Source organism: Pedobacter aquatilis (assembly GCF_032678425.1).
Lineage (GTDB): Bacteria > Bacteroidota > Bacteroidia > Sphingobacteriales > Sphingobacteriaceae > Pedobacter > Pedobacter aquatilis_B.
In genome coordinates, this window is sequence record NZ_JAVTSG010000008.1 from 114062 (window position 1) to 171732 (window position 57671).

Here is a 57671-nt window from a genome sequence, read left to right on the forward strand (position 1 = left end):
ACTGATGCCTACAAAACACAGTTAAAGGGCATGATTTTGCATAGAACTGCAGAAGAAAACTTTAATCACGCTGCCCGCCAAGCTTACATTGGTTTTGGTATTGCGATTGCTGAAGCGGCTTTATTAAAGGTTGATGCTACACCAATGGAAGGTTTTAACGGACCAGCGTTGGATGAACTTTTAGGTTTAGATAAACAAGGCCTGCGTAGTGTAACTTTATTGCCGTTAGGCTACAGAGATGTTGCCGGCGATTGGTTAGTAAACTTAAAGAAAGTACGTACACCAATGAACGAATTTGTAATTGAGTACAAATAAAACTTACTAAAACTAAATGGGCCGGTTTTGCGAAAGTGAAACCGGCTTTTTTATTGTAAAAAAATGTTAAAGGCAAATGCAAGTTATGCGCTCTATTTTTAATTGGATATATTTACATCCTTAGTATAATATATCCTGTTCATGAAGATTTTTAGAATTCTAGTTTTATTGCTTTCCTTTATTAGTGTGCTTAACCTTTCTTCTTTTGCACAAACCGATACGGTTAGCATAAATACCATTATATCGAAAACCAACAAAGTTTTAAATGATTTCCCTACCGAGAAAGTATACCTACATTTTGATAAACCTTATTACGCTGTTGCCGATACGGTTTGGTTTAAGGCTTATGTAACGGAAAATCAGAATTTCTTAACCGGAATAAGTAAAATTGTTTATGTTGATATTATCAACCAAAAAGATTCTTTAATCCAGACGGTGAAACTACCATTAGTTGGCGGTGTGGCGGCTGGTAATTTTCCATTATCTATGGAGAATTACAAACAAGGCAATTACCACGTTAGGGCTTATACTTTATGGATGCTTAACTCTGCCGACCCGGCCTACTTTAACAAAACTTTCTTTGTGGGTGAAGCGATTGATAAGGAAGTTAAAACACACATTTCCTATAAAAATTTATCGACTGACAAACAGGAAAAAATTGATGCAAGGGTACAGTTCAAAGATTTGAATAATAAACCTTATGCCAATAAAAATGTAAACTGGCAAGTGGTTACCAGCTACACCACTATTGCCCGCGGTAGGGGTACTACAGATGCAAATGGCTTTTTAACCATCAGCATGACCGCAGCGCAAAAGGCAGAATATCAATTGCAAAAGGGCGAACTTATAACAACCTTAAATACCACGGATAAAGATCTAGTTACAAATACTTTTCAGTTGAAAAATGCTGTAGTAAATAAAGACATCCAGTTTTTTGCCGCAGGCGGAAATTTAATTGCAGGCATCGAAAATAAAGTTGCATTCAAAGCGATTAAAAGCGATGGTTTAGGGATAAATGCTAAAGGAACGGTAAGCGATGCCGAAGGTAAACAAGTAGCTGCATTTACGGCTCAACATTTAGGTATGGGCAGTTTTAACTTTACGCCCGAAACAGGAAAAACCTATAAAACCTCTGTAGCTTATGCTGACGGGACAAGCCAGACTGTAAATTTACCAGCTGTTTCTGCAAGTGGTATCACAATTAAGGCTGGTAGTGCCGATGCCGATAATATCTCTATCAAAATTGCTTCCAATGATGCATTTTTTGAAGCTAATCAAGGCAAATTATTTTACGTAATTGCACAGAGTAAAGGCGTAATTTGCTACGGAGCGCAAACGGCATTATCGAATAAAGAATACACAACCACCATTCCAAAAAGTAAATTCCCGATGGGAATTGCACAGTTTACACTTTTTACGGAACAGGGTAAACCTTTAAGTGAGCGATTAATTTTCGTTCAAAATAAAAATACCCTGTCTTTAGCGGTAACAAGTCCGGCGGTAACATACGGCCCAAAAAAGAAAGTTAAAATAAACGTAACTACTAAAAAGGATGGTGCACCAGTTGAAGGAAATTTATCAGTTTCTGTTGTTGATGAAACTAAGGTTCCATTAAATGAAGATGGTGCGACTACAATTTTAACTACGTTATTATTAAGCAGCGATTTAAAAGGTTATATTGAAAAACCTAATTATTATTTTAATGGTACGGATGTTAAGAAAGCAACAGATTTAGATGCCTTACTACTTACTCAAGGTTATAGAAGTTATTCTTATACAGATATCATTGCCAACAAGTTGCCAAAAATCACCATCTTACCCGAGCAAGGAATCGAAATTTCGGGGATTTTAAGAATGAGTAATGGCATCCCGGTAAGAAAAGGTCAACTTCTGTTAACCATTCCTGATAAACGTTTTAACTTAGAAGGCGTTACCGATCCGGTTGGAAATTTCAAATTCAACAACCTGGTTTTTAATGATTCATCTAAAGTAAACATAACCGCAAAATATAATGTGAATTACAAGAATATGGCGATTTCATTAAATGGTACACCAGCACCTTCAATGAGTGGAAATTTTAGTGCGCCTGATGAAGTTGTAAACATAGACAGTACATTAACTAGCTATTTAGATAACAGTAAAAAACAATATTCGTATTTACATACTCTTAAAGATGTAACCATTAAAGGTACTGCTGTGCCCAAGGTTAGTCATAGAGATTACCCTGCACTTTCAGGTTTAGGGCAACTCGCCGATCATGAAATATCGGGAGAAAGATTAGCAGGTTGTACCTTACTGATAAACTGCCTACAAACGATAGCTACTGGTGTTACTTTTATTGATAATCAATTCTTTGTAACCAGGGATTATAATCAAGGTAAGAAAATTCCAATGGGTATTTTTATAAACGGAATGATGGTTGATGTTAACCAACTAAATACTGTTGAAGTGGCAAATGTTGAGTCGATAGAGATATTTTTACGTGATGAACTTGGTTTGGTAAATCGGAACAACAACATTAATGGGGTGCTGGTTATTAATCAGAAAAAAGCACCAAAGGGTACGAAAATTTCTAAAAGCCAGTTGTTGGATATGTTGCCTAAGAATTACGAGGTAAGCTTTGCTCCGCAAGGATATGATAAGGAACGTCAATTTTATATGCCTAAATATGATGTTCCGGCTAATTTAAACCGTAATGATTTACGCACAACCATTTACTGGAACCCGAAAGTAATAACTGATAAAGCGACCGGAACATCATCATTTGATTTCTTTAACGCTGATGGAAAAGGACAATATAAAGTGATTGTTGAAGGTATTGATGAGAATGGAAATGTTGGCAGATCTATTTTTAGATATACGGTTAAATAGTTAGTTTTTATATTAAGAATAATCGCCTTTTGCTAAAGTATAAAAGGCAAAAATATTTTGTTCTTGCCAGACGGGCTTTTTTCTTTTGGCAGCAAAAGAAACAAAACTGTCGGCTTAAAATTTTTCTATGAAAGGAAATAGTTAGGCTCAGTTAAGCTATCCCGAAAAATTTGTTAGGCCGAATTAAGCGTAACGAAGATTTACTGCTTAGGCTTAGCTGATACCAAAAAATAAAAAAATTTAAGTTTCTTGTATTGAGATATCTAAAGGCTTAATTTTTAAGTAATAAGTTAAAAGCCGTCATTCCCGAGAAAACGGGAATCTTAATAAGTTAGCAGGGTGCAAACATCCTCTAAAGCATTAGGATGCCCAGTCAAGCTGAGCATGACGTGAAGGCTTATCTAAAATGTTTCGACAAGCTCAACATGACAAGGTTCACGAATTTTTTATTTTTACTTAACCTGATAAGGTAAAGCTTCACCCTTTAAACCAGCAATAATATTTTTAGCGACAAGATTAGCCATAGCGCTTCTGGTTTCTTCGGTTGCAGAACCAATGTGAGGTAAAACTGCTACGCTCTCCATATTTAGTAAGGGATTATCTTTTACCATTGGTTCGGGGTTTGTAACATCCAAACCAGCTCCCCAAATTACCTTTTCATTTAAAGCGGTAATCAAATCTTGCTCGTTATGAATCCCTCCTCTTGCCGTATTTATAAAGATGGAATTGGGTTTCATTTTCTTAAAAACCTCCAGGTTAAATTTCCCTTTGGTTTCATCCGTTAAAGCCGTGTGAACAGATATTACATCACTCCTTTCAAGTAGCTCATCAAAAGAAACATATTCTGCACCAACGGCGGCTTCATCCTCGGGTCTTCTATTCCTATTGTGGTATATTACACTCATCCCATAAGCGCCAACGCACTTTTTTGCCATTTCCAAACCGATTTTTCCCATTCCGAAAATGCCCAATGTTTTACCATTAAGTTCAATACCTAATTCTGGTGTTGGCTCGTAATTTTTCCATTCGCCATTGGTGATTTTTTTATGCAAATATATTGCCTTTCTGGAAACCATCAGCATTAAAAGGAAAGCGGTATCGGCAGTTGCGCTACTTAGTACACCGGGTGTATTTCCTATCGGGATGTTTAGTTTCTTGGCGGCTTCAACATCAACATTATCAAAACCAACAGAATGTAAGGCAACAACCTTTAAATGCTTGCAGGCTGTTAAAAATTCTTCGTTTATTTTGTTTGGGCCAACACTTACCAAGGCATCAACATCTTTACATTTAGCGATTAATTCATCAGCTGTGATTTGCCTGTCTTCTTCCCAATTGGTTATGCTTATGCCTTCGGCTTTTAGTAATTTGATTCCACTTTGTGCAATGTTGCCACTGATAAAAACTTTCATTTCTTGTAAACAGGTAAAATTTAAGAATGTTTCTATTTGATTATCTAAGGCACTGTAATGTTTAGCCTCTGATAGGTGTGTGCGCTAAAATAACCCAATGCACCATTTGAAATATTTGAGGTTGGATTAGCAGGCGTTGTACCCTGATTGGGGCCCCGTCCGCTTTGTTGACTTAAAGCGTACCAATAATCAAAAATATTTGAATCGATGCACTGCATTTCTACAGATACTTTATCTCCCTTTTTTAAATCTTCATCGTTTGCGCCCTCATAATATAGTTGCAAGCGAAGTTTATTGCCATTGGTTAATCTATCGTTGTTTACATAAATTCTATCCGATAAGTTATCATTTACATAAAGATTAAAGCGATAAAAATTTTCGGTGTTTACCGGGTCGCTAACAAAGGCTGCGATATTTAAATTCTCATTGCCGAAGAAGGTATTTTTTACCACACCAATAGAATCCATTGGCACATAACCTGGCATTTTAGATACAGCCGTATACGTTTTACCTTCGGCTTCCACTTGCATGGTATAGGTTACGCCAGAAGTTCCACGCATACCGAAAACGTATAAACCGGGTTGGCTTTCTGTAAAGTTATAGGTATTTCCACGGTTATCCGTTACCACAACCTTAGCGCCGCTAACTTTTGGAAAATTGTTTAATCCATCATAACCAACAGATTTAGATATCTTAATTTGCTGAGATGCTAAACGATTAGAAATATTGCCTTCTATCACGATTTGCGGTTCGGCATTATTGGTATCGACTTCAATAATTTTCTTGCATGAGGTAAATATCAAACCAAGAAAAATGTAGAGTATAATATTTTTCATGTTTTTAAAATTTAAAATTCCAGGTTACCGATGGGATTAAACCGAATAATGAAGTTTGTTCGGCAACCGTTTTGCCGGGATTATTAGGATCGTTAATAAACTCAATAGAGTATGGATTTTTACGTGCAAGTACATTATAAATTCCGAAATTCCAGCTCGACTGAAAACGCCCTGTGTTTTTACCTTCCAGTGTGGCACTCACATCTAAACGCATATTATATGGCATTCTGCCTGCATTTCTTTCAGTGTAATAATAAACAGTTTGGTTATTCAGCTGGTATTTCCCTGCCGGAAAAGTAACCGCATTACCTGTGCTATAAATAAAACTTGAGGAGAATGTCCATCGATTATTCATGTTGTAAATACCAACTAAAGAAATATCGTGGGTCCTATCTTGCCTTGCAGGGAAATAATTTCCATTGTTGAGTTCCGCGAATTTGCGTTCTGTTCGAGATAAGGTATAACCCACCCAACCATTTAATTTGCCAAACTTCTTTTTGAAAAACAACTCCATACCATAAGCTCGCCCAGTACCGTATAAGAGCTCTGATTCTATATTTGAATTGGCTAAAAGTTGCGCTGCATTTTTATAATCAATCTGGTTTTGCATCCATTTGTAATACACTTCGCCTGAAAGTTCATAGTTATTTTCATCAAGATTTTTGAAATAACCAATCGATACCTGATCAGCAATTTCTGGCTTGATATTGTTGCTACTCAGAACATATTGGTCTGTTGGCGAACTAGAAGTAGCATTGGTTAAAATGTGAATATTTTGCGTATTTCTGTTGTACGATGCCTTTACAGAATTCTCCTCATTAAAAAGATAACTCAACGAAAATCTTGGCTCCAGATTTAAATAGTTTTTATAAAATTTACCTTTGGCTACATTTTCTGTAGCAATTACATTTCCGTTTGCATCATAACTACCAAAATTACCCGGACCTAAAAGTGAGAAAGCCGCAAGGCGAAGACCATAAAGAAAGTTGAGTTTATCGGTAACGGCCCATTCATCTGACAAGTAAATTGCGCTTTCTAAACCATAACGTTTTTCTTGAGTTAAAGAATTTACCTGAGATTGTGTAGTGGTACTTTCTATATCAATTGGAGAAATGCGGTGGTGTGTTGCGTTTAAGCCAAACCTTAAAGTGTGCTTATTGCTAAAGTATTGGAAATCCTGCTTCAGGTTAAAATCTCGAACTAGGGAAGTTGCCTTGAAATTAGTAACATCATTTAATAAACGAACCGTGTAATTGTAATTGTTGTAAATTAACGATGTATTTGAGAAGAGCCTGTCGCTAAAAATATGATTTAGCCTAAGTGTGGTGGTTACATTACCCCAGTTATTTTCGAATAAATCCTTAACGCCAATGTTATCCTTTCCAAAATATCCCGATAGGTAAATTGTATTTTTATCATCTATTTTATAATTGGCTTTTGCGTTGATGTCGTAAAAATTTAAGGTACTACCATTTATTGCCGAATCAGGCGAAGCCCTTAAAAACAAATCGATATACGTTCTACGAAAACTCACCATAAATGAACCTTTATCTTTTACAATTGGTCCTTCGGCTTTTAATCTTGAAGCGATTAAACCGATACCGCCCTGAAATTTGAATGCTTTGTTATTTCCATCGTCCATTTTTACATCTAAAACCGATGATAAACGACCGCCATATTGCGCCGGCATACCGCCTTTGTATAAGCTCACATCCTTAATTGCATCAGCATTAAAAGTGGAAAAGAAACCTAGCAAATGCGAAGAATTATAAACTACAGCTTCATCAAGAATGATAAGATTTTGGTCTGCCGCACCACCACGTACATAAAAACCAGTATTGCCTTCACCCCCAGATTTTACACCTGGCAAAAGTTGAATCGTTTTTAAAACATCTTTTTCGCCCAACAAAACCGGGATGGAGTTTAAGGATTTCATATCCACCCTTTCCAGCCCCATTTGTGCGCTTTTCACATTTTCATTCTTGCGATTGTTTGCGCTCACAGTTACCTCGGCTAAATCGTTTGCCGATTTAAGTTCTTGGTTAAGCTTGGTATCTTTATTTAGGTTGATGGTTTTTGAAATCGATTGATACCCAGCGTAGCTGATAACAACCGTGTACTCGCCTTCTGGCTGGGTTAATGCAAAATAACCATAGTCGTTTGTTAAAGTGCCAACGGTAGTTTTACCTGTAAGTTTTACAGTTGCACCGATGAGTGTTTCGCCGCTTGCCGCATCGCGGATGGTGCCACTAAGGTTAAATTTACTTTGTGCAAATACGGACGGAACAATTAGAACGAAAAGGAAAAACAGCAAATAAAATTTTATACGCATACAGGATAATCAATTGAACAAAGAAACCAAATGTACGAATAACCAGCATGTTTAGGTGATGATTTTTATTAGGCCAGAGCAATTAAGCTCACCTTACTTTTTCAGAAATGGTTTCACGGCTTTTTGCCAAATGGCGTAACCATCAGCATTCATGTGGAGCATATCACTTACGTAAAGTTCGGTTCTGCCTTTTCCATCTTTAAGCATTGATGGAAAAATATCAATGTAAGCTGTGTTTTTTTCTCCTGACAAGAATTTTTTAATTAATGCATTTGCACCAATGGCTTTATCACGAAATTTATCTCTACTCGGACTCGGTTTTATAGAAATATAGGCAATTGGCACATTTGGTAATTTTGCCCTGATGGATTTATATAAATTTATGGTCCTGTTTAGTACCGTATCAGCCGTTACATTATCATTTACAATATCGTTTTCGCCAACGTAAATAATGATTTGACGTGGATTGTATGGAAAAACAATATCGTTTAAATAACGGGTAATATCGTTTACCACTGCACCGCCAATGCCTCTGTTTAGCGCATTGTATTTTGCAAAAACCTGTGTTAAATCATCCCACTTTCTGATGGATGAACTACCGATAAACAGGACAGGATTTACCGGCGGTTTGAACATTTGGTCGTACTTTTTTATGGTTTGAACATCATCCCAGAATGGTGGTTTAGTTTGCGCAAAAGAATTTAGGATAATGAATTGAGCGAAGAATATTAGGATGATGTATTTTTTCATATTAATGGATTTTAATTTGAGCTTGCAAGTTTGAAAATCCAATTGTATTTATCAAGTTTTGAGTTGTAATTTTAAGCGTTGCTTAAGCACTCATTATGATTTAGAGCTTAATCCGTCATTGCGAGCACGAAGCAAAATCATTTGGAAAGATTTACTAAAAGATTGCTTCGTGCCTCGCAATGACGAGCAGATTGAATGCTAATCTCTAAGTATTTTACTAATATTTTCAGTTAACTTTTTAACCTTCCTGTAGCTTTGCAGAGAATTATTCATTTTATTGAAATCTATTTTCAAATTCCCTTCAGTTGCTTTTAAATGGAATCTTTCTCCACTGGCTAAACTCACTGTTGCATCCACAAATTGATTCAAGGGTAACTCGTTATTAATTTCCTTTTGAAAGTAAGCTTCGAGCATACCCGTTTTACTTTCGGGATAAATTGCTTCGTAAGTAAAAGTTGATTTCGTATCGCTCGTTTTTAAACTCAAGTGCGAGTTGTGATTTCTACAGCCAAAGGTTAATGCCAATAACAGGCAACTCAGGCAATAAGTTAAAGTTTTCATATCTGTATTGTTTATAAATTAATTACCTCCGGCTCTGCCCTTCATATCATCGGTAGCCGTATTTCTTGTTCTTGCCGATTTTACATTCTGATTTCCAAAATTATAACTGATGCTAAAATTTGCCCTTCTGCTGGTGTATCTATTCGAAACCCGAAGATTAACATTTTGATAATCCAACTTACCTTCCCAACGGTTGGTTAGAAAAATATCATCCATATTTAACCTAAGCTTTAGCTTTTTATTCATCAAACTTTTCTGAATACCTGCATTTAAAGCATACTGCGATATTGTAGTTTGCTCAACACCCGAAACCCTTGGAGAACTGTACCAAAAACTAATCTCTGCACTAAAATTATTGGCCAAGGTAAATTGCTGTGTAGAGTTGAAGTTATATGCCACTTTTGATGAACGAAATGGTGCTCCTTCTAAATTTCCATCTTCAAACTTGTTGTAGTATACACTGGCATTATTTTGCATATTCCACCATTTTACAACCTTAATCGGGAAATATACGCCGGCAGAGTAGTTTTGAGCACGACCTAAGTTCTGACGAATAACATTAACAATTCTGGTTACTTCATCTTGCTGGCTTATTTGCGTTATCATATCTCTGGTATCAGAATAATTTAAAGAAAAAGATAACTGTTTATAGCCGTAAGAAATTTCGAAATTATCGGTAAACTGTGGCTTTAAGTATGGATTTCCCTGATCAACAGCATACGGGTCCATGTAAAATGCAAATGGATTTAACTGTTGATAATTTGGTCTGTCTACCCTGCGACTGTAAGAGTACCGAATGTTATTGTTTTCGTTGAACTTTTGATTAACAAAAACCGTTGGAAAAAGCGATAAGTAATTCCTATCAACTTCCCTATTACTGGTCACCGAATTTCCGTTTGAGTGCGTGTGCTCTGCCCTCAATCCTAATTGAATTTGCCAAACTTTCCATTCTTTTGCAAAGTTTACATAAGCTGCATTGATGTTCTCTTTGTAAATAAAGTTGTTCGATTTACCCAAATCGTTTTGCCAGTTTCCGGCTAAAAATTGTTCAGATAAAAAGTCGTTATTGGTTACCACATAGCTACTTTTTAAACCGGTTTCAACTTTCATGGTTTTATTAATTGGCAGCGTTAAATCGGTTCTTGCAGCGAAAATATCAATGTTGGCATCAGTATTATTTCTGAGTAAGGTAGCGTTAGTTTGTTGTCCGGCTTGATTTAAATAACGAGCATCAAATTGTTCATCTCTTTTATTATTGAAATTCGAATAATCTGCATCGAATGTGATGTTTTTGCCTGTTTTATTAAAATCATGCTTAATGTTAAAGTTGGCCGTAAAGTTATTGGCGGGCGATTTAGAATAAGCATTTTGCAACACAGAATTTGAGCTGGCAATATTTGATTGTACTTCTCTGATGAAGGTATTGCTAAAATTATCGAGTTTCGTATTAACCGTATTTGCATCAACCATTACCCCGAAAACGGTTTTTTCTGAGGCATAATAATCTGCGCCAAGTTTACCCTGAAAACCTACGCCCTTGTTCTTTCTTTCAAAATCCTGATTAAAGGCGCTCGATAAACCATTAGCGAAAGTTGTTCTATCAACAACAGTATTATTGTAATTCGATTTTCTGGCAACAGCACCATTTCCAAAAATATTCCATTTTCCCTCGCGGTGATTTAAATTCAAATTAACGCCTGCACGCACCAAATCCGTTGGCGAATCGGGCATTATTCCTTGTCCGCCGTTGAAGGAAACTGTTCCATTTGTACCGAAAGCTTTGTTTCTTTTCAGTTTAATATTGATGATTCCGGCATTTCCCGAAGCATCATATTTAGAAGAAGGATTGGTAATCAATTCAATGGTAGCGATTTGGTCGCTTGTCATATTTCCGAGCAAAGTTGTAATGTCTGCCCCCGACAAAAAATTGGTTTTGCCATCAATCATAATGGTTACGCCCGTTTTATTGTTCAGTTTAATTTGCTCATTTTGCCTATCAACCTGTACGCCGGGTGCTTTTTCCAAAACTTCTAAAGCAGTACTTCCAGTCGAAACAATACTATTTTCAACATTCAAAACTGTTTTATCGATTTGGTGCTCAACAAATGGTTTTTTAGCGGTAATGCTTACTTCCTTTAATTGTTTAACCGAAGTTTCGAGGGTAATAGTGGATAATTTTAAATCGGCAAGCAATGGAAAACTAGCTGTTTTTGTCGTTTTATAACCAACCATAGAAACCGATAAAATATAATTGCCGGATTTCAATTCGTCGATTAAAAATTCTCCATCAACATTGGTAGAACCGCTCTTAACTATCGCTGTATCTGGAGAATTTAAAACTTTTACAACTGCAAAAGGCAAAGCCTGACCTTTTTCATCAATAACTTTACCTGAAAGTTTATTAATTTTTTGGGCAAAGGAAGCCCCACATGCCAAAAAGCATGCAATTAGCGTAAATAATATTTTCATGTTTTCTAAAGGTTAGATGTTTTACGAAGTGCTTTCAAATTCGCCAGAACTTCGTAAAACCATTATGCATTTAATTTCCGGTATTTTCTTCAACACTAATACCCAATTCTTCTTTAACCGCTCTAATCCTATTTGATACAGAATCCTGATAGAAACTATCTGTTTGTCTGTTTTTTTGCATCGATTTCAAATCAAGCAGCTCATCATTTAATTTCTGCTTGTTCAAAGCCTCTTCTCTTAGCTGCGCCATACATCGCAAACCATCTTCGGTCATTATCCAGGTGCTATAATCGTTGTTATCGTTTTCTTTTTCCTCGCACTCCCAAGCGCCATAGCTATTTATGTAACGGTTTGCATCATGCATCAAAATTATTTTTGTTCCTACCGGGATTTTCAACTTTAACCAAACCTCTTGATTTCTCCAGGTAGTACCTTTATTTAACTGAAATCTCGGATTGAAAATTAGTTTATCATCGCTTTGCGAGAAACTGTAATTAATACTTTGAGCGTTTTGCAAGGCCAGTTGGAAAGTTTTGCCCTGCGATTCGTAAGTTTGGGTTAAGCTTGGCTTTCCTTCAGTTTTTTCAATTGTTATTCTAACAAAATTTGGCATTCTGAAAGGATGGTCCTCAAAATCATCAACCACAATCTGGTTTTTGTAATTGCCTTCAATGTGGTAAGCAATGCTATCTTCCTTACTAAAAAACTTGCTTTTATCGATGTCTATCGTGTAAGTTGCAAAGCTTTTTAACTCTGTAGATTGTGTTAATTCTGCATGCTCCTTAAACTCTGATGATATTTTTGCCACATAATAACCTGTACCGGCAACACCAGCCAACCAAATAATTAGCAATGCAAAAGATAAAGTTTTATTTATGGCCTGTTTATTGAAAGCTACCCGAATAGAAAACAGAACTAAAGCCAGTAGCGGAATAAACAAAGTGATAAATGCCCAAAAAATTATTACGCCTCTGTAGCTTTCGCTAACAATTGAAAAAGGGAATAAATCGTAAACGCTCGAGTCTAAGAAACCCATAAAGGCAGCTGTAGATACAATTAACGCTAATAATAAACCTACCCCAAATACGATAATACAAGCTGCGATAACTTTAAAAATTACCTTTCCAGTTCCAGAAATGAAACTGCCTAACCAATCAAAAAATTCGCCGATAAACATTCCAAATCTAGAGAATAAAGGTTGTGCATGTTTATTGGCTTCTGCTAAACGCTCTTTAACCGATTGTAATTCTTCATCAAGATTTCTTTGAAAGCCCTGCAAATTTGCCGTTTCACCTTTCATCTCCATTTTTTCAATTCTAGATTGCGCTTTCGGCATTATTATCCATAAAATAACGTAAACCAAAATACCCGAACCACCCAAAAAGGCAATTAAAAACATGGCAATTCTAATCCATTTTACATCAAAGTTTAAATAATGTGCTATACCTGCACAAACACCTGCAATAACCCGGTTATCCATGTCGCGGTATAATTTTTTATCTGTTGCCTGTTGATGAAAGCTAGTATTAATTACCGGCTCTTCTTCACCTTCTTCAACAGCGTCGAAATCTTGCACCCTACCCATCTGGCCGATTACGAAATTTACATTCGAAGCATCAACAACTTGCTTTTTTTGCTCTTCCATTTGCTCGGTTAACAATTCTGCAATCCGGTTTTCTATGTCTGTAACAATTTCCAAATCATCAGCATGATTAGAAAAATGTTGCTTCACTTCGTTTAAGTAAGCTTTTAAAAGCTCGTAGGCACTTTCTTCAATGTGTATGATGGTATTGCCTATATTTATGATGATGGTCTTTTCCATTTTTTTGCGGTTTTAATTTTTTACGATTTGGTGCCTTGTTGCGAAACGCCAACAGCGTAAGCCAGTTCTTGCCAGGTTTGGTCCAGTTGAGCTAAAATTCCCCTACCGTCGTCAGTTAAAGTATAATATTTGCGTGGAGGCCCTGAGGTAGATTCTACCCAGTTGTAGCTTAACAAACCATTGTTTTTAAGCCTGGTTAATAATGGATATAAAGTGCCCTCAACCACCAAAAGCTTTGCCGACCTTAATTCAGCAATAATATCTGAGGCGTAAATTTCTCCTCTTGAGATGATTGATAAAACACAGTATTCCAGAATTCCCTTCCGCATTTGTGTTTGCGTATTTTCTGCTATCATAATACAAAGATATATGTTTTAAATTGTACTATGCAATACATAGTACTAAAATAAATTAAAAATATTTTATAAAAAACTGATAATCAGATATATAATTTTAATAATCAAAATTGTAAATTTTTATTTTTTGATTAAAAAGAGGTTTTTCCTAAGTTTTTGAAAAGGAAATTCAGTAATTCTTGGGTTAAATCAGTCCCGCTTTTCGTTGCAATCTTTTTTAAACTTCTGCCATGCTGAGGTACGAAGTATCTGTTTCATCGGTTGCAGATGCTTCGTACCTCAGCATGACAATTTATTCAGGGTCGCTGCTATAAAAAGTATTTCCACTTCAATCGGGTTTATTTTACTTAGGCAAACTTTGCTATCTAAATCATGTAATCCTTTTGTTGCGCTATTATCCGTCATTTCGAGCGAAGCCGAGAAATCTTTAAAATTTATATGTTAGAAATGTCGATTGAGAAACTTTATTCCCTAACTTTTTCACTATTCCAGTCGCGTTTAAAAAGTTAAGAGCAATTATTTGTAAATCTGAGATTTCATTTGCTTAAAGATTACCCTCTAAAACAAAAGACTACCAATACCGTAGATTTAATATAATTTAGTAATTTTGCGCCTCATAACTTTATTTCATGAAAAAATCTATTGCCAGCATAGTTGCTGAAGCAAACCAACAAGGCGAAGGTTCATTAAAAAGAACACTAGGGCCAATAAATTTAATTTTAATTGGTGTAGGTTTAACTTTGGGTGCTGGCTTATTTTCGATAACAGGTTTGGCCGCAGCAAATCATTCTGGTCCGGCGGTAACGCTTTCTTTTGTTATAGCAGCTTTAGGTTGCGGATTTGCAGCGCTTTGTTATGCAGAATTTGCATCAATGATTCCAGTTGCGGGTAGCGCCTACACCTATTCATACGCAACCATGGGCGAACTTTTTGCCTGGATAATCGGTTGGGATTTAGTGTTGGAATACTCCGTTGGCTGTGCTACGGTAGCCATTAGTTGGTCGCAATATTTAACCAGATTTTTAGGCAGTTTAGGTATTTACTTACCTCCGCAATTAACATTATCTCCTTTTGAAACCGCAAAACTTGCAGATGGAACTATTGTTAATGGGATTGTAAATATTCCTGCCGCACTGGTTGTAGTGTTAATGACTGCAATATTAATTAGAGGCACAAAAGGTTCGGCTATTGTAAATGGCATTATAGTATTTCTAAAAGTTGGAGTTGTATTGGTATTCATTGCATTAGGTTGGCAATACATCGACCCGGCAAATTATCATCCTTATATACCTGAAAATACTGGCACTTTTGGCCAGTTTGGCTGGAGTGGTGTTTTACGTGGTGCAGGATTGGTATTCTTTGTATTCATTGGTTTCGATGCTGTTGCAGCATCAGCGCAAGAAACTAAAAACCCGGCAAGAGATTTACCAATCGGTATTATTGGCTCTTTATTGGTTTGTACTGTTTTGTTTGGTTTATTCGGTCATGTTATGACGGGTTTGGCGAATTACAAAGATTTTGCAAACAGCGGCGCACCAGTTGCCATTGCGATTGAAAAAACACCTTATGGCTGGTTAAGTCAGGCGATTATTTTAGCGATTTTAATTGGTTACACCTCTGTAATATTAATTGATTTAATGGCACAATCTCGAATGTTTTATTCGATTAGTAAAGACGGATTATTACCAAAGATTTTTTCAGAGGTTCATCCTAAATTTAAAACGCCTTGGAAATCGAACATTATGCTTTGTGCTTTTATTGGCTTATTTGCCGCATTTGCGCCCATTAATGTTGTTGGCGAAATGACAAGTATTGGAACATTACTGGCATTTTTAATGGTATGTGTGGGCATTTTAATTCTCCGCAAAACCGACCCGGAAGCCAAACGACCATTCAAAGTTCCACTGGTTCCATTAATTCCAATATTGGGTATTTTGACCTGTATAGCGATGATGGTTTTCTTACCTTGGGAAACCTGGTTGAGACTTGCAGTATGGCTTGTTATTGGCTTAGCGATCTATTTTTGGTATGGTAAGAAAAATAGCAAATTAAACACTGATTCAAACGACTAAACTCTTCTAAAAGAAACAATTATCGTTTAATTTCCTGAGATTGAATTGGAGCATTTTGTATACATCAAATTACAGCCGATTTGTATTTTTTACACGCTTAAGCGAATAAATATCAATTACTTAACAAAAAAATGCTACTTATCCACATCTCAACATTTTATTCATCTTTTGGCTTAAGATTTGTTTTATAGAAAGTAACCTATAAAAACATACCCTATGATTATTAAATTAGACACATCCGCATTGCGGTTCGTTAGACCAAAAGTAGAAAGAGCCGAAAAAATTGTAGCACCATTAACAAAAGCGCAATGGATTAACGCAGATAGAATTGTTATGGCAATTATGTTGATTGCAACTGTAACCGGAGCCATTGTTCTTCAATAATCTGGAGGGCTAAAAGTCCTCCCAGATTAAGCCCTTATTTATCATTGCTCCAGCCATCGAACCTGCCGCAGTTGCTGCAGATAATCCTCTGAACATAGTGGTACAATCTCCAGCAGCATAAACTCCGTTGGTGGTTGTTTTTTGTAAAGCATCAACGACCAGCAAACCGTTTTCGTTAACCTCACAATTTAAATTGGCATATAAATCAGAAGGCTGCACGATTTTTGGCTTGGCATAAAGTGCCTTTAGTGAGAGCTTTTCCCCATTTTCGAAGACAATATTATTTAAATAACCATCGGTATGTTCAATGGCTGATAATTTTGCTTCAATTATATCTATTGATTTAGATTTTAGTAGCGAAGATTGCTCATTAGTTAATAGTGACGGACCATTTGTTAAAAGGGTTACTTCATTATTCCAATGACGAATCATTTTGGACATATCAAAAGCCATATCACCATTCAATAGCAAACCTACCTTTTCGTCTTTAACTTCGTAGCCATGGCAATAAGGGCAATGTATAACTGAAATTGCCCAACATTGTTTAAAGCCAATAATATCTGGCATAATATCTTTTAAACCAGTAGCCAGCAAAATTTTTCTTGAAGTAAAAACACTTTTATCTGTTAAAAAAATCTCGAATTTATTATTATACTGTTGCGCAGAAATAGCTTCTCCATCAATGAATTTAACTGTTGGATATCGTAATACTTCAGCTTTTGCTTTTGTAGAAATTTCTGAAGGTTTATCCCCATCATGCGTTAAAAAATTATGCGAATGTGGGGTTTGCTTGTTGCAAGGTTTATTCGAATCAATAATTAAAACATTTCGCTTTGCCCTGCCTAGAGCTAAAGCAGCAGATAAACCTGCATAACTGCCTCCAATAATAATTACATCGTATTCCATATCTTTTCTTTATTCAAAAGTAAGAAATTAAGAATAAAAGCAACAATATTGCATTTAATATTTTGTCATTATTGCTTCAAGAAAATAGTTGCGCAGATAAAATTCCCATAGTAAAGTTGTTCTTCAAGGATTTGATATTTATGCTTCAAGAAGTAAGGTTTCATTTCAACTAATTTTGAGGCTTTAATCATGTTGAATAATCTAAAGAAGAAATACATTGATTTTAGCAGAACTGATTTCCACCATTTTCCTGTTTTATATTCTAATGTGAAATCAACCAAGAACCATTTGCCACTACTTTTTAGATGATTATGTAGTTTACCAAAAACAAGTTCAGCTTGCTTTAAAGTAAAGTTATCGAACAGGAAAGGTGTTAAGATAATGTCAAAAAAATCAGAAGAGTCAAAGTCCTCTATTGGAAGGTTAGTAAATTCTACAGTATTGTTTTTGTAATCCCTAGCTCGAGAAAGTGCAATCATTTTTGCTGAAAGCTCTATATAAACTATTTTTAATCCTGAAGGATGAACTTTTGCTATTTCTTCTAAAATCCATCCTGTACCACCGCCCGCAATCAAAATAGAACTATTTCTAGGAATATGCTTTAGCTGATTTATTTGTGCGTTAACCTGTGCTTTAGCAAATATCAATCCACTTAATATATCATATTGATTAGCGATTTTATCGTAGTTATTGGCCAAAGCTGAAAGTTTGAAAGTTAAAATTAGCTATTTCACAAACTGCATACCTATTATTCCACATATAGCTTTGAATAATATCAAACCATCTATTACCATTAAATAATACAAAATATTTTTACGGCGATGCATGGAATAAGCGACATAAATGGTTAGCACAAAGGGCAAAATGTTAAAGAAAACCTGTGGAATACCGAAACCTTTATAGTAAGCGAAAACAGCCAAAGAAACCAATCCGACAATTAATAGTGGAATTAGAATGTTAAAAATTGTCCGGCGTAAACCATATCGAACCACAAATGTTCTTAAGTGCTTATTTGAATCCGTTGGATAATCTTTAATGTCGAAAATAATTGCATTTACGGTACAGAACATCCAGTTTTTGACAAAAAGCCATGTCCACAAAACAGAATCGTGATAACCAATTCCTGTCTCAATTTTTAGCATAATTAATGGTAAAACATTGGCACAACATGCCCATACAAAACCAATGACAAAAGCCTTTAACCAGCCAGTATTTCTAAGGTTAAATTTGATAAAAGATTTTGGCAGTAAACCGTAATATAAAACTCCGGCGGTTATAATGATTAGTATTGCAAACCAGTAGCTAAACGGGAGTTCTAAAATATTACGAAAATTTTGATACAACAAATTAACAGCCAAAGCCATGCAAAGTACAGATAGAATAACTTGGCTACTATTTATAAAAGTTTTGTGTTTATAATACCATTGATTTCGAGGGTTAGTACTTGACGGAGAAGTAGATACTTTACTATAAGCATATGTATAATAAATTGTAGGCGCCAGAAATAATAAAAGGAAATAGTTTATTGAATTGTAGGGTAAGCGCAACTGTTGCGTAGCTTCTAAAGTTAACGCAACAGCCAAAATGCCTACAAAATAGTTTCCAAAGAAGATAAACCGAATAATTTTGTTTAGCATTTAAGTTATGGCATTTTATGAATGCCAATTTCGGAATATATAAATGAAAAAGCACCAGCAAAAAATTATTATTGAAAGTGCTTCGAAAAGCTCAGCTTGACACCTGTATTAGGTTGAGCAAAGAATCAAGGCATAAAAAAAAGCCTCTCAGTTTCCTGAAAGGCTTCGTGTGGGAAATGAGGGGTTCGAACCCCCGACCCCCTCGGTGTAAACGAGGTGCTCTGAACCAGCTGAGCTAATTTCCCTTTTTATTTAAAGGATTGCATTATGTGATAAAAAAACCTTTCAACTCCTTGAAAGGTTAGTGTGGGAAATGAGGGGTTCGAACCCCCGACCCCCTCGGTGTAAACGAGGTGCTCTGAACCAGCTGAGCTAATTTCCCTTTCCTTTTGGGAATGCAAATATAGCGCTATAATCTTGTTTCGCAAATCTTTTTTATTTTTTTTCAGCTAAGCAAAGTTTCGAGAATTTTATGCGATTGTACTTCGCCAAAAGACGCAGTATGTAAGGTATAGAAAACCAATATCTTATCTAATAAAAAGCGTCGCTGAATATTACTCATTTTTATTTCAGAAATTTTTTCGAGAGGCGTATTGAATAGTGTTATAAACCCTAAAGCATCGCCCAATTGCAGGTAATTGGTATGAATCGGTGTCCTGGAAAGGAACTCGCCTTCCTGCAAATCGAAATAAACCTGATCTGTTCTTCTGCTTTCATTTGGAGAAAAACCCAAAAACCTCGTTAATTTAAGCAAAAATGATAAGTGAAAATTTGGGTTTATCTCCTCACTTTCATCAAACCACGCAATAGAATTGAAAATGTAATCGAATATTCCTTCATCAGCAGATTGTTGACGAATACTTTTATACAACACTTCATTTAAAAAAATAACAATGCTCGTTTTTACGATATCGTAAGGAATGGTTTTAAAAACCGGCACTTGTCGCACTTCAGAAATTCGCTGAATATTGGTGTTGGCCTTATGGTAAACAACCATATCTAGCAAGTGCAAAGCTTGCAGCATGTTCATCTTAACCTTCGCCTTTGGCTTTTTAACCCCATTTATCAGGTAAGATTGCATCCCGAATTTATCGGTAAAAACCTGAACAATTACACTGCTTTCGCTGTAATTTGTGGTTTTTAAAACAATGCCTCTTACTTTATGCAACATGCGCTTCAAACAATTTTCTCAAAAGTATGTTATTTGTGCAAATTTAATTGCGCAAAAAGTCATTCTGATTTATAAATAAGATTAGTTTTGCCGTTATCATTATAATTTAAAACTAGATTACACATGTGGGTTAAGCTATCCAGGTTTATTCTTCAGAACCGTATTGCAATTATTCTATTTTTTGTACTGGGAACGGTTTTTATGGCTTACCAGGCCAAAAATGTAAAACTCTCTTACACAGGAAGTAAAATCCTTCCGGTTACCGACAGCGCTTTTGTAAAGTACAATAATTTCAAAAAAACCTTTGGCGAAGATGGCAGTGTGATGGTTGTTGGTATTCAATCGCCAAACATTTTCAAAAAAGAAACCTACAATAAATGGGTTCAGTTATCGAATGATATTCAAAAATTAAAAGGCATTAAGCAAGTTTTATCATCAGGTAGAATTTTTCAACTGGAGAAAGATACTGTTGAGCAAAAGTTTACTTTGAAGGCCATCCCGAATGGCCTCGTAAAAACGGATGCTGAGATGGACTCCATCAAAAGCACGCTATACAACACTCCATTTTTTGAAGGCTTAGTTTACAACAAGCAAAACGCCACTTTAATGGCTATTACCTTCGACACCAAAATTTTAAATACGGCCGAACGTAATCCGATATTAAAAGAAATAGAAGCTAAAGCTAAGGCATTTCAAGAAGACACCAAAATTCAGGTTCACATTTCAGGATTACCATACATCCGTACAGCGGTAAGCAAGTTGGTTAGCAATGAATTTGTACTTTTCCTTGGCTTATCAATTTTAGTTTCAGCATTAATTTTATTGATTTTCTTTAGAAAATTTTATGCCGTTTTCTTCCCCATTTTGGTGGTAATAATGGGTGTAATCTGGAGTATCGGAACTTTGGTATTGTTCGGATTTGAACTAACCATTTTAACCGGATTAATCCCACCACTAATTGTAATTATCGGCATCCCGAATAGTATTTTGTTGCTAAATAAATATCAGAACGAACTGAGAAAAGGTCTTTCTAAAGAGCTTGCATTAAGTTTAACCATCGAAAGAATTGCAGTTACAACACTAATTGCAAACATTACAGCAGCCATTGGTTTCGGCGTTTTATACTTTACAGGAAGTGAATTATTGATGCAGTTTGGTAGTGTTGCATCTATAAATGTAATGATTACCTGGTTAATGTGCTTGTGCTTAATCCCGATAATTTTTAGCTATCTGCCTGCTCCAAAACTTAAAGCGCAAACGCATGTTGAGGAAGGATTTTTACATAAAATTCTGGTTAAAACCGACAACCTTGTTCAGCAAAAAAGCAGTTTAATTTATATTGCTACGATTGTAATTTCGATTATCGCTTTTATTGGCGTTATGAAAATTAATGTGAATGGTTATGTTGTTGACGATTTACCGAAAAGCTCTACCATTTTAGCGGATTTAAAATTCTTTGAGAAAAACTTCGAAGGCATTTTACCTTTAGAAGTTAGCGTAGACACCAAGAAAAAGAACGGCGTTTTCAATTTGACCAACCTTAAAAGAATGGAGAAAATGGAGAAAATGATTTCAGCTTATCCAGAGTTTTCACGTTCGATTTCGGTAAACATGGGCTTGAAATATGCAACACAAGCTTTCTACAATAACGATTCAACTTTTTTCCGCCTGCCGGATAATATGGAGAAAAATTTTATTCTGGCTTATATTGCAAGTGGCGGAAAGGGCAATGCAAGTTTATTGACCAATTTTGTAAGCAAGGACAACCAAAGTACCAGAATTAGTTTCCAAATGGCTGATGTTGGCTCGAAGCGTTTGGATGCGATTATGGCTGAACTAAAACCGCGTATTGATAGCATTTTGCCTCCTGAGAAATTTGATGTTGAATTAACGGGTTCTAGCGTTATTTTCTCAAAAGGAACAGATTATATGCTAAAACATTTATTTGAAAGTATCGGGTTGGCAATAGTACTGATTTCGCTGTTGCGATTGGCTCAATTTAAAAGCCTGGGCATTATGTTTATTTCCTTACTACCTAATATTGTTCCGCTAATTATTACAGCCGGAATTATGGGTTATTTCGGAATTTCGCTAAAACCATCAACCATTTTAATTTTTACCATTGCTTTTGGCTTAGCGTCAGACCAAACCATATATTTCTTAACCCGTTACCAGCAAGAATTGAATTTAACCAATTTCTCTGTACCAGAAGTGATTACAGATACGATTACAGAAACTGGCGTGAGCATGACACATATAGCTTTAATTTTATTCTTTGGTTTCGGAATATTTACGGCGTCTACATTTGGCGGAACCGTTGTTTTAGGTTTGCTCCTATCGATAACTTTATTTGTGGCCTTAATTTTTAACCTGACTTTATTACCTGCTTTGGTTTTGTGGTTAGATAAAAAGAAAGTTAGAAAAGTAGTTTCTGATGAAGAATCGGCAAGGAATGCAGGCGAATTTGACCATTAGATATTCAAACCTATAAGGTTTTAAAAACCTTATAGGTTTATTGTTATCTTTAAGAAAAAAATTGCCATGAAATATTTAGATAAATTTCATCCCGACAATTTTTATCACGTCTTTAATCACGCAGTTGGAAAGGAAAATCTTTTCATAAAACATGAAAATTACATTTTCTTTCTCAATAAATTTGACAACTACATATCCCCAATTGCCAAAACGTTTTGTTACTGCTTAATGCCAAATCATTTTCATATTTTAATACAAATTAAAGATGAAAGTATAATAAGAGAATTGGCAGAAAATAATTGTGAAGATTTTGATTTTCACAAGTTTGTAATGCAAAAGTTAAGTAACTTTTTAAATAGTTATGCTAAAGCATTTAATAAGCAAAACAATAGAAAGGGAGCACTTTTTTTGGACTTTACAAAAAGATCCCTAATAAATGATGAATCATATTTTACTAAAATAATTAATTACATTCATCAAAACCCTGTGCATCACCAATTTTGCAAATCACCAAGTGATTGGAGTTATTCATCTTACAACTCAATTATTTCAACAAATAAAAATACAAAATTAGAAAGAAACGCTGTGTTTGATTGGTTCGGCGGCATTGAAGAATTTGTAACATTTCATAAGAAATACAAATTTTCAAACATTGATTTACCAAACCTATAAGGTTTTAAAAACCTTATAGGTTTAAATTGTCTCCTATTATGAAAGATTTATCTAAATCTGATGGTAGCGGGCAAGAACGAAATTTTTCATGGAGTGAGTAAAGCGAACAGCAGGAATAACATTCAATTGAAATGCAGGTTTTGTTTTTCAAATATTTAACTCAGTATTCTTCCGCAAATTTCGGAGATTTTCGCAGATTAATTACATTGCTTTATCTGCTGGTTAAACCCTACTCTGCTGCTGGCTTTTGTTCTTCCTCATCAACAGGAACTTCTACGGTTGGGTCGGTAAGAATTTCTGCTTTTCCATCGCCGTCATCTTTAGCAAATAGTATTGGATACAACATCCATAATGCGCCTACCATAACCAAAATACCAGCCAAAATCTGCAGATATCGTGCGCCATCTACGTGGTAAGCATCTAAAACTCGGTACAAAACATAAGAAAGCACGCCAGCTAACAGCACAAAAACGGCTTTCTGCAACTTTAATAACTTTATCATGGTAGGTTTCTTTTTAGTTTGATGATATGAACTAAAACAAAGATGAGTCCAATTAGTTCTAGCAGGCCGCAGAAATAAAATGAGTACAGCACAAAATCACGATTGGCTGGATTAATAACGGCTACAACTGGCAATGCAATTACAGCAATAATCATGAGTAACAGACCGATATTAAATAATTTCACGTTAAAAGTATTTACATCAAAACTACCAAATTTGAGCGAAAAACTTTAACTTTGCAACCTTAATTTTTTGAGGTACTTGATTGATGTATAGCGAATTTAAACAACTGGAACTAGCCAAGATAGGGCAAGAAATATTAGATTTTTGGAAAAAGGAAAACATCTTTGAAAAGAGTATTTCATCTCGTCCGAAATCTAATCCGTTTACTTTTTACGAAGGACCACCCTCTGCCAATGGTATGCCGGGGATTCACCACGTAATGGCTCGTGCTATTAAAGATATTTTTTGTCGTTATAAAACCTTGAAAGGCTTTCAGGTTAAACGTAAAGGCGGTTGGGATACGCATGGTTTGCCAATTGAACTTGCTGTTGAAAAAAAATTAGGCATCACCAAAGAAGACATCGGCAAAAAAATCAGTGTAGATGACTACAACGCCGCTTGTAAGGAAGAGGTGATGCGTTACACTGATGTTTGGAACGACCTGACCGAGAAAATGGGTTATTGGGTTGATTTGGAAAACCCTTACATCACTTACGAGAATGATTACATAGAAACCCTTTGGTGGATTTTAAAACAACTTTACGATAAAGGATTTTTATACAAAGGTTATACTGTTCAACCTTATTCGCCTGCTGCAGGTACAGGTCTAAGCTCGCACGAATTAAACCAACCAGGAACTTATAAAGATGTAAGCGATACCACAATTGTTGCACAGTTTAAGGCAATTGATGAAACTTTGCCTGAAGCTTTAAAAGCCTTCGGAACCGTTCATTTCTTAGCTTGGACCACAACTCCTTGGACTTTACCAAGTAACACGGCTTTAACAGTTGGACCTAAAATTGAGTATGTGTTGGTTAAATCCTTTAATCAGTACACTTTCGAACCCATTCAGGTTGTTTTAGCTAAAGCACTTGTAGGCAAGCAGTTTGGTGGCAAATATTTTGTTTCGGAAAGCGCTGATGATTTTAGCAACTTCAAAGCTGACGATAAAAAAATACCTTACACAATTTTAGGCGAATTTGTAGGCGCTGATTTGGTTGGAATTAAATATGAACAACTATTGCCTTATGCTACGCCTTACCAAAATGCTGAAAATGCATTTAGAGTAATTTCTGGTGATTTTGTAACCACAGAAGATGGTACAGGTATTGTGCATACTGCGCCAACTTTTGGTGCTGATGATGCTCGTGTAGCTAAATTGGCAACACCTGAAATTCCGCCAATGTTAATACTGGATGAAAAAGGCAATGCCGTTCCTTTAGTGGATTTACAGGGAAAATTCGTAGCATCATTAGGCGGCAATTACGGTGGCAAATACGTTAAAAACGAATATTACAAAGACGGCGAAGCACCAGAAAAATCAGTTGATGTAGAGTTGGCTATCCAATTAAAAGAAGAGAATAAAGCTTTCAAGGTAGAAAAATATGTCCACACTTATCCGCATTGCTGGAGAACGGACAAACCTGTTTTATACTATCCTTTAGATAGCTGGTTTATCAAAACTACTGCGGTTAAGGATAAAATGGTGGAATTGAATAAAACCATCAATTGGAAACCAGAATCTACAGGAACCGGACGTTTTGGTAATTGGCTGGAGAATCTTGTTGACTGGAATTTATCTCGTTCCCGTTATTGGGGTACACCGCTTCCTATCTGGCGCACAGCTGATGGTTTGGAAGAAAAATGCATTGGCTCTATTGCTGATTTAAATGCAGAAATTGCAAAATCTATAGAAGCTGGTTTTATGCCGGCAGGTTTTGAATTAAAAGATATGCACCGCCCATATGTTGATGATGTGATTTTAACTTCATCTAAAGGCGAGAAAATGATGCGTGAAACCGACCTTATTGATGTTTGGTTTGATAGTGGTGCAATGCCTTACGCTCAATGGCACTTCCCTTTCGAAAATAAAGAGGAATTTGCAAATGCTTACGCAGCTGATTTTATTGCTGAAGGTGTAGACCAAACGCGTGGCTGGTTTTTCACTTTACATGCATTAGCGGTAATGTTAAGCGAAACAAGCGATGAAATTAAAGCTGTAAATGCAAAAACCGGAAATCCTGGCGTAGCTTTTAAAAATGTCGTGTCTAACGGTTTGGTATTGGATAAAAACGGCAACAAAATGTCTAAACGTTTAGGCAATGCGGTTGATCCATTTAGCACCATAGAAACCTACAGCGCCGACGCTACGCGTTGGTATATGATTAGCAATGCATCCCCTTGGGATAATTTAAAATTTAGCTTAGAAGGATTAGATGAAGTGCGCCGTAAGTTTTTCGGAACACTTTACAATACTTACGCCTTTTTTGCTTTGTATGCTAACATAGATAAGTTTGAAATTGACAAAAACAATTTAAGTAAGGTAGCCGATAGGACTGAATTAGACCGTTGGATTTTATCTTTACTACAAAACTTAATTAGCGAAGTTGATGAAGCTTACAATACTTACGAGCCTACAAAAGCCTCGAGAGCAATCCAAACATTTGTTGATGAGCATTTGAGTAACTGGTATATCAGATTAAGTCGCCGCCGTTTTTGGAAAGGTGAAATGACTGATGATAAACGTTCCGCTTACGAAACGCTTTACACATGTTTAGAAACTTTAGCACAGCTGATGAGCCCTGTTGCGCCTTTCTTTGCCGATTGGTTATACAGAAACTTAACGGTTACCGACAAAAGTGCCGAACAATCGGTTCATTTAACTTTATGGAATGAGGCTGACCAAAGTTTAATCGATACAGATTTAAACGAACGCATGGTTTACGCTCAAGATATTTCATCAATGGTTTTATCGCTGCGTAAAAAATCGAGCATCAATGTTCGTCAACCTTTAGAAAAAATCTTAATCCCATCTTTAAATGGCGATTTCGAACGTAAAATTTCTAAAGTAGCCGACTATATCCTTTCGGAAACTAATGTTAAGCATATCGAATTTATAACCGATACGCATGGCATCGTTAAGAAAAAATTAAAGCCAAACTTTAAATCGTTAGGTAAAAAAGTTGGTAAGGATATGAGCATTGTGAAAGAAGCCTTAGAAAACATGACCCAAGATGATATCCAACGTTTGGAAATTGATGGCTACATCAACGTTTTCGGTACGGATAACATCCAACATGCTATCGATTTAAATGATGATGTAGAAATTTTCGCAGAAGATATTCCTGGATGGCAGGTTACCAATCTTGGCAGCTTAACTGTTGCTTTAGATGTAACCATTTCTGAGGAATTGAAACAAGAAGGAATTTCCCGTGAGTTGGTTAACAGAATCCAGAATTTGCGTAAAGAATTAAACTTCGAAGTGACCGATAGAATTAAGGTTTCTTTACAAAATGATAATCTTGTAGCCGATGCAGTTGCTAAAAACAAGGCATACATTTGCGCAGAAATTTTAGCCGACGAGTTAGAATTGACAGATACTGTAACTAATGCAAACAAAATCGTTATCGATGATGTTGAGTTAAGCATTTCAGTAACTAAAATATAAATCCATATATTAGAAAACTAAATTAAAAGCATGGAAAATAATAACAAAACTCGCTACTCAGACAGTGAACTTCAAGAATTTAAAGAATTAATTCAAGATAAATTACGCATGGCGAAAGAGGAACTTAATGCATTAACCTCATCATTAAGTAATCCAAACGCAAATGGTACAGAAGATACATCAGGCGCTTACAAAACACTTGAAGATGGTTCAGCTACAATGGAAAAAGAGCAAATCAATCAACTTGCTGCCCGCCAGAAAAAGTTTATCGATAACTTAGAAAATGCTTTGGTTCGCATCGAAAACAAAACTTACGGTATTTGTCGCGAAACAGGTAAATTAATTCAAAAAGAACGTTTACGTGCTGTTCCTCATGCAACTTTAAGCATGGAAGCTAAATTAAAGCAGAATTAATGAAAGGCTATACAAAACCTTTAATTGTTATCTTTTTAGTATTACTTGCCGACCAGGTTTTAAAAACGTGGATTAAAACCCACATGTACCTTGGCCAGGAGTTTAACATAATCGGTAAATGGTTTATTATCCATTTTACCGAAAACAATGGTATGGCTTTCGGGATGGAGTTTGGCGGAGAATTTGGAAAACTGGCTTTATCACTATTTCGCATTGTTGCAGTTGGTGGTATTGGCTATGGCTTACACTATTTAATCAAACACAAATACCACCGTGGATTAATTGTTAACGTTGCCCTGATTTTTGCAGGTGCATTAGGAAACATCATCGATTCGGTTTTTTATGGCAAAATTTACGGCTACGAAAGTTTATTTCACGGCCGCGTTGTAGATATGCTTTACTTTCCAATCGCACAAGGTAACTTCCCAAGTTGGATTCCAATCTGGGGTGGCGATGAATTTGTATTCTTCCGCCCGGTTTTTAACCTTGCAGATGCTGCGATTTCAATTGGCGTGATACTTATTCTAATCTTCCAGAAAAATTACTTTAAAGAAGATGTAAAAGACGAAGTAAGTATTAACAGCGAAATTGTAGAAGACTAAAATATTACGACTTTAGATTTACGAATTATGATTACATATCATAGCCCATTTCTTAATTGAGATGGGCTTTTTGTTTACAAGCCACCTTATTGAAGTTTGTATTAGAACGCAATTGCTATTCTCTAGAGGGTTTTAATAAACAGAAGAAATAAATCCCATCGTTGATAGGGTGAAATATTTGAAAAGCAAAACCTCTTCCAAAATCAAAGCTCCTCCCCGCTATCCTTTCTGCCAATGTAACCTGTGCATCAAACAAATTCAATGCAAAAGACAAAGAAAGAAGTATTTGCATTGGCATTCATACTATCGGGTTTATTAACTTTGGAAACTACACAAAACTAAAGTTGTAAATCGCAATGATAAATTTTCTAGATATAACCTACTTAAAAACAGGAAATCAAAAGCAAAGAAAAGCTTATCAGGTTTTAACAGCAAACTCAATTTTAAATAAGCTGGCAAATTATACCCCTATCTTAACCGGCACCATTCCTATAAATATAGATATTGAAACTAGTGATTTAGACATTATCTGTTACGTAAAGTATAAAACCGAATTCATCGAAACTTTAACTCATAATTTCCAGAATGAGAAAGGCTTTTACATTTCTCAAAACCTTAAATTAAATTCTGTTAAAGCTAATTTCTTTATTGGTGATTTTGAATTCGAAATTTTCGGACAAGACATTCCAACACAAGAACAGAACGCTTTCCGCCACATGCTCATCGAACATAAATTGCTTGAAGAAAAGGGCGAAGGTTTCAGGCAACAAGTAATTGAACTGAAAAAGCAAGGTTATAAAACAGAACCCGCTTTTGCAAAATTATTAGGTTTACAAGGAAATGCTTACGAAGAACTTTTGAAGTTAAAATTCTAAATTATTCGAAGGCGGTCGTCATTGCGAGGCACGAAGCAATCCCAATGTGGACGCTGGCTCAAAAATATCACATAAGATTGCTTCGTGCCTCGCAATGACGTGGTGTTTAGGTTTAACGCTTGTATTTTTCATTCCTTAAACATCAAACAAATTAAATAACCTACAAAATAAGCGAGTAAATCGTAAACAGAAAAGTAAGTTCCTAGCGCAATAGTCCAAACTTATTATCCTGTATACATAGCAAAGCATGACGTCTAATGTCTGGTCGTCATTTCGACTGGAGCGCAGCAGAATGGAGAAATCTTTGTAATTAGCTTGAATTTACAAAGATTTCTCCACTGCGGTCGAAATGACGACAATCTATACAGTTATTCCTTAAACATCAAACAAATTAAATAACCTACAAAATAAGCGAGTAAATCGTAAACAGAAAAGTAAGTTCCTAGTACAATCGTCCAAAACTTATTATCCTGTAAACCCAACCAATTCACATAATGCACAGCCTGTAAAAATTCAATAACAAAAGAGAAAATCAACACGCCAAAAGCAAGTTTTCGATTATTCGTTCTTAAGAAAATCCTAAAAAAAGAATACATCAAAACAACAACCAAAACATCCCCACCAAAGGGACGTATAAAAGCATCATCTACATACTTCGCAATCAAAACCTCAATTACAAAAATAGCCAGGAAGATGAAAAGGAATCTTAGATTGAACGTTAATTTCATAATCAAATATATAATAGAAATTCCGTCATTTCGGCCGTAGCGTAGAGAAATACTAAAGCATTCGTCATTGCGAGGCACAAAGCAATCTCTCTGCTAATTAGATTGCTTTGTGCCCTCGCAATGACGGATACAAAAAAAGTCCCGATTTAAATCGGGACTTTTAAATATGTTCAAGTTTAATATTCATAGACTTAAACGCCTAATAACAATCTAGCTGGGTCTTCTAATAATTGTTTAACACGAACTAAGAAACCAACAGACTCACGTCCATCAATAATTCTGTGGTCGTAAGATAAAGCAACATACATCATCGGACGAATCACTACTTCACCTTTTTCAGCTATCGGACGCTCAACGATGTTATGCATACCTAAAATAGCAGATTGTGGCGCATTAATAATCGGTGTCGACATCATCGAACCAAACACACCACCGTTAGTAATCGTGAATGTTCCACCAGTCATTTCTTCGATAGTTAATTTACCATCACGAGCTTTTAAAGCCACAGCCAAAACAGATTTTTCAATTTCAGCTAAACTCATGCTTTCTGCATTGCGGATAACCGGAACAACTAAACCTTTTGGAGCTGAAACCGCGATAGAAACATCTGCAAAGTTATTATAAACAATTTCTTCACCTTCAATGCGAGCATTTACAGCAGGGAAATCTTTTAAAGCTTCCGTTACTGCCTTAGTAAAGAAACTCATAAAACCTAAACCTACACCATGTTTCTCTTTGAAAGAATCTTTGTATTTACCACGTAAATCCATAATTGGTTTCATGTTAACTTCGTTAAAAGTAGTTAACATAGCCGTTTCATTTTTAACTGAAACCAAACGCTTTGCAACGGTTTTACGTAATGGCGACATTTTCTCACGACGCTCAGAACGTGCACCCACTGGAGCTGCAGCAACAGGAGCAGCACTTGCTTTAGGTGCTTCTGCTTTTGCCTTTCCGCTTTCTGCTTTTACAGCATCATCTTTAGTAATACGTCCATCAACACCTGTACCTTTTACAGCGTTAGCATCAATGCCTTTTTCAGCAAGAATTTTACCAGCAGCAGGAGATGGCGTTCCTGTAGCATAGCTTTCGCCAGATTTTTCTGCAACAGGAGCAGAAGTTTTGTCTTCAGCAACTACTGCTTTTTCTTCCGCTTTTGGAGCTTCAGCTTTTGCAGGTGCTGCGCCACCATCTTCAATTTTACAAACTACTGCACCAATGGCTAAAGTATCGCCTTCGGCAGCTATGGTTCTTAAAGTTCCAGCCTGCTCTGCAGTTAACTCAAATGTAGCCTTGTCTGATTCTAACTCAGCAATAACTTCATCCATTTCAACAACATCGCCGTCTTGTTTTAACCACTGCGATAAAACAACTTCGGTAATCGACTCACCAACTGGTGGAACTTTTATCTCTAAACTCATAATGTTTAATATATATCTCTAATTTTTTATAATTATCAATTTTCAATAATCAATTATCAAACATTGCAATTTGAAAATTGATAATCAGAAATTGGTTATTCACTAATCTGCTTCCGCCATTTTTTTGCTCGCTTTTTTAGTTGCTTCTTTAACTTCCTCTTTTTTAACAGGAAGTTCTAAAGCTTTAGCTAAAATATAAGCTTGTTGGTTGGCGTGTTGTTTAGCAAAACCTGTTGCTGTACTGCTACTTTCTTTTCTAGAAATTACATCAATACCTTTTAAACCAGTTTTGTACAATTTGCGGAATAAATATGGCCAAGCCCCCATATTTTCTGGTTCCTCTTGTACCCAGAAAATTTCGTCAGCATTTTTATATTTCGTTTTAATCGCTTCCATTTGATCAACAGGTGTTGGATATAACTGCTCAACACGTACAATTGCCACATGTTTAACTTTATCGGCCTGTTGTTTTTCAAGTAATTCGTAATAAATTTTACCGCTACAGAAAACAATACGTGTTACATCTGCAACTTTCACATTTACATCATCAATTACTTCTTTAAAACCACCTTCAGTAAATTCATCTAATTTAGATACACATGCCGGGTGGCGTAATAAACTTTTTGGAGAAAACACAACCAAAGGTTTACGGAAATCGCGTTTAAACTGACGACGTAAAACGTGGAAGAAGTTTGCAGGCGTAGTACAGTTTACTACTTGCATGTTATAATCTGCACAAAGTTCCATAAAACGCTCGATACGTGCTGATGAATGTTCTGGTCCCTGACCTTCATAACCATGTGGCAATAACATTACCAAACCGTTTTCACGTTGCCATTTTGTTTCCGCACTTGCTATATATTGGTCAATTACAATTTGTGCACCGTTAAAGAAATCGCCAAATTGTGCTTCCCAAATGGTTAAAGCGTTTGGATTGGCCATTGCATAACCATATTCGAAACCTAAAACACCATATTCAGATAAATGCGAATTGTAAATATCAAATGGTGCTTGTTGGTCTGAAATGTTTGCTAAAGGCACATATTCTTCTTCGCTGTCTTCTAAAGTTAATACCGCATGGCGATGAGAGAACGTACCACGCTCTACATCCTGACCGCTTAAACGAACACGTTTACCTTCTGATAATAATGTACCATACGCCAATTGTTCGCCCATTGCCCAATCGAAAACATTAGTTTCGTTGACCATTTTCGTACGTTCAGCAAATAATTTTTCAATTTTTTTGAAGAATTTTTTATTCGAAGGTAATGTAGTAATGCGTTTACCAATCTCTAATAATGTAGCTTTTTTAACTGCTGTAACAGGAGATTTTTCGAAATCTTTCGGTGTTGCCATACGTAAATCTGCCCATGCTCCACCAAATTTAACTTCGGTATTTCCGGCAACAAACTCTTTAGCTTCGTTTAAGCGCTCTTGCAAAATTCCACGGAAATCTTTTTCCATTTCTTTTGCCAGGCCTGCCTCTAACTTACCTTCTTTAGTTAATTGCTCAATATAAATTTCCCTTGGATTAGGGTGTTTTTCAATTGTTTTGTACAATAATGGCTGCGTGAATTTAGGTTCATCAGACTCATTGTGCCCGAAACGACGGTAGCATAAAATATCAATAAAAACATCGTTTTTATATTTCTGACGATATTCCATCGCCAAATTAATTGCATAAACTAAAGCTTCCGGGTCATCACCATTTACATGAAAAACCGGCGATAAAGTTACTTTAGCAATATCTGTACAGTATGTACTTGTACGGGCGTCTTTATAATTTGTAGTGAAACCGATTTGGTTATTAATCACCAGGTGGATTGTACCACCAGTTTTGTAACCATCTAAACCAGCCATTTGGATTACTTCGTACACAATACCCTGACCCGCAACTGAAGCATCACCATGAATCAAAATTGGCGCTAAACGACTATTATCGCCACCATATTTGAAATCAATTTTCGAACGGCTCATACCCTCAACTACACCATCAACAGTTTCTAAGTGCGAAGGATTTGGGCAAAGACTTAAGTGAACACTTTTGCCAGCAACAGTTGTAACATCGGTAGAATAACCTAAGTGATATTTAACATCACCTCCGAAAGGTGTTTCCGGATTATAGCTTTTACCTTCAAATTCTGTAAAAATATCTTTATAAGTTTTTTGCATGATATTGGCCAACACGTTCAAACGACCGCGGTGCGCCATACCAATTACAAATTCTTCGATTCCTAAATCTGCACCTTTTTCAATTACCGAATCCAATGCCGGAATTAAAGCCTCAGCACCTTCTAAAGAGAACCGCTTTTGGCCTAAGAATTTTGTACCTAAAAAGTTTTCGAAACTTACAGCTTCATTTAATTTTCTCAGGATACGTTTTTTCTCCTCGATAGAGAAGTTTGGCGTATTACGTGCACTTTCCATTTTGCCTTGAATCCAATTCAAAACTTCTGGTGTACGTAAAAATTTAAACTCAGCGCCGATAGAGCTGGCATAGGTTTGCTTTAAGAAAGCAACAATATCTTTTAATTTGGCTGCGCCGATACCAATTTCAACTCCAGAGTTAAAAACGGTTTCTAAATCTGCATCAGATAAACCAAAATTTGATAATTCTAAAGAAGGTAAATGCTTGCGTCTTTCGCGAACAGGATTGGTGTGGGTAAACAAGTGACCGCGGCTTCTGTAACCATCAATCAAGTTTAGCACACTAACCTCTTTTAAAAATTGTTCCGGAGTTTCTGCAGTTACTGCTGTGGCTTCTGATCCTCTTCCAAAATCGAAACCTTCAAAAAACTTTTGCCAACCAAACTCAACTGATTCTGGATCTTGCTGATACGACTGATATAAAGAATCTATATATTCGGCGTTTTCGCCACTAAGATAAGATAAACTACTCATTATTTACTGTTTACTATAAGCATTACAAAATTAGAATTTTACCTTAAAAAAATGACAAAAAACTAGATTAAAATAAGATATATCAAATATAGAATCATTCTTAATAAGAAGCCGGGTTTTGAGTTTAAGAATTAGTGAATGTGCATTCAATCATTCAAAAATTAATCAACCTATCATTAACTATGATGCCCAGGTTAGCGCATAATTGCCTTTCGGATCTAGGTTTTTAAGGTTTTTATCGAAATCAAAAACGCTTTTTGATTTTTGGTCATTACCAACGCCAGCCATATTTGCCCAGTTACCCCAATTACTTGCCGGATTATAGTCAATCAGCTTTTCTTCGAAATAAGCAGCACCTAAAACCCAGCTTACTTCTAAATTATTAATCAGGTAAAGCGCAGCGGTTTGGCGTGCAACATTTGAGATGTAACCGGTTTGATTTAACTCTGTCATTACGGCATCAACAATTGCAAAACCAGTTTGTCCGTTTTTCCAATTTTGTAGATTTTCTGCTGTATTGGCTTCATCTACAATACCCTGACTACCAAATCCGTTAGGCTTAAAGAAGTTATTGCCATATTTTTTGAACATGAAACGGAAATAATCCCTCCAAAGTAAACCCAATAAAACATGGTTAAACATGGCCTTGGTATTCGGGAAACTTTCCATTTTCTTAATTTCCCAATAAACTTTTCTGGGTGATAAACAACCCATTGCCAACCAGGCAGAAAGTTTAGACGCCAGAATTAAATTTTTGGTAGTTGCCGCTTGCTGCATGGCAATAGTAACCTTTTGTAGGTTTGCTAAACCCTCAGCTTCACCGCCAATATATTCAAAATCAGAACGGGTATCTTTTTCGTGAATACTTAAACCCAAATCCGTTAAGGTTGGAATATTTCCCCAATCGATAACTTCAGCAACATTAACTCTATCGGGTGCTGCGAAACAAGGTTTAATAATTGCATCTCGCTCAATTTTCTTTTTAAATTGATTAAATGCATCAGGAATATCTTTTATTGGAAAAGGTAAATCTTCTTTATTGTAAAGCGTATGGCCAATAAAGTGCTTTAAATTGATGCGAAGTTTCCAAAGTCCGTTTTCTAACTGCCCTGAAATTTGAGTTTCCTCTTCTGCCACCTCGCGGTGATGATAAACCTCATTAATCTCATACTCCTGTACTAGCGCCGGAATAATATCCTCAGGTTTTCCTTCAGCAACCAGTAAATTGCCACCAATTTGATTTAAAGAGTTTCTTAATGCCGCAACACTTTCCAGTATAAATTGCGCCCTTATGCTTCCGGTTTTTTGTGTACCATATTTGGTATCACCGAAAGAACGAGAATCGAAAATATAAACGGGTAAAATTGAATCTGATTTAGTGATTGCTTCAACCAACATCTCGTTATCGTGAAGTCGAAGATCATTTCTAAACCAGACTAAAATTTTTTTAGACATCCTTATTGTAGAAATAGTATGATGAGCGTAATTACAAATTTATTGTATTTTTTCTCCGCATCAAAACCCTGTCGAATTCTTTACAAAAGCCCAACAAAATAAAATTTACTTATGGAAAAACATTAAGTAGCTCATCATTTCAATAAAATTAAACACATTGAAATATGAAACGAATTTTAATTACACTATTATTTCCACTTAGTGCTTTTGCACAACAGCAAATAAAGAGCAAAGCAGCTTTAGAAAGTGTTACCGTTTACAATAATGGCGCACAGCTTTCTCACTTTGGAAAAGTGAATCTTCCAGCCGGAACATCAGAAATCGTTATCAACAATATTTCCGGTAGGATAAATGAAAGCTCCATACAAGTTGGCGTTTCTGCCGGAGTAACCATTTTGGCAGTACAGTTTAATCGCGACTTTCTGAATTCGGATGTTGCTAATCCTGAAATAAAGTTATTAAACGACAGCATCAAAATTGTAAACACGGAGCTTACCAAAATAAAGAATGCAAAAACTGTTGAAGAACAAACTTTGGTTTTGTTGGATGAAAACAGAAAATCGGGCGGAACAAATACAGGTACAAATGTTGCAGAGCTGGTTAAACTTGCAGAATATTACCGCACAAAAAGTACCGAAGTTCGAAATGCTATTCTTGCCATTACCACTACTGAAGAGAAACAAACAAAAAAGCTAAATGCATGGCAACAACAATTGGCAGAACTACGGAATAATCCAAATCAGCAGTTAGGGCAATTGGTTTTGCAACTTATGGCCAAGGAAAATGTTAATGCAAATTACAATGTTTCTTATGTTACACCGAGTGCTACATGGTCTGCCAGTTACGACATTAAAGCGGCTAATACTTCTAATCCGTTAAGCATTGTTTACAAAGGTGCGATTATCCAAAACACAGGTTTAGATTGGAAAAAGGTTAAGCTTTCTTTATCAACCGGAAACCCGAATTATAACATCACCGCACCAACTTTAAATCCGTGGTTTGTTTCAACAAATCAACCTCAAATCAGAATCAGAGGCATGGCATCGCCTGTGGCTGATGAAAATATGCTATACGAAACGGTAGTTGTAGGATACGGTAAAGAAAAAAAACAAAATCTGGCAGCATCAGTTTCGACAGTTAACAATTTCACATCTGTAAATGAAACACAGCTAGGTGTAACCTTTGATATTGACATTCCATATGATATTAATAGTGATAACAAGCCTCATACGGTTTCGTTCAAAGAATATGATGTACCAGCAAAATATAAATATTATGCTGCTCCTCGTGTAAGTAACGATGCTTATTTATTGGCAGATATTTTGGATTGGGAAAAACTGAATCTTCAAGCCGGTAACGCAAATATTATCTTTGAAGGCACTTACACAGGCAAGTCTTTCATTAATCCGGCAAATATTTTAGATACTTTGAGCTTAAGCATGGGAAAAGATAAAAAAATTATCATCACCAAAGAAAAGCAAGAAGATTTTAGCAGTACAAAATTTATCGGCAGCAACAAAAAACAAGCTTTTACCTATTTAATTAAAATTAGAAATACTAAGAAAGAATCTGTGGAGCTGTCTTTAAAAGACCAATATCCTATTTCATCACAAAGCGATATTGAAGTTGAATTATTAGAAAGCAGCAAAGCTGAAGTAAATAAAGACACAGGCATTTTAACCTGGAATTTGACGCTTGCACCAAATGAAACCAAAACCATTAAATTAAGTTATGCTGTAAAATCGCCAAGAAATAAGGTTATTGCAGGGTTGTAAGTTAATAAGCAACTGTTCTCAACAACACGTCATCCCAACTTAATTGGGAATCTTAAAGCGGTGGGTGCATCTTTCTTTCGCATCATTCCCGCATACGCGGGAATGATGCGAAACCTCATTTAATGCAAAAACCCTTTTGTATCTTTAGTGTTGTTAAAACATGGCAAAAAAGATATTAATAACCGGAGCGACTGGCTTAGTGGGTACTGCATTAAAGAAAACGCTTTTAAGCAAAGGATATGAAGTAAAGACATTATCCAGAAAGCCTGAAAATGACGCTAATGCATACAAATGGAATGTTTACAAAGGTGAAATTGATAGCCGTAGCTTAGATAATGTTGATGCTGTAATTCATTTAGCTGGCGAGGCTGTTGCCGATAAAAAGTGGACCGATGAAAGAAAGCAGCAAATCATTGATAGTCGGGTAAAATCAACGGAACTATTATATAAAACCATTGCCACGCACAAAAATCACCAAATCAAATCTTTCATTTCTTCATCAGCTGTGGGTTATTATGGCGATTGTGGTGATGAAATTTTAACCGAAGAAAGTCCGAATGGTTTTGGCTTTTTAGCAAAATGCTGTTATCTGTGGGAAAAGTCGGTTGACGAAGGTAAAAAGCATAGCTTAAGAGTTGTAAAAATTAGGACCGGCATTGTATTAAGCAAACATGGCGGCGCATTACCTCAACTTGCATTACCTGTAAAACTATTTGCCGGGGCAGCAATTGGAACCGGGAAACAGTGGGTACCGTGGTTGCATATTGATGATATGGTTTCGATTTATATTACGGCTATCGAAAACATTAAAATGGAAGGCGACTATAATGCCTGCGCTCCTTTCCCGGTAACGAATAAAGGCTTAACCAAGGCAATTGCAAAAGAACTCATCCGACCAGTCTGGCCATTTAATGTTCCGAAAAAAGCATTGGAAATTTTGATGGGTGAAAGAACTGAAGCCATCTTAATGAGCAACAACACATCTGCACAGAAACTTTTAGATGCAGGCTATATCTTTAAATTCACCCAACTTCAGGATGCTTTAAAAGACATTTATAAAGCCTAATTTTGACCTGAAAAAATCCCAATTAAATTATAATGAAGAAACCTGTTAACATTTGTTGGTTACGCCGTGATTTAAGATTAGAAGATAATGCCGCTTTATATCATGCCTTAAAGAGCGATAATCCGGTTCTTCTGCTTTTTATTTTTGACGATAATATCTTAGCTGAGCTGCCTAAAAATGATGCAAGGGTATCTTTTATTTTTCAAACTCTTGAAGAAATTAAGAGCAAGCTTCAGTCTAAAAAGTCTGATATTTTAATTGAGTATGGAAATCCTGAAAAAATATGGCCAAAGGTTTTAAAGGAATACGATGTTGAGGAAGTTTACACTAATCATGATTACGAACCCTATGCAAAAGAACGTGATGATGCTGTTGCTGAATTTCTAACGAGTGAAAAGATTGCTTTTAAAACTCATAAGGATCAGGTAATTTTTGAAAGAGGCGAAATTTTAAAAGCCGACAAAACACCTTATACTGTATTTACTCCGTATTATAAACAATGGCAAGCAAAGCTTGAAGACTTTTACTATAAAGAATATCCAACTAAAAAATACCTTAAAAATCTTTATCAAACCGCTCAACTATCGATGCCAACATTAAAGGAAATGGGCTTTGAAAAAAGTGAGCTCAAATTCCCTGCATTGAGTTATAAAAGCAAGCTTGATGATTATGCAAAACAAAGAGATTTTCCTGCAATAAATGGAACAACCCACATTGGTTTGCATTTGCGTTTTGGAACTTTGAGCATTAGAAAAGCTGTTGCCCATGCAATTGAAGCAAAATCAAATGTTTGGTTATCGGAATTAGCCTGGAGAGAATTTTATATGATGATTCTTTGGCATTTCCCATATGCAGGTTTCGATTCATTTAAAAAGCAGTACGATAAAATTAAATGGCGCAATAACGAAAACGAATTCAAAGCCTGGTGCAAAGGTGAAACCGGATACCCATTAGTGGATGCCGGTATGCGACAATTAAATGAAACAGGCTGGATGCATAACCGGGTTAGAATGGTTGTTGCAAGTTTTCTCTCTAAGCATTTATTGATAGACTGGCGTTGGGGTGAGGCTTATTTTGCAGAAAAACTGCTTGACTATGAAATGGCGAGTAATGTTGGCGGTTGGCAATGGGCAGCAGGCTCGGGCAATGACGCTGCACCTTATTTTAGGGTTTTTAATCCAGAATTACAAGCAAAAAGGTTTGATCCAAAGTTTGAATACATAAAAAAGTGGGTACCAGAATTTGGCACAAAAAAATATGCCCAACCAATAGTTGAGCATACATTTGCACGCGAAAGAGTGCTTAAAGTTTTTAAAGAAGCGTTAGCCTAATTTTTAACGCTTACAATTTCGATATCAAAATCTAAACAAGTATTTCCTGGGATTGCAACAGCTCCCTGACTACTTCCATCTTCTCCATAAGCTAAATCTGATGGCACAAATATTCTAACCTTTGTTCCAGCTTTAAAATTTTTCAATATTTGCCAGCCCTTTATGGTTCCCGACAATTCAAATTCTACCGGAGTACCTGAAGAAGTGTCAAAAGTACTCCCGGTTAAAAATCGCCCGGTATAATTAACAGATAAAGTACTTGAATTTGATATTGGTTCAGTACCAGTACCTTGTTGTGTAACAATATACCTAACTCTTGATGCATCTTTAATTGCGGTTAAAGAATTTGCAGTTAAAAAATTATCGATTTGCAGTTCATCAATCTCATGTCTTTTTGATTGGGTATATATTCCCAACTCAACCAAAATATTTTCATTCGAACTGATATCTAAAGCTGCAATTCCGTTTCTACCAAATGCCAGGTTTGATGGAATTATCACAGATGCCTTTCCACCACGCTTTAATTTAGCAAGCACTTCACGTACTGGTGTTAAATTATAAGCAGTATTATTTATGATAAATCTATCTGTATAACCTAGAAATGTTCCTGGAATTGATAAGTTGTTTGATTGATTCAGTACCCTACCCGACAAGGTTTTAAAACTATAGGAATAAAAAACTGAATCTGAATTTTTCAAATCCGCACCTGTTCCCGGGGTAGTGATATTGTAATAATAGCCACTAACATCCTTTATCATGGTTAAATTATTCTGCCTAATGTAAGTTTGAATTGCAGCATCATCCACAACCTGAATCGTATCATTTTGTTTCTCGCAAGCTGTAAGCACTATAGCGGCTAAAAAAGCAAGTAAGAAGCCGATTTTTGTAAAGTTCTTCATTAATTATTGTACGTTTATTAATTGTATCGTAAAGTCTAAAACCGAATTTGCAGGTACCGGACCGGTTGCCTGGCTGCCATAAGCAAGTTCAGAAGGAATTATTAATCTTATTTCTCCACCTTTTTGAATTAAAGGTATTCCAATTCTCCAACCTTCTATTAGTTGAGCCAAAACGAATGTATTTTCAATTTTACCCCCATCATCTATAACTGTTCCATCTAATAATCTTCCCGTATATTTTATCGTGATTTTTGTTCCTGATGGATAAGTGGATGAACCAGTACCAGGTTTTACAATTTGATAATATAAACCAGATGAATGTTTGGTCGCTTGAATATTATTTTTCTGAATAAATTCAGTAATTTGCTTTTCTGCATCTTCATCCTTTTTACAAGAAGTAAATAAAACAGAGATTAAAAGAAAGCTTAGGGCAGTGATTTTTAAAAAATTATTCTTCATTTAATTGGCAACGTCGTTAAGTGTAATTGTAAAATCTAAAACCGAGTTAGCCGGAATACCCGTTCTCGCAATTTCTCCGTAGCCATAATATGATGGAATAAACAATCTGATTTGCCCACCTTTTTGAATGTAAGGAACACCAATTTGCCATCCCGGAATTAAAGTACCCAAAGTGAAAGTTTGTAAAGCACCTTTTGAAGCATCGAAAATAGTTCCGTTAAGTAATCTTCCTTCGTAATCTACCGTTATTTTAGTACTTGTTGCATAAGTTAAATTACCTGTTCCCGGAGCAATAATTTGATAGAAAACACCGTATTGTTCGTTTTTTAAAACTGGTATGTTGTTGGCTTTAACAAAAGCTCTAATCGCTGTTGTATCTGCTTTAAACTGCGGAACCGGATCGTACAACTCTCCAACATCCGTTTTTTTACAGGCTGCAAAGCATCCTGCAACGCAAACCATTAAGAGAAAATGTTTTATCTTAAGCATAGTTCGCAAAAATAAGCTTTTAATGTGGTTGCGGCAATTTTTAACCAAATTTAACACTCTATAAAGCAAAAAGCCCAAAGCTAAGAGATTAAGCAACCCTATTTAATCCAATTAGGCTTTTGTACCTCATTAGTTCTTACGGTTCTTTGTCTTTCAGCTTTGGTCTTTAACCTTTCAGCTTTTTAAGCTTCTAAAAAATATATTTATTCGCCTCAATCAGTTGTTGCGCAACTCTTTGGCGGGCATCTTTAACATTAAATGGTTCAACCTTAGTAAATCTACGTAAACCAACTAGCATCATGCGTTGTTCATCACCGTCTGCAAAAGCCCAAAGCGCTTCTTTACCCGCTTTTGCAACACCATCAACGGCTTCAACCAAGTAAATTCTTAATAAATCTAATTGTCCTGAACAAGCTGCTTCACCACGTATTGAAACTAATTTTTCTGTTCTAAGCAAAGCTGATTCCAATACATAAACATAACCAGCCATATCTGCAATGTTCATTAAAATTTCTTGCTCTTTACTCAAAGTCATCATTAGTTTTTGAACCGCAGCACCAGCGACCATTAAAGTTGCTTTTTTAAGGTTTGCTAAAACTTTTTTCTCCGCAGCAAAAAGTGTAGTGTCTTCTTCGCCAAAATCAGGAATGCTCATAAGTTCAGCTGCTACGGCAGTAGCAGGCGTCATTAAATCCAATTCCCCTTTCATCGCACGTTTCAGCATCATATCTACGGTAAGCAGACGATTAATTTCGTTTGTTCCTTCGAAAATTCTGTTGATTCGTGCATCACGGTACGCTCTATCCATTGGTGCATCGGCACTAAAACCCATACCACCGTAAATTTGAACACCTTCATCAACGGTGTAATCCAATGCTTCCGAACCCCAAACTTTTAAAATGGCACATTCAACTGCAAATTGCTCAACAGATTTTAATCTGGCTTTGCCTGATTCCATGCCGCCAGCAACTAAGGAGTCATAAGTATCATCGATATTTTGTCCGGCACGATAATTTGCGGCATCAACCGCATAAAGCTTCGAAGCCATTTCGGCAATTTTATAGCGAATAGCGCCATATTTAGAAATGGGTCTATCGAATTGAATACGCTCGTTCGAATAATTAATTGCCGTACTTAATGTTGCTTTCGATGCACCAATTGCCGCAGCAGATAATTTTATACGACCAATATTTAAAATGTTAACTGCAATTTTGAAACCGTTTTCTCTATCGCTTAACATATTTTCTACCGGAACTTCACAATCGTTAAAGAAAACCTGACGTGTTGAAGAACCTTTGATACCCATTTTGTGTTCTTCCGGATTCATGGTGATGCCACCAAAATCTTTTTCAACAATAAATGCGGTTAGGTTTTTATCATCATCAATCTTCGCGAAAACGATAAAAATATCCGCAAATCCACCGTTGGTAATCCACATTTTTTGCCCATTGATGATGTAATGCTTTCCATCTTCGCTCAACTTAGCTTTTGTTTTTCCGGAGTTAGCATCCGAACCGGAGTTTGGCTCCGTTAAACAATATGCCGCTTTCCATTCACCAGAACCTAATTTTGGAATGTATTTAGCTTTTTGCTCTTCATTACCATAATATAGAATTGGCAAAGTTCCAATTCCTGTATGCGCAGAAAGCGCAACCGCAAAAGAGTGACCAGCGCCTACAACGTCAGCAACTAGCATTGAAGTATTGAAATTTTTCCCGAAACCTCCGTACGCTTCCGGAACGGAAACACCAAGAATACCCAACTCTCCTGCCTTGGTTAAAAGCGTTGGCATTAATTCAGGGTCTTCCTGCTTATCAATTTTATCTAAATTCGGATAAACCTCAGCCTCTAAAAAATCGCGACAAGTTTGCGCAATCATCTGCTGTTCTTCATCAAATTCTTCAGGAATAAATACATCCTGATAAACGGTTTCTTTAATTAAGAATTCGCCGCCTTTAATTGTTTTTTTTTCCATTCTTTAGTATCTAGTAGCGAGTATCAAGTATCAAGACAGGGCTCGAAAACCAGATACCTCTAAGTTTTAATATTTTTATGTGTTGATGCGCTTACCTAAAGCGTAAACCATTTTCTGAATCTCTGTAGTTTTTTCTAAAAGATTAGCAGCAAGACTGTCATCCAAAAGTTCAAGCTTGTTTGAAATAATCAGTTGTGTTTCCAATTCAAAAGCCGAACCTTGGCTAATTGTGAGAAAGTGCTTAAATTGAGCATTACTTCCTCTGCCTGAGCCCTCCGCAATATTCGAAGAAATTGAGACTGAACATCTTTTCATTTGAGAAATTAAACCATATTTTTCATCATTTGGTAAATATGAAGCTGCTTTATAAACTTCAACCGCCAAATCAATTGACTTTTGCCAGACCTTTAAATCTTTAAAATTGTGCATGTGTTTTAATATTAAGATTTGAATAAAATATTTGGGATGACTATTTAAGGATGATGTTTTTACTCCTTGCTATTCATCTTGATACTTGATACTCATATCTTGACACTAAATTAAAACATCTCAAAAATCCCTGCTGCGCCTTGTCCTGTACCTACGCACATGGTAACCATACCGTACTTTTTATTTTGTCTTTTTAGCTCATTTAACATTTGCACCGTAAGTTTTGCGCCAGTACAACCCAGTGGGTGGCCTAACGCAATTGCACCTCCGTTTACGTTAATGATATCAGGATTCAAATCCAAGGTTCTGATAATCGCTAAAGATTGTGAAGCAAATGCCTCATTTAATTCAATTAAATCAATATCGTTTTGCGTTAAGCCTGCTTGTTTTAATGCTTTTGGTATCGCCTCAATCGGACCAATGCCCATAATTCTCGGTGGAACGCCCGCCACACCATAACTCACTAATCTGGCGATGGGCTCTGCATTTAATTCTTTCATTTTCTTTTCAGAAACCACCAAAACAAAGGCTGCACCATCAGATGTTTGAGATGAATTACCAGCCGTAACACTTCCAACGGCATCAAAAACAGGTTTCAGCTTTGCTAATTTTTCTAAAGTGGTATCTGCACGAGGACCTTCATCAGTATCTACCACGTAAGAACGGGTTTTCTTTTTTAGGTTTTCATCCAAATAATTTTCGTTGACCGTAATCGGCAAAACACCATCTTTTAAGTGACCGTTTTTAATGGCGTGAATCGCTTTTTCGTGAGATTTCAATGCAAAGGCATCTTGGTCCTCGCGGTTAACATTAAATTCTTTCGCAACAGCTTCGGCAGTTAAACCCATACCCCAATACCAATCAGGGTTATTTTTAGCAACCTCAGCATTTGGCACCAGTTTCCATCCGCCAAAAGGCATTCCGCTCATTACTTCAACACCACCAGCAATAATGCAATCGGCCATGCCAGCTTTAATTTTCGCAACTGCAGTGGCAATGGTATCCAAGCCCGATGCACAATAACGGTTAACCGTAACGCCAGGAACTTTATCTGTATCCAAACCCATCAGCGAAATCATGCGGGCAATATTTAAGCCTTGTTCTGCCTCTGGAGTAGCATTACCCACAATTACATCGTCAATTTGTTCTTTATCTAAATTCGGAACCGATGCCACCAAAGCTCTAATCACTTCTGCAGCTAAATCATCAGCTCTTGTAAAACGAAATACGCCACGGGGCGCTTTGCCCACTGCTGTACGATATCCTGCTATAATGTATGCTTCCATTTTTTAGTATCTAGTAGCTTATTAGTATTAAGTAGCGAGTATCAAGTATCAAGACAAGGCTCGAGCTTGAAAATCGCCAATATTTTATTTTAATTAATATTTAGAAAAGCAAAACCTGCATTTCATTGGTTAGGGTAATCCCGCTATCCGTTTCTCCCGATGAAAAATCGGGATCCACTTCTATCGGGTTTAAATAACCTAAGCTTGTTTACAAGCTCAAATTAACATTCCCAATTGCCGTCATTGCGAGGCACGAAGCAATCTAAAGCGGCAAACTTTAATTATTAGAGATTGCTTCGTACCTCGCAATGACGTGTAGCCTATCTAATTCCTCAACGGCTTACCCTTTGTAATAATACTTTGAATACGTTCTAAACTCTTACGTTCTCCAGCCAGCGACAAAAACGCCTCTCGCTCCAGGTCAAGCAAATATTGTTCACTTACTTCTGTTGGAGCAGATAAATCACCGCCACACATTACGTAACCTAATTTCTCAGATATCTTCTTATCGTGCTCAGAAATGTAATGACCAGCATACATACTATTTGCACCAGCGTAAACAATTCCTAAACCTTGTTTACCCAACACTTTTATATCCGTACGTTGCACGGGTTTTGTATAACCTGCATCGGCCAATTCTATTGCTTTAGCTTTTGCATCGGCCAATAAACGGTTGCGGTTCATTGAGATAGAAAATTTATCCTTTTGTAGATAACCCAATTCAAAAGCTTCATAACCAGAAGTCGAAACTTTTGCCATTCCAATTGTAAGGAAACGCTCTTTTAGGGCATTCTGAACAATCTGGTCATCTTTGTATTCATCAGAAGCACGTAAAGCAAATTCTTTTGTTCCGCCGCCACCAGGAATTACACCCACGCCAAACTCAACCAAACCCATATAAGTTTCTGCTGATAACTGAACATGGTCGGCATGCAAACTAAATTCGCAACCACCACCTAAAGTTAAATTATGAGGGGCAACTACAACGGGTATAGAAGAATAACGGATACGCATCGAAGTATTCTGGAACATGCGAATCGCCATATTCAATTCATCCCATTCTTGTTCAACAGCCATCATAAAAATCATACCCACGTTTGCACCGGCAGAGAAATTCGCCCCATCATTGCCGATTACCAACCCACGGTAATCTTTCTCGGCCATATCAATGGCTTTATTAATTCCAGAAATCACATCGCCACCAATGGTATTCATTTTGGTATGGAATTCTACATTTAAAATGCCATCGCCCAAATCAATAATGGAAACGCCAGAATTTTTCCAAAGGGTTTTATTTTCGCGGATGTTATCTAAAATGATAAAATCATCCGTTCCCGGTAAAGCTTTGTAAGATTTCGATGGAATATCATAATACTTTTTAACGCCGCCTTCAACTTTATAAAAAGAAGTATTTCCAGCATCGAGCATTTCATGAACCCAAGCCGCAGCTTTATTGCCGTATTGCTCCATCCCTTCAATTGCTTCTTTAACACTAACGGCATCCCAAAGCTCAAAAGGGCCCAATTCCCAACCGAAACCTGCACGCATAGCATCGTCAATACGGTATAATTCGTCAGAAATTTCTGGAATTCTATCCGAAACATATTCAAATAAACCGAAAGAAGAATGGCGGAATAATTCGCCTGCCTTATCTTTTCCTTTCGCAAAAATCTTCATGCGTTCGCGAAGATTTTCTACGGGCTTAGTCAATTCTAAAGTTGCCGATTTAACTTTTTGCTGAGGTTTGTATTCTAACGTTTTTAGATCCAGCGCCAGAATTTCAGTTTTGCCATCGGCAGTTTTAGTTTTTTTATAGAACCCCTGTTTGGTTTTATCGCCCAACCATTTATTTTCCTCCATCTTTTGCACATATGCAGGAAGCTTAAATAAATCATGTGCTTTATCGTCAGGGCAATTATCGTAAAGTCCTTTCGCAACTTTAATCATAGTATCTAAACCCACCACATCCGAAGTGCGGAAAGTTGCCGATTTTGGTCTGCCTAATGCTGGTCCGGTAAATTTATCAACCTCTTCTACCGTTAAATCTAGTTTCTCAACCAGATGAAGCAAAGCCATAATTGAATAAACACCTACCCGATTGGCAATAAATGCAGGCGTATCTTTACATAAAACCGTAGTCTTACCTAAAAACTTATCACCATAATGCATCAAGAAATCTACAATTTCCTGTTTTGTATGTGGTGTTGGAATAATCTCCAACAATTTTAAATAACGTGGCGGATTAAAAAAGTGTGTTCCACAGAAATGGGCTTTAAAATCATCACTTCTACCTTCAGCCATTAAATGAATTGGAATACCCGAAGTGTTTGATGTAATTAAAGTACCAGGTTTGCGGAATTGCTCAACTTGCTCAAAAACTTTTTTCTTGATGTCAAGATTTTCTACAACCACTTCAATCACCCAATCAAAACCTCCAATTTTCGACATATCATCATCGAAATTTCCGGTTTTAATTTTGTTTAATACTTTTTTAGAATAAACTGGCGACGGATTCGTTTTAACAGCCGTTTGCAAAGCTGTATTAACAATTCGGTTTTTTACCGCAGGTTTATCTAATGTTAATCCTTTTGCTTGCTCTTCTGGCAACAGTTCTTTTGGTGCAATATCTAAAAGCAAAACCTCTACACCAATATTGGCGAAATGGCAAGCAATACGCGACCCCATAATCCCTGAACCTAGAACAGCAACTTTATTAATGCTTCGTTTCATCAGTATCTATATATTATTTTCATTTATCTGATGAAACCTGTTTCAATCAGTCCCAAACTTTTGGCCTAATTCAATAACAGATTTCATATTAATCAACAGTATATGCTACAGTTATATCATTTAGTTTTATTAATAAATTGATGAACGCCTCCTTCTCTTTTTTCGTAAAATGTTCATCGAGGTATTCGTTAAATTTCCGAACAACGCCCTTGGCTAATTGTTTCTTTTCTTTTCCAAAATCGGTTAAAAAAACCTTTACCGAGCGCTTATCACCAACGGATGTTTCCCGATAAATTAAATTGGCTTCTTCCATATTATTTAACATTCTGGAAAGGCTGGTGGCTTTTACACCAAGCAATCCCGCAAGGTTTGAAACAGCAGTACCTTCTTCATCATTAATGTTGATAAGCATGTAACCGATGGCTTGGGTTATCCCAAAACTTGATGCCATTTGATTGTACTTATTAAACATGTTTTGCCATGCAAACTTAACATGGTAATCAATCGTTTGCTGTTGTTTCATTTAGTTAATTTATTATGCTTGCATAACAAAGCTAATGAATGTATTTTGTTAATGCAATAGGAAAATTGAAAATATTTGTCAAAAGATGCTTATAATTGAATCAACACAAATGAAAATGCCCTATGTTAGATTTTAGAAAGATTTGCGCCCTTCTCCTGCTTATTTTGATTGGAGGAGTTTCTTCAGCACAAGTATCTTATTTCGGAAAAGAATCCATACCCGAAGATAAATTTGCAGTGTTTAAAAAAACGACAACTCTTTTCACGTTGCAGTATAAAGACTATGCTGAGCTGGAAAAATTCGATGAAGCAATAAAAAAAAGCTGGACGATTACACCATATAAAATCATCAAACCAGAAGATTTAGCTAAATATGATACCACAGCAAATTACTCTTTCTTTTATTTTGATGCTTACAGCGAACAGTCTGAGGAAACTTCTAAAGCAAATATCGTTTATGTTTTAAAATTAGCTACTCCAGGTAAAAAGCCAAAAGAAAAAGAAGAATCTGTATTGGCTACCATAACACTTTTTGCAGACGCCTATACAAATTTGCAGGTAAATACTTTAGATGAGCAAGCTGGATCTAAGAGAGCAAAAAAATCGAGATTATTGGGAGAACTATTTAACCAGTCAAACTTTTTTAATTGGTCGCCAGGAATATTAACGGGTTATTTAAAGCAGATAAATGATGGATTAACTTCAAACAATAACAGGGTTTTAGAACTGGAGTTTTACAACAAGGTGAGATTACCTCAATTAGCAGAGCAAACGCTTTACGTTCCTGAATACATTAAGGAAGCCTTTAGTACAATAAAAAAACAAGGTGCTGTAAGTAATTACGATGCAACTACAATACAGGAGCCATATACTTATAAATTGAAGTTCGCTACATATGAGGAGTTATATAGTCTGATTTTGGATAAAAGCACCCCTATCAAATATGTAATTTATACACAGCGTGGAAACGATAAAATTATTAGTGTTTATGATAGCCGTGATTATCAAATCATCTATCAAAAATTCTCCCCTAATACCTTAAATTTTGAGATGAATGATTTAAGCAGCATTCAAAAATTAATAAAAACGATAAAATAAAAAATGCCCCTCGAAAAAATCGAGGGGCATTTTTTTTCGTTTAACGAAAAACTAGTATAAAGTAAACTCTACACGACGGTTTTTCTGACGACCAGCTGCAGTTTTGTTAGTTGCAATTGGTTGACCCATTCCGTAACCTGTAGCTTCGATACGTGATGCATTTGCACCTTGTGAAACTAAGTATGCTTTTACAGATTCTGCTCTAGCTTTCGATAAACGTAAGTTTAATTCTTTAGAACCAGTGTTATCTGTGTGACCAGCTAATTTTAAGCTAAAGTTTTTCTGAACTAATAATCCTGCAACTCTATTTAATGATGCAAAAGATTTAGAACGGATAGTTGCTTTGTTTAAGTCGAATTCTAAGTTTTTAATCGCTTCGTTAACTACTTTACGATCTTCATCTGTAATTACAACTTTCTCAACAACTTTTTCAGGAGTTTTTAAAGGACAACCAGAACCATCAACAACAGTTCCAGAAGGTGTTCCAGGGCATTTATCTAATTTATCAGCTACACCATCACCATCTGTATCTTTTAACAAATCAGCCATTTCAGAACGTAATTTAGCGTTTTCAGCTTTTTGAGCATCTAAATCACCTTTTAATGCATTAGCTGTATTTTTTGCAGCAAGAGCTTCATCGTAAGTTGCAGCAACCGGGTTGTGGAAAGCTAATTGTTTTCCTTTACCCAATGCGAACTCTAAACCTGCATATGCATAGTTGTATTTATCGTTGTTTCCGTTTTTATATAAACCATCTAAGTTATCGCCATCAACATAGTTGATAGTCCAACCTAAATCGATGTTTACACCATCAGAAACTTTAAATTTAGCACCAACACCAACCGGGATAATTAATTCGCCAATTGATTTGCCACCAGCATAAGCAGATGTACCACCAGCTGTTGTGATAGTTGGTTTGTAACCAGCTAAACCAGCACCAGCAGATGCATAAAGTTGAACCGCATTTTCTTTTCTGAACATATCAATATTAAACATATTGATAACTGCGTTTAAACTTAAAGCGTAGTTTAATTTTGTATCGAATGCAGATACAGTGCTTGTGTTCGAGAAACCACTGTCGTAAGCTTCAGAGTTATCTCCTTTTAACTTACCCATAACTCCATCCAAACGTAAAGAGAAATAGTTGGTTAATTGTTTCTTCACGTATAAACCGTAACCGAAACTAGTTTTGTTATTGCTAAAATCGTTTCTTCCACCTAGAGGAGATAATGGTGTTAAACCACCTGCATTTACACCAATTGACCAGGTTCTGAAAGGAGTTGCTGTTGACGCAGCAGGCTCCTGAGCCATCGCTGCCGATCCAACTAATAATCCGGCTAGTACAACCGGTAGGGATTTAAATAAATTTGATTTCATCTTGTTTTCTAGTTTAACGTTAGTAAGCGTCGCCCACTTATTACAATCGTCATACCAAAAATGTTTAAGAATCGTAATTTTTTTTAACTTTTTAACAATTAGTAGCCAATTGCCTTATCATCACCCCTCGGATCTGCACCACCTTGTAAATAACCCCATTTAGTTTTTAGGATGGCATCAACCCGCCCTATTGGGCCGCGAGACGATATTTTGTAGCCCCGTGCCTTTAATTTCTCAGTGGTTAAACTGTCTAGAGCCTCAGGTTCTACAAACACTTCATCAGGTAGCCATTGGTGATGAAATTTTTTAGCAGCAACCGCAGACTGCATCGACATATCGAAATCAATAACGTTAATTATTGTCTGAAATACAGACGTAATTATTGTAGAGCCTCCAGGTGTACCAACTACCATAAACAACTGACCATCTTTTTCTACAATACTTGGTGTCATAGAGCTTAACATCCTTTTATTCGGGGCAATAGCATTAGCTTCACCCCCCACTAAACCGTACATATTTGGTGCACCAGGCTTCACAGAAAAATCATCCATTTCGTTATTTAGCAGAAAGCCTGCACCTTGTACAGCCACTAAAGAGCCATAGGAACCATTTAATGTAGTGGTAATTGATACCGCATTCCCATCCTTATCAACAATAGAAAAATGCGTGGTTTCTTCATGCTCTTTGGGATTGATTACACCTGCATTTATTTCTATGCTTGGTGTAGCTTTATTCCAATTGAAGCTTGCCATCCTACTTTTATTATATTGAATACTGGTTAGTTCGCGTTCAGGTACTTTATAGAAATCTGGGTCGCCTAAGTGTGCTGCTCTATCCGCATATACCCTTCTTTCGGCCTCAACAATTAATTGTACTGTAGAATCTGCATTATGACCCCACTTTTTTAGGGGATAAGGTTCTACAGATTGCAACAACTGGATAAGCGCAATGCCACCGCTTGATGTTGGAGGCATCGTAACAATTTTATAACCTCTATAGTTCCCTGTAATTGGTTTACGCCATGCAGAGTGGTAATTTTTCAAATCCTCTTTTGTAATTAAGCCCTTACCTTTTTGCATTTCTGCAACGATAAAATCTGCTATTTCACCTTCATAAAAACCTGCCCTGCCTTTTTCCTTAACCAACTTTAATGTATTTGCCAACTCCGTTTGAACCATCAAATCATTTTCCTTCCAGGTTCCTTCTAAATTAACAAAAGCGGTTCCATCCGGATTAAACTTCATGAAATTTCGGTGTAGTCCATTTAGTTCACCAGCCTGGCGTTTAGTGATTTGAAAGCCATTCTGAGCTAAATCTATTGAAGGCTGAACAACTTGCGCCCAGGTTAATTTGCCATATTTTTTATGCGCTTCAACCATTCCATCAACCGAACCCGGAACGCCTACAGCTAAATGTCCATACAAACTTTTGCTTACTATCGGGTTGCCAACAGAATCCAAATACATATCTCTACTTGCTGCACCAGGGCCTTTTTCTCGGAAATCGAGTGTATTAATCTCGCCTTTTGATGAACGATATACCATAAAACCACCTCCACCAATGTTACCGGCATTTGGGTAAACCACAGCTAAAGCAAACTGAACAGCTACGGCAGCATCAACAGCATTACCACCTTTTTTTAAGATTTCAACACCAACTTTTGATGCTTCGGGATGCGCAGAAACAACCATCCCATTTTTATATTCATCGCTATTTCTTTTACCCAGTTGCCCGCTAACGCAGCCAGATAGTATTGAAATTATTATAAAATATCCCGAAAGGACAATACTAAGTTGAAGCTTTATAGTCTTCTGCATCTTTATAAATTTTTTCAATTATAGCATTATTTTTCTCCGTAATAACTTTTCTCTTTAAACTTAATTTTGGTGTAAGTTCTCCACCATCAATACTCCATTCTTTCGGTAAAAGTGCAATACGTTTAATTTGTTCCCATTTACCAAAACCAACATTGGCGGCTTCTATCACCTCGTTATATTTCGCTAAAACTTGTTCGTTTTTAATGATTTCTTCATTATTGGTGAATGATATGCCTTTGCGGCCAGCCCAGCTTTTTAATGTTTCGAAATTAGGCACAACTAAAGCCGATGGAAATTTTCGATTTTCGCCTAAAACCATTATCTGCTCTATGAAAATAGATTCCTTAAATTTATTTTCGAGCAATTGAGGCGCAACATATTTACCTCCTGCCGTCTTAAACATTTCCTTTTTCCTGTCGGTGATTCTTAAGAAACGACCATTGACCAATTCGCCAATATCACCCGTATGAAACCAACCATCTTTATCAATAGCCTCATCTGTCAAATCTGGACGGTTATAATAACCTTTCATAACCTGATGGCCGCGGGTTAACACCTCTCCATCCTGAGCAATTTTTACTTCAACACCATCGATTACCTCACCTACAGAACCAAACATTGTTCCGCCAAAATGATTTACAGTAATCACCGGTGAGGTTTCTGTTAAACCATAACCTTCAAAAACGGGCATTCCGGCAGCCCAGAAAATCCTGGCCAATCGTGGGTTTAACGCCGCGCCACCGGAAACAATTACAACAACTTCGCCACCTAAAGCCTCTTGCCATTTTTTAAAAACCAGTTTACGGGCGATGGAAAGTTTGAAGTTATACCAAGCTCCGGCATCTATTTTATATTTTTCGGCTAGCGCAACCGACCAAAAGAAAATTCCCTTTTTAATCCCGGTTAAGGCTTTACCCTTTTCCATGATTTTATCATAGACCTTTTCAAGTAAACGTGGTACTGTTGAGAAAGCATTCGGTTTTACATGCTGAATATCGGCAACGATGGTTTCCATACTTTCGGCATAATAAACATCGGTACGATTAAACAGATATAAATAAATTATCATCCGTTCGAAAATATGTGAAAGCGGTAAAAAGCTTAAGCCTTTATTTACGCCCTCTGGCATTACAACAGCAGAATGAACAAAATTACAGACCAAATTACTGTGTGTAAGCATTACCCCTTTTGGTGTTCCGGTTGTTCCAGAGGTGTAGATTAACGTAAGAATATCATCTGGCGTAATTTGTTCGCGGTATTCATCTAAATTAATTTCTGTACTTTTTTCGCCAACCTCAGTTAATGTTTTCCAGTTTTTAGCACCATCAACTTCATTGAAGCTGTAAATTTCTATTTGAGGATTTACAGCTTCAACATTTGGCTTAACCTTATTATATAAATCTTCATCAGCCACAAAAATGATGGAGATTTCTGCATCCTTTAAAATAAATTGAATATCGTGATCGGCTAATGTTGGATATAATGGAATTTGATAAGCGCCGATTTGATTCGCCGCAAAATCGGCAATATTCCATTCTGGCCTGTTGTGCGACATTACAGCAACACGCCCCCCTTTTTTGATGCCTATTTTAATTATACCGCGACTAAGATTATCAACCGCTGTACAAAATGCTTCTGTACTATAATTTGTCCACTTGCCATTTATTTTACCGCTAATAAATTCTGGCTTAGGTTTTTCTAGACTAAATTTCAGGAGATCGAATACACGTTTAATTTCTGCAGCCATATGATTTTATTATTTGGTTAAGTTAAAAATTTCACCTCAAAAGGACAATGGATTTCAAGTAGTAAAACCACAATTATATTCCTGTATAGACTAAAACGAATTTGAGGCACAAATTGTTGGAATAAACTTAGCAATTACAAATTTACTATGCAAGCATTGTTTTTACCTATTATAATTTTTACTTAGAAAACATAAACGGCATTATAGTTGTTAGGAGTAAAATACTTAAAAAAAACATTTAATAATTAAAACTCTGTTATGAAAAAGTTATTTACAATTTTAGGATGCATTGCGTTATTTGCTCTTACAACATCAACGGTTAAAGCACAAAATTACAAAACTGGTGTTGGTCTTGCGATCGATTTTGGAGATGGAAGTACTTTGGTAGGACCTCATATTAAACACTTTTTTACAGAAAACAACGTAGGTGAAGCTGATGTATTATTTGCAAGTGGCGTAACATTTATTCAGGCACTTTATGAGTACCACGCTCCAATTCAAGGTGCAAGTGGCTTGAAGTGGTATGCAGGTGTTGGTCCTGGTGTTGCATTATACAGAAATGATTCTGAATTTTACTTAAGACCTTTAGCTGGACTTGATTACAAAATTGGTAAGGCTCCATTAGCTGCATCATTTGACTGGAGACCAGTAATGGGCTTTAATGATGGTGTTAACTTTGAAGCAGCTAGATTTGGCTTAGGCTTAAGATTTACTTTCTAAGATTAGAATAGAATTAATTTAAAAAAATCCTGTTAGGTATTTCCTAACAGGATTTTTTATTGTCTGCTCTTTACTGATTTATTCGACAGCGCTTCGACACTTCTTCGGGAACTCTTCGGGAAAGCATCGGGTTCTCTTCGGGAAGTGTTCGGGAAACCTTCGGGACAGCGTTTGGAATGTATTGGGAAGCTTTCAGGATTTTCTCGATGCACCACAAACTAGAATACGGACTTTTCACACGCTAATTACGATATTGTTGTATCTCATTCAAGAGGAAAAATAAGTCAAAAGGAAAACAAGTGTAAAGCAAAAAGCATCGGCAAATTTTAACGCCGATGCTTTTTGCATAAATTTCTGCCAATATCAGGCAGGTTAATTTTCTGATTATATTCCCATCCACTTTTTCAAAACAGCTTTTTGGGCTGCTGTAGCGTTTTCGGCAATTGTTGCTTTTAAACGAACACTTGGATTTGCTTTTAAGGTTAAAGAAATTTCCTTATCAATTCCATCGCGTTTAACTTTAAGTTTTAGAGTATCGCCAATATTCTTTTTTGCAACTAAAGGCAAAGATTCTAACGAAACTGCCGGAGTGCGTAATTTGATATTTGATAATGCATCGCCAACGGTAACATCATCAAGTGAAATGATTACATCGTTAACATTTAAACCTGCATCCCAAGCAGCTGAGCCTCTTGTAGTGCTTGTGATTGCTAAGCCATCATTTATTAATTGTGCGGCAGCACCTGTAACAGGTTTATCTGGTGTAGCATTTTCTGTCGATACATTAACACCTGCATATCCGAAATACTTTACATATTCAGCATCTACTACGCCGTTAACATATTTTTCCCAGAAATTAGTAAAGCTGATGCCTGAAATTTTCTCAACCATTGCCTTAAACTCTGCATCGGTATAACCTCTTTTCAAAGTTTTGCATTGAAGATACATCGCCTTCATTACATCATCTAAACTTTTGGCACCTTTTGTTGCGTTGATGATTTCTAAATCCATCAAAATACCAACAACTTCGCCTTTACTGTAGTAAGAAATTGCACTGTTTTTTGAGTTTTCATTCGGACGATAGCCGATAATCCACGCATCGTAACTTGATGATGCTGCAGACTGAACTTTTGCACCCGGCGTATTTAAAACCGTTGCAGTTGCCGCGGCCAAACCATTTACAAATCCATTCGGGTCTTCAAAACCAGCTCTCAAAATATATTTGTTTTCGTAATACGAGGTAAAACCTTCAGCAATCCATAAATTGGTGGTGTAGTTTTCGTTATCGTAATCAAATGGTCCTAAAGCTACCGGGCGTAAGCGTTTTACATTCCATAAGTGATGATATTCGTGCGCAACCAAACTTAAAAAGCCTTTATAACCCGCTGCCGTGTTGTAAGCATTTCTGGTTGCACCTAAAGTTGTGGAGTTTAAGTGTTCCAAACCTCCGCCGCCGCGGTTAAAATTATGTACAATAAATAAATAATATTTGTTCGGATTTTCACCATAAACTGCTGTAGCTTGCTCAACAATTTTAGCCATATCCACTTTTAGTTTTTCCTTATCGTAGTTTCCGCCACCGTACATAGCAACTTCATGTCGAACGCCAGAAGCCATAAATTCAAATGTATCCTGATTACCAACTTCAATCGGACTATCATACAACCAATCAAAATCAGGAGCGGTGTAAGTAAATTGTTGACCAGCAACGGGTGTTAAACCCGTAGAAACTTTACTCCAGGTATTAAAAGGAATAATTTTCACTGTACTTGGCGATTTAATCATTCCATCAGGATGCATAAAAATTCCTGTTGGCGATAAAAATGCATGAGATTCATCAATGAATGGTGTACGAACCGAAATTTCGAAAGCATAAACACGATAGTTTATTTTAATGTTATTTGCTTTAGCCGAATAAACCCTCCAGGTATTTTTTCTAACCTTTTGAACTTTTAAAGTTTTACCAGAAGCTGATGCCGTAAATCCTTCAACACTTTTTTCAAACTCACGAACCAAGTAAGAACCTGGGGTCCAAACTGGCATTTTAACATCAACATAATCTTTTGCCAAGCCCGAAATATTCATTTGAACTTCGGCATAATGTGCTTGTGGCTCTTTAAAGGAAACCTCAAAACCTATTTTTACTTGTGCCTTCGCTCCCATAACCACTGATAGTATTAAAACTAAATTTAAAATTGACTTTTTGATAAACATATTGATTTGTTTTGTCGCAAATTTATATTTTATGCCGGTGGATTAAAATTAAATTACAAATACTGGCGTAAAATAATTGTGGTTTACCACAAATCGATTTAGAAATTTTAATTCCTGCCTTGTAAAAT

The 57671-nt window shown here is 36.3% G+C and carries 44 protein-coding genes and 2 tRNA genes (1 of these 46 cut by a window edge); 15 read left to right on the forward strand and 31 right to left on the reverse strand.

Translation table 11 applies throughout. The features are described from left to right. Both R2Q16_RS19945 and R2Q16_RS19950 read left to right on the forward strand, forming a co-directional pair. Positions 1–315: the 3' end of a nitroreductase family protein gene (locus R2Q16_RS19945; RefSeq protein ID WP_316739780.1), read on the forward strand. It extends 318 nt beyond the left edge of the window; 315 of the gene's 633 nt are visible here — the last part of the coding sequence; its start codon lies beyond the left edge, outside the window; its stop codon occupies positions 313–315. A gap of 141 nt (positions 316–456) precedes the next feature. Further along, entirely contained in the window at positions 457–3186 is a 2730-nt protein-coding gene (locus R2Q16_RS19950; RefSeq protein ID WP_316739782.1) for a carboxypeptidase regulatory-like domain-containing protein, read from the forward strand. 452 nt (positions 3187–3638) lie between these two features. On the opposite strand, the gene R2Q16_RS19955 is transcribed toward R2Q16_RS19950, so the two are convergent. From R2Q16_RS19955 to R2Q16_RS19990, 8 genes are all read right to left on the reverse strand, one after another. Beyond that, positions 3639–4598: a D-glycerate dehydrogenase gene (locus R2Q16_RS19955; protein ID WP_316739783.1), complete on the reverse strand. Its 960-nt coding sequence runs from the start codon at positions 4596–4598 to the stop codon at positions 3639–3641. A 44-nt stretch (positions 4599–4642) separates the two neighbouring features. Then, on the reverse strand, positions 4643–5434 hold the full coding sequence (locus R2Q16_RS19960) for a DUF4249 domain-containing protein (RefSeq protein ID WP_316739785.1): 792 nt from the start codon (positions 5432–5434) through the stop codon (positions 4643–4645). A 4-nt stretch (positions 5435–5438) separates the two neighbouring features. Then, the gene (locus tag R2Q16_RS19965) at positions 5439–7766 is read right to left on the reverse strand and encodes a TonB-dependent receptor (RefSeq protein ID WP_316739786.1); all 2328 of its coding nucleotides are present in this window, start codon (positions 7764–7766) and stop codon (positions 5439–5441) included. A gap of 93 nt (positions 7767–7859) precedes the next feature. Beyond that, positions 7860–8516 carry a GDSL-type esterase/lipase family protein gene (locus tag R2Q16_RS19970; protein ID WP_316739788.1) on the reverse strand — a complete coding sequence of 219 codons (657 nt, stop codon included), beginning with the start codon at positions 8514–8516 and terminating at the stop codon, positions 7860–7862. 198 nt (positions 8517–8714) lie between these two features. After that, positions 8715–9077 (reverse strand): hypothetical protein, encoded by a 363-nt coding sequence (locus R2Q16_RS19975; RefSeq protein ID WP_316739790.1) that lies wholly within the window; start codon positions 9075–9077, stop codon positions 8715–8717. Positions 9078–9095: 18 nt separating this feature from the next. Then, the gene (locus R2Q16_RS19980) at positions 9096–11546 is read right to left on the reverse strand and encodes an outer membrane beta-barrel family protein (RefSeq protein ID WP_316739791.1); all 2451 of its coding nucleotides are present in this window, start codon (positions 11544–11546) and stop codon (positions 9096–9098) included. A 70-nt stretch (positions 11547–11616) separates the two neighbouring features. After that, entirely contained in the window at positions 11617–13368 is a 1752-nt protein-coding gene (locus R2Q16_RS19985; protein WP_316739792.1) for a PspC domain-containing protein, read from the reverse strand. 20 nt (positions 13369–13388) lie between these two features. Then, a complete protein-coding gene (locus tag R2Q16_RS19990) occupies positions 13389–13724 on the reverse strand; it encodes a PadR family transcriptional regulator (RefSeq protein ID WP_316739793.1) in 336 nt (111 codons plus the stop codon). A gap of 629 nt (positions 13725–14353) precedes the next feature. On the opposite strand from R2Q16_RS19990, the gene R2Q16_RS19995 reads away from it, so the two are divergent. Next, positions 14354–15796, forward strand: a complete 1443-nt coding sequence (locus R2Q16_RS19995; protein WP_316739795.1) for an amino acid permease — start codon at positions 14354–14356, stop codon at positions 15794–15796. Positions 15797–16012: 216 nt separating this feature from the next. Further along, a complete protein-coding gene (locus R2Q16_RS20000; RefSeq protein WP_316739796.1) occupies positions 16013–16180 on the forward strand; it encodes a hypothetical protein in 168 nt (55 codons plus the stop codon). A 9-nt stretch (positions 16181–16189) separates the two neighbouring features. Here the strand turns inward: R2Q16_RS20000 and R2Q16_RS20005 are convergent, their stop codons facing one another. From R2Q16_RS20005 to recO, 6 genes are all read right to left on the reverse strand, one after another. Next, the gene (locus R2Q16_RS20005; RefSeq protein WP_316739798.1) at positions 16190–17086 is read right to left on the reverse strand and encodes an NAD(P)/FAD-dependent oxidoreductase; all 897 of its coding nucleotides are present in this window, start codon (positions 17084–17086) and stop codon (positions 16190–16192) included. Between the two features lie 68 nt (positions 17087–17154). Next, positions 17155–17784: a class I SAM-dependent methyltransferase gene (locus R2Q16_RS20010; RefSeq protein WP_316739799.1), complete on the reverse strand. Its 630-nt coding sequence runs from the start codon at positions 17782–17784 to the stop codon at positions 17155–17157. Between the two features lie 27 nt (positions 17785–17811). Beyond that, the gene (locus tag R2Q16_RS20015) at positions 17812–18723 is read right to left on the reverse strand and encodes a hypothetical protein (RefSeq protein WP_316739801.1); all 912 of its coding nucleotides are present in this window, start codon (positions 18721–18723) and stop codon (positions 17812–17814) included. A 170-nt stretch (positions 18724–18893) separates the two neighbouring features. After that, positions 18894–18968, reverse strand: a tRNA-Val gene (locus tag R2Q16_RS20020). 62 nt (positions 18969–19030) lie between these two features. After that, positions 19031–19105: transfer RNA gene (locus R2Q16_RS20025), tRNA-Val, on the reverse strand. A 63-nt stretch (positions 19106–19168) separates the two neighbouring features. Continuing rightward, positions 19169–19894 carry a DNA repair protein RecO gene (gene recO / locus R2Q16_RS20030; protein ID WP_316739802.1) on the reverse strand — a complete coding sequence of 242 codons (726 nt, stop codon included), beginning with the start codon at positions 19892–19894 and terminating at the stop codon, positions 19169–19171. Between the two features lie 123 nt (positions 19895–20017). Between recO and R2Q16_RS20035 the strand changes: the two genes are divergently transcribed. Both R2Q16_RS20035 and R2Q16_RS20040 read left to right on the forward strand, forming a co-directional pair. Next, positions 20018–22369 carry an efflux RND transporter permease subunit gene (locus tag R2Q16_RS20035; RefSeq protein ID WP_316739804.1) on the forward strand — a complete coding sequence of 784 codons (2352 nt, stop codon included), beginning with the start codon at positions 20018–20020 and terminating at the stop codon, positions 22367–22369. Positions 22370–22435: 66 nt separating this feature from the next. Continuing rightward, positions 22436–23041 (forward strand): hypothetical protein, encoded by a 606-nt coding sequence (locus tag R2Q16_RS20040; RefSeq protein WP_316739805.1) that lies wholly within the window; start codon positions 22436–22438, stop codon positions 23039–23041. Positions 23042–23270: 229 nt separating this feature from the next. On the opposite strand, the gene R2Q16_RS20045 is transcribed toward R2Q16_RS20040, so the two are convergent. Then, complete coding sequence (locus R2Q16_RS20045) at positions 23271–23543, reverse strand: isoleucyl-tRNA synthetase (RefSeq protein ID WP_316739807.1); 273 nt, start codon at positions 23541–23543, stop codon at positions 23271–23273. Between the two features lie 268 nt (positions 23544–23811). Here R2Q16_RS20045 and ileS point away from each other — a divergent pair, with 268 nt between their 5' ends. The 4 genes from ileS (at position 23812) to R2Q16_RS20065 (ending at position 29104) form a co-directional block, all read left to right on the forward strand. Next, positions 23812–27213 (forward strand): isoleucine--tRNA ligase, encoded by a 3402-nt coding sequence (ileS, locus tag R2Q16_RS20050; protein ID WP_316739809.1) that lies wholly within the window; start codon positions 23812–23814, stop codon positions 27211–27213. Positions 27214–27243: 30 nt separating this feature from the next. Continuing rightward, on the forward strand, positions 27244–27627 hold the full coding sequence (locus R2Q16_RS20055) for a TraR/DksA family transcriptional regulator (RefSeq protein WP_290237554.1): 384 nt from the start codon (positions 27244–27246) through the stop codon (positions 27625–27627). After that, a complete protein-coding gene (locus R2Q16_RS20060; RefSeq protein ID WP_316739811.1) occupies positions 27627–28229 on the forward strand; it encodes a lipoprotein signal peptidase in 603 nt (200 codons plus the stop codon). Before R2Q16_RS20055 ends, R2Q16_RS20060 begins: the two co-directional genes overlap by 1 nt. A 356-nt stretch (positions 28230–28585) precedes the next feature. Next, positions 28586–29104, forward strand: a complete 519-nt coding sequence (locus R2Q16_RS20065) for a DUF4269 domain-containing protein (RefSeq protein WP_316739812.1) — start codon at positions 28586–28588, stop codon at positions 29102–29104. 368 nt (positions 29105–29472) lie between these two features. On the opposite strand, the gene R2Q16_RS20070 is transcribed toward R2Q16_RS20065, so the two are convergent. From R2Q16_RS20070 to R2Q16_RS20085, 4 genes are all read right to left on the reverse strand, one after another. Beyond that, complete coding sequence (locus R2Q16_RS20070; protein WP_316739814.1) at positions 29473–29832, reverse strand: DUF2809 domain-containing protein; 360 nt, start codon at positions 29830–29832, stop codon at positions 29473–29475. A 191-nt stretch (positions 29833–30023) separates the two neighbouring features. Next, the gene (gene odhB, locus R2Q16_RS20075) at positions 30024–31253 is read right to left on the reverse strand and encodes a 2-oxoglutarate dehydrogenase complex dihydrolipoyllysine-residue succinyltransferase (protein ID WP_316739816.1); all 1230 of its coding nucleotides are present in this window, start codon (positions 31251–31253) and stop codon (positions 30024–30026) included. A gap of 102 nt (positions 31254–31355) precedes the next feature. Then, positions 31356–34154, reverse strand: coding sequence for a 2-oxoglutarate dehydrogenase E1 component (locus R2Q16_RS20080; RefSeq protein WP_316739817.1), 2799 nt, complete (start codon positions 34152–34154; stop codon positions 31356–31358). A 180-nt stretch (positions 34155–34334) separates the two neighbouring features. Then, positions 34335–35609, reverse strand: coding sequence for a DASH family cryptochrome (locus R2Q16_RS20085; RefSeq protein ID WP_316739818.1), 1275 nt, complete (start codon positions 35607–35609; stop codon positions 34335–34337). Positions 35610–35773: 164 nt separating this feature from the next. Between R2Q16_RS20085 and R2Q16_RS20090 the strand changes: the two genes are divergently transcribed. The 3 genes from R2Q16_RS20090 (at position 35774) to R2Q16_RS20100 (ending at position 39781) form a co-directional block, all read left to right on the forward strand. Beyond that, positions 35774–37384, forward strand: coding sequence for a DUF4139 domain-containing protein (locus R2Q16_RS20090; RefSeq protein WP_316739820.1), 1611 nt, complete (start codon positions 35774–35776; stop codon positions 37382–37384). A gap of 160 nt (positions 37385–37544) precedes the next feature. Continuing rightward, on the forward strand, positions 37545–38450 hold the full coding sequence (locus tag R2Q16_RS20095) for a TIGR01777 family oxidoreductase (protein ID WP_316739821.1): 906 nt from the start codon (positions 37545–37547) through the stop codon (positions 38448–38450). A gap of 32 nt (positions 38451–38482) precedes the next feature. Beyond that, complete coding sequence (locus R2Q16_RS20100; protein ID WP_316739822.1) at positions 38483–39781, forward strand: deoxyribodipyrimidine photo-lyase; 1299 nt, start codon at positions 38483–38485, stop codon at positions 39779–39781. Here R2Q16_RS20100 and R2Q16_RS20105 read toward each other — a convergent pair. The 8 genes from R2Q16_RS20105 to R2Q16_RS20140 all read right to left on the reverse strand — a co-directional run bounded on the left by R2Q16_RS20105 (position 39778) and on the right by R2Q16_RS20140 (position 48571). Continuing rightward, positions 39778–40680: an FKBP-type peptidyl-prolyl cis-trans isomerase gene (locus tag R2Q16_RS20105; RefSeq protein WP_316739824.1), complete on the reverse strand. Its 903-nt coding sequence runs from the start codon at positions 40678–40680 to the stop codon at positions 39778–39780. The genes R2Q16_RS20100 and R2Q16_RS20105 overlap by 4 nt on opposite strands. A gap of 3 nt (positions 40681–40683) precedes the next feature. Continuing rightward, positions 40684–41139: an FKBP-type peptidyl-prolyl cis-trans isomerase gene (locus R2Q16_RS20110; protein ID WP_316739826.1), complete on the reverse strand. Its 456-nt coding sequence runs from the start codon at positions 41137–41139 to the stop codon at positions 40684–40686. Then, entirely contained in the window at positions 41140–41628 is a 489-nt protein-coding gene (locus R2Q16_RS20115) for an FKBP-type peptidyl-prolyl cis-trans isomerase (RefSeq protein ID WP_316739827.1), read from the reverse strand. 190 nt (positions 41629–41818) lie between these two features. Continuing rightward, positions 41819–43603, reverse strand: a complete 1785-nt coding sequence (locus R2Q16_RS20120; protein WP_316739828.1) for an acyl-CoA dehydrogenase family protein — start codon at positions 43601–43603, stop codon at positions 41819–41821. A gap of 75 nt (positions 43604–43678) precedes the next feature. Beyond that, entirely contained in the window at positions 43679–44032 is a 354-nt protein-coding gene (locus tag R2Q16_RS20125; protein WP_316739829.1) for a four helix bundle protein, read from the reverse strand. A 110-nt stretch (positions 44033–44142) separates the two neighbouring features. Then, a complete protein-coding gene (locus R2Q16_RS20130) occupies positions 44143–45318 on the reverse strand; it encodes an acetyl-CoA C-acyltransferase (protein ID WP_316739830.1) in 1176 nt (391 codons plus the stop codon). 324 nt (positions 45319–45642) lie between these two features. Further along, on the reverse strand, positions 45643–48048 hold the full coding sequence (locus R2Q16_RS20135; RefSeq protein WP_316739831.1) for a 3-hydroxyacyl-CoA dehydrogenase/enoyl-CoA hydratase family protein: 2406 nt from the start codon (positions 48046–48048) through the stop codon (positions 45643–45645). A gap of 88 nt (positions 48049–48136) precedes the next feature. After that, positions 48137–48571, reverse strand: coding sequence for a MarR family winged helix-turn-helix transcriptional regulator (locus tag R2Q16_RS20140; protein ID WP_316739833.1), 435 nt, complete (start codon positions 48569–48571; stop codon positions 48137–48139). A 122-nt stretch (positions 48572–48693) separates the two neighbouring features. Here R2Q16_RS20140 and R2Q16_RS20145 point away from each other — a divergent pair, with 122 nt between their 5' ends. Next, complete coding sequence (locus tag R2Q16_RS20145; protein WP_316739834.1) at positions 48694–49668, forward strand: hypothetical protein; 975 nt, start codon at positions 48694–48696, stop codon at positions 49666–49668. Positions 49669–49719: 51 nt separating this feature from the next. On the opposite strand, the gene R2Q16_RS20150 is transcribed toward R2Q16_RS20145, so the two are convergent. The 3 genes from R2Q16_RS20150 to R2Q16_RS20160 form a co-directional block, all read right to left on the reverse strand. Continuing rightward, positions 49720–51045: an OmpA family protein gene (locus R2Q16_RS20150; RefSeq protein WP_316739836.1), complete on the reverse strand. Its 1326-nt coding sequence runs from the start codon at positions 51043–51045 to the stop codon at positions 49720–49722. A gap of 98 nt (positions 51046–51143) precedes the next feature. Next, complete coding sequence (gene ggt / locus R2Q16_RS20155) at positions 51144–52862, reverse strand: gamma-glutamyltransferase (protein WP_316739838.1); 1719 nt, start codon at positions 52860–52862, stop codon at positions 51144–51146. After that, positions 52834–54609: a long-chain fatty acid--CoA ligase gene (locus R2Q16_RS20160; protein WP_316739839.1), complete on the reverse strand. Its 1776-nt coding sequence runs from the start codon at positions 54607–54609 to the stop codon at positions 52834–52836. The genes ggt and R2Q16_RS20160 overlap by 29 nt, the downstream gene beginning before the upstream one ends. A 258-nt stretch (positions 54610–54867) precedes the next feature. Here R2Q16_RS20160 and R2Q16_RS20165 point away from each other — a divergent pair, with 258 nt between their 5' ends. Next, positions 54868–55329, forward strand: coding sequence for a hypothetical protein (locus R2Q16_RS20165; RefSeq protein WP_316739840.1), 462 nt, complete (start codon positions 54868–54870; stop codon positions 55327–55329). A gap of 384 nt (positions 55330–55713) precedes the next feature. On the opposite strand, the gene R2Q16_RS20170 is transcribed toward R2Q16_RS20165, so the two are convergent. Then, positions 55714–57543 carry a M61 family metallopeptidase gene (locus R2Q16_RS20170; protein WP_316739841.1) on the reverse strand — a complete coding sequence of 610 codons (1830 nt, stop codon included), beginning with the start codon at positions 57541–57543 and terminating at the stop codon, positions 55714–55716. Positions 57544–57671 lie beyond the last annotated feature (128 nt).

What these genes read in the sequence shown, in the direction of transcription:
- R2Q16_RS19950 (WP_316739782.1), top strand. Translation starts at nt 457, where the DNA reads ATGAAGATTTTTAGAATTCTAGTTTTATTGCTTTCCTTTATTAGTGTG.
- R2Q16_RS19955 (WP_316739783.1), bottom strand. Translation starts at nt 4,598, where the DNA reads ATGAAAGTTTTTATCAGTGGCAACATTGCACAAAGTGGAATCAAATTA.
- R2Q16_RS19960 (WP_316739785.1), bottom strand. Translation starts at nt 5,434, where the DNA reads ATGAAAAATATTATACTCTACATTTTTCTTGGTTTGATATTTACCTCA.
- R2Q16_RS19965 (WP_316739786.1), bottom strand. Translation starts at nt 7,766, where the DNA reads ATGCGTATAAAATTTTATTTGCTGTTTTTCCTTTTCGTTCTAATTGTT.
- R2Q16_RS19970 (WP_316739788.1), bottom strand. Translation starts at nt 8,516, where the DNA reads ATGAAAAAATACATCATCCTAATATTCTTCGCTCAATTCATTATCCTA.
- R2Q16_RS19975 (WP_316739790.1), bottom strand. Translation starts at nt 9,077, where the DNA reads ATGAAAACTTTAACTTATTGCCTGAGTTGCCTGTTATTGGCATTAACC.
- R2Q16_RS19980 (WP_316739791.1), bottom strand. Translation starts at nt 11,546, where the DNA reads ATGAAAATATTATTTACGCTAATTGCATGCTTTTTGGCATGTGGGGCT.
- R2Q16_RS19985 (WP_316739792.1), bottom strand. Translation starts at nt 13,368, where the DNA reads ATGGAAAAGACCATCATCATAAATATAGGCAATACCATCATACACATT.
- R2Q16_RS19990 (WP_316739793.1), bottom strand. Translation starts at nt 13,724, where the DNA reads ATGATAGCAGAAAATACGCAAACACAAATGCGGAAGGGAATTCTGGAA.
- R2Q16_RS19995 (WP_316739795.1), top strand. Translation starts at nt 14,354, where the DNA reads ATGAAAAAATCTATTGCCAGCATAGTTGCTGAAGCAAACCAACAAGGC.
- R2Q16_RS20000 (WP_316739796.1), top strand. Translation starts at nt 16,013, where the DNA reads ATGATTATTAAATTAGACACATCCGCATTGCGGTTCGTTAGACCAAAA.
- R2Q16_RS20005 (WP_316739798.1), bottom strand. Translation starts at nt 17,086, where the DNA reads ATGGAATACGATGTAATTATTATTGGAGGCAGTTATGCAGGTTTATCT.
- R2Q16_RS20015 (WP_316739801.1), bottom strand. Translation starts at nt 18,723, where the DNA reads ATGCTAAACAAAATTATTCGGTTTATCTTCTTTGGAAACTATTTTGTA.
- recO (WP_316739802.1), bottom strand. Translation starts at nt 19,894, where the DNA reads ATGTTGCATAAAGTAAGAGGCATTGTTTTAAAAACCACAAATTACAGC.
- R2Q16_RS20035 (WP_316739804.1), top strand. Translation starts at nt 20,018, where the DNA reads ATGTGGGTTAAGCTATCCAGGTTTATTCTTCAGAACCGTATTGCAATT.
- R2Q16_RS20040 (WP_316739805.1), top strand. Translation starts at nt 22,436, where the DNA reads ATGAAATATTTAGATAAATTTCATCCCGACAATTTTTATCACGTCTTT.
- R2Q16_RS20045 (WP_316739807.1), bottom strand. Translation starts at nt 23,543, where the DNA reads ATGATAAAGTTATTAAAGTTGCAGAAAGCCGTTTTTGTGCTGTTAGCT.
- ileS (WP_316739809.1), top strand. Translation starts at nt 23,812, where the DNA reads ATGTATAGCGAATTTAAACAACTGGAACTAGCCAAGATAGGGCAAGAA.
- R2Q16_RS20055 (WP_290237554.1), top strand. Translation starts at nt 27,244, where the DNA reads ATGGAAAATAATAACAAAACTCGCTACTCAGACAGTGAACTTCAAGAA.
- R2Q16_RS20060 (WP_316739811.1), top strand. Translation starts at nt 27,627, where the DNA reads ATGAAAGGCTATACAAAACCTTTAATTGTTATCTTTTTAGTATTACTT.
- R2Q16_RS20065 (WP_316739812.1), top strand. Translation starts at nt 28,586, where the DNA reads ATGATAAATTTTCTAGATATAACCTACTTAAAAACAGGAAATCAAAAG.
- R2Q16_RS20070 (WP_316739814.1), bottom strand. Translation starts at nt 29,832, where the DNA reads ATGAAATTAACGTTCAATCTAAGATTCCTTTTCATCTTCCTGGCTATT.
- odhB (WP_316739816.1), bottom strand. Translation starts at nt 31,253, where the DNA reads ATGAGTTTAGAGATAAAAGTTCCACCAGTTGGTGAGTCGATTACCGAA.
- R2Q16_RS20080 (WP_316739817.1), bottom strand. Translation starts at nt 34,154, where the DNA reads ATGAGTAGTTTATCTTATCTTAGTGGCGAAAACGCCGAATATATAGAT.
- R2Q16_RS20085 (WP_316739818.1), bottom strand. Translation starts at nt 35,609, where the DNA reads ATGTCTAAAAAAATTTTAGTCTGGTTTAGAAATGATCTTCGACTTCAC.
- R2Q16_RS20090 (WP_316739820.1), top strand. Translation starts at nt 35,774, where the DNA reads ATGAAACGAATTTTAATTACACTATTATTTCCACTTAGTGCTTTTGCA.
- R2Q16_RS20095 (WP_316739821.1), top strand. Translation starts at nt 37,545, where the DNA reads ATGGCAAAAAAGATATTAATAACCGGAGCGACTGGCTTAGTGGGTACT.
- R2Q16_RS20100 (WP_316739822.1), top strand. Translation starts at nt 38,483, where the DNA reads ATGAAGAAACCTGTTAACATTTGTTGGTTACGCCGTGATTTAAGATTA.
- R2Q16_RS20105 (WP_316739824.1), bottom strand. Translation starts at nt 40,680, where the DNA reads ATGAAGAACTTTACAAAAATCGGCTTCTTACTTGCTTTTTTAGCCGCT.
- R2Q16_RS20110 (WP_316739826.1), bottom strand. Translation starts at nt 41,139, where the DNA reads ATGAAGAATAATTTTTTAAAAATCACTGCCCTAAGCTTTCTTTTAATC.
- R2Q16_RS20115 (WP_316739827.1), bottom strand. Translation starts at nt 41,628, where the DNA reads ATGCTTAAGATAAAACATTTTCTCTTAATGGTTTGCGTTGCAGGATGC.
- R2Q16_RS20120 (WP_316739828.1), bottom strand. Translation starts at nt 43,603, where the DNA reads ATGGAAAAAAAAACAATTAAAGGCGGCGAATTCTTAATTAAAGAAACC.
- R2Q16_RS20125 (WP_316739829.1), bottom strand. Translation starts at nt 44,032, where the DNA reads ATGCACAATTTTAAAGATTTAAAGGTCTGGCAAAAGTCAATTGATTTG.
- R2Q16_RS20130 (WP_316739830.1), bottom strand. Translation starts at nt 45,318, where the DNA reads ATGGAAGCATACATTATAGCAGGATATCGTACAGCAGTGGGCAAAGCG.
- R2Q16_RS20135 (WP_316739831.1), bottom strand. Translation starts at nt 48,048, where the DNA reads ATGAAACGAAGCATTAATAAAGTTGCTGTTCTAGGTTCAGGGATTATG.
- R2Q16_RS20140 (WP_316739833.1), bottom strand. Translation starts at nt 48,571, where the DNA reads ATGAAACAACAGCAAACGATTGATTACCATGTTAAGTTTGCATGGCAA.
- R2Q16_RS20145 (WP_316739834.1), top strand. Translation starts at nt 48,694, where the DNA reads ATGTTAGATTTTAGAAAGATTTGCGCCCTTCTCCTGCTTATTTTGATT.
- R2Q16_RS20150 (WP_316739836.1), bottom strand. Translation starts at nt 51,045, where the DNA reads ATGAAATCAAATTTATTTAAATCCCTACCGGTTGTACTAGCCGGATTA.
- ggt (WP_316739838.1), bottom strand. Translation starts at nt 52,862, where the DNA reads ATGCAGAAGACTATAAAGCTTCAACTTAGTATTGTCCTTTCGGGATAT.
- R2Q16_RS20160 (WP_316739839.1), bottom strand. Translation starts at nt 54,609, where the DNA reads ATGGCTGCAGAAATTAAACGTGTATTCGATCTCCTGAAATTTAGTCTA.
- R2Q16_RS20165 (WP_316739840.1), top strand. Translation starts at nt 54,868, where the DNA reads ATGAAAAAGTTATTTACAATTTTAGGATGCATTGCGTTATTTGCTCTT.
- R2Q16_RS20170 (WP_316739841.1), bottom strand. Translation starts at nt 57,543, where the DNA reads ATGTTTATCAAAAAGTCAATTTTAAATTTAGTTTTAATACTATCAGTG.